Origin of the sequence: Neochlamydia sp. EPS4, assembly GCF_000813665.1 — a bacterium.
Taxonomy (GTDB): Bacteria; Chlamydiota; Chlamydiia; order Chlamydiales; family Parachlamydiaceae; genus Neochlamydia.
The window spans coordinates 57,672-115,342 of record NZ_JSDQ01000006.1; the positions used below are offsets into that span (position 1 = coordinate 57,672).

At 38.7% G+C, this 57,671-nt stretch carries 40 protein-coding genes (2 of these 40 cut by a window edge); 16 read left to right on the plus strand and 24 right to left on the minus strand.

The features are described 5' to 3' along the window. The 6 genes from DB42_RS00565 to tkt all read right to left on the minus strand — a co-directional run. Nucleotides 1-1,058, minus strand: partial view of an ATP-dependent Clp protease ATP-binding subunit gene (locus DB42_RS00565; RefSeq protein WP_044881261.1) — the 5' portion only. Its footprint begins 1,510 nt before the window's first position; the window shows 1,058 of its 2,568 coding nt (coding positions 1-1,058); its start codon is at nucleotides 1,056-1,058; the stop codon falls past the left edge of the window. Nucleotides 1,059-2,229: 1,171 nt separating this feature from the next. After that, nucleotides 2,230-2,856: a GSU2403 family nucleotidyltransferase fold protein gene (locus DB42_RS00570; RefSeq protein WP_044881262.1), complete on the minus strand. Its 627-nt coding sequence runs from the start codon at nucleotides 2,854-2,856 to the stop codon at nucleotides 2,230-2,232. 2 nt (nucleotides 2,857-2,858) lie between these two features. After that, a complete protein-coding gene (locus tag DB42_RS00575) occupies nucleotides 2,859-3,590 on the minus strand; it encodes a type IV toxin-antitoxin system AbiEi family antitoxin (protein ID WP_044881263.1) in 732 nt (243 codons plus the stop codon). A gap of 810 nt (nucleotides 3,591-4,400) precedes the next feature. Then, nucleotides 4,401-5,765: a protoporphyrinogen oxidase gene (gene hemG, locus DB42_RS00580; protein WP_052435846.1), complete on the minus strand. Its 1,365-nt coding sequence runs from the start codon at nucleotides 5,763-5,765 to the stop codon at nucleotides 4,401-4,403. Beyond that, nucleotides 5,762-6,802 (minus strand): uroporphyrinogen decarboxylase, encoded by a 1,041-nt coding sequence (gene hemE / locus DB42_RS00585; RefSeq protein WP_238578966.1) that lies wholly within the window; start codon nucleotides 6,800-6,802, stop codon nucleotides 5,762-5,764. The genes hemG and hemE overlap by 4 nt, the downstream gene beginning before the upstream one ends. Further along, nucleotides 6,799-8,847 carry a transketolase gene (gene tkt, locus DB42_RS00590; RefSeq protein ID WP_044881265.1) on the minus strand — a complete coding sequence of 683 codons (2,049 nt, stop codon included), beginning with the start codon at nucleotides 8,845-8,847 and terminating at the stop codon, nucleotides 6,799-6,801. The genes hemE and tkt overlap by 4 nt, the downstream gene beginning before the upstream one ends. A 74-nt stretch (nucleotides 8,848-8,921) precedes the next feature. On the opposite strand from tkt, the gene DB42_RS00595 reads away from it, so the two are divergent. The 5 genes from DB42_RS00595 (at nucleotide 8,922) to mfd (ending at nucleotide 21,439) form a co-directional block, all read left to right on the plus strand. Next, nucleotides 8,922-9,881, plus strand: coding sequence for a hypothetical protein (locus DB42_RS00595; protein ID WP_044881266.1), 960 nt, complete (start codon nucleotides 8,922-8,924; stop codon nucleotides 9,879-9,881). Nucleotides 9,882-10,261: 380 nt separating this feature from the next. Continuing rightward, on the plus strand, nucleotides 10,262-12,151 hold the full coding sequence (locus DB42_RS00600) for a hypothetical protein (protein ID WP_044881267.1): 1,890 nt from the start codon (nucleotides 10,262-10,264) through the stop codon (nucleotides 12,149-12,151). A gap of 141 nt (nucleotides 12,152-12,292) precedes the next feature. Then, nucleotides 12,293-14,134, plus strand: a complete 1,842-nt coding sequence (locus DB42_RS10115) for a hypothetical protein (RefSeq protein ID WP_052435847.1) — start codon at nucleotides 12,293-12,295, stop codon at nucleotides 14,132-14,134. Between the two features lie 826 nt (nucleotides 14,135-14,960). Beyond that, nucleotides 14,961-17,609 carry an alanine--tRNA ligase gene (gene alaS, locus DB42_RS00610; protein WP_044881268.1) on the plus strand — a complete coding sequence of 883 codons (2,649 nt, stop codon included), beginning with the start codon at nucleotides 14,961-14,963 and terminating at the stop codon, nucleotides 17,607-17,609. 533 nt (nucleotides 17,610-18,142) lie between these two features. Next, on the plus strand, nucleotides 18,143-21,439 hold the full coding sequence (gene mfd / locus DB42_RS00615; RefSeq protein WP_052435848.1) for a transcription-repair coupling factor: 3,297 nt from the start codon (nucleotides 18,143-18,145) through the stop codon (nucleotides 21,437-21,439). 129 nt (nucleotides 21,440-21,568) lie between these two features. Here the strand turns inward: mfd and ruvA are convergent, their stop codons facing one another. Genes ruvA through DB42_RS00630 form a run of 3 tightly spaced genes read right to left on the minus strand, consistent with a single transcriptional unit; the run spans nucleotide 21,569 to nucleotide 24,648 of the window. Further along, on the minus strand, nucleotides 21,569-22,174 hold the full coding sequence (ruvA, locus tag DB42_RS00620) for a Holliday junction branch migration protein RuvA (RefSeq protein ID WP_044881269.1): 606 nt from the start codon (nucleotides 22,172-22,174) through the stop codon (nucleotides 21,569-21,571). A 20-nt stretch (nucleotides 22,175-22,194) separates the two neighbouring features. Beyond that, nucleotides 22,195-22,692, minus strand: a complete 498-nt coding sequence (ruvC, locus tag DB42_RS00625) for a crossover junction endodeoxyribonuclease RuvC (RefSeq protein ID WP_039383124.1) — start codon at nucleotides 22,690-22,692, stop codon at nucleotides 22,195-22,197. Between the two features lie 9 nt (nucleotides 22,693-22,701). After that, nucleotides 22,702-24,648: a hypothetical protein gene (locus DB42_RS00630; protein ID WP_155117347.1), complete on the minus strand. Its 1,947-nt coding sequence runs from the start codon at nucleotides 24,646-24,648 to the stop codon at nucleotides 22,702-22,704. Between the two features lie 224 nt (nucleotides 24,649-24,872). On the opposite strand from DB42_RS00630, the gene waaF reads away from it, so the two are divergent. The 6 genes from waaF to DB42_RS00650 all read left to right on the plus strand — a co-directional run bounded on the left by waaF (nucleotide 24,873) and on the right by DB42_RS00650 (nucleotide 30,715). Beyond that, nucleotides 24,873-25,937, plus strand: a complete 1,065-nt coding sequence (gene waaF / locus DB42_RS00635) for a lipopolysaccharide heptosyltransferase II (RefSeq protein WP_044881271.1) — start codon at nucleotides 24,873-24,875, stop codon at nucleotides 25,935-25,937. A gap of 668 nt (nucleotides 25,938-26,605) precedes the next feature. Beyond that, entirely contained in the window at nucleotides 26,606-27,193 is a 588-nt protein-coding gene (locus DB42_RS11660; RefSeq protein ID WP_052435849.1) for a UTP--glucose-1-phosphate uridylyltransferase, read from the plus strand. Next, on the plus strand, nucleotides 27,187-27,960 hold the full coding sequence (locus tag DB42_RS11665) for a UTP--glucose-1-phosphate uridylyltransferase (protein WP_052435850.1): 774 nt from the start codon (nucleotides 27,187-27,189) through the stop codon (nucleotides 27,958-27,960). Before DB42_RS11660 ends, DB42_RS11665 begins: the two co-directional genes overlap by 7 nt. Further along, nucleotides 27,960-28,091, plus strand: a complete 132-nt coding sequence (locus DB42_RS11670) for a hypothetical protein (RefSeq protein WP_255359343.1) — start codon at nucleotides 27,960-27,962, stop codon at nucleotides 28,089-28,091. Before DB42_RS11665 ends, DB42_RS11670 begins: the two co-directional genes overlap by 1 nt. Before the next feature lie 82 nt (nucleotides 28,092-28,173). Next, nucleotides 28,174-29,172 carry an NAD(P)H-dependent glycerol-3-phosphate dehydrogenase gene (locus tag DB42_RS00645; protein WP_044881272.1) on the plus strand — a complete coding sequence of 333 codons (999 nt, stop codon included), beginning with the start codon at nucleotides 28,174-28,176 and terminating at the stop codon, nucleotides 29,170-29,172. Nucleotides 29,173-29,221: 49 nt separating this feature from the next. Next, nucleotides 29,222-30,715 carry an NAD(P)H-hydrate dehydratase gene (locus DB42_RS00650; protein ID WP_044881273.1) on the plus strand — a complete coding sequence of 498 codons (1,494 nt, stop codon included), beginning with the start codon at nucleotides 29,222-29,224 and terminating at the stop codon, nucleotides 30,713-30,715. A 454-nt stretch (nucleotides 30,716-31,169) separates the two neighbouring features. On the opposite strand, the gene DB42_RS00655 is transcribed toward DB42_RS00650, so the two are convergent. The 3 genes from DB42_RS00655 to DB42_RS00665 are packed head-to-tail and all read right to left on the minus strand — an operon-like array spanning nucleotide 31,170 to nucleotide 34,402. Next, nucleotides 31,170-31,706, minus strand: a complete 537-nt coding sequence (locus DB42_RS00655) for a hypothetical protein (RefSeq protein ID WP_044881274.1) — start codon at nucleotides 31,704-31,706, stop codon at nucleotides 31,170-31,172. Then, nucleotides 31,703-33,922 (minus strand): hypothetical protein, encoded by a 2,220-nt coding sequence (locus DB42_RS00660; RefSeq protein WP_044881275.1) that lies wholly within the window; start codon nucleotides 33,920-33,922, stop codon nucleotides 31,703-31,705. The genes DB42_RS00655 and DB42_RS00660 overlap by 4 nt, the downstream gene beginning before the upstream one ends. A 9-nt stretch (nucleotides 33,923-33,931) precedes the next feature. Continuing rightward, nucleotides 33,932-34,402 (minus strand): type III secretion system chaperone, encoded by a 471-nt coding sequence (locus tag DB42_RS00665; RefSeq protein ID WP_044881276.1) that lies wholly within the window; start codon nucleotides 34,400-34,402, stop codon nucleotides 33,932-33,934. A gap of 688 nt (nucleotides 34,403-35,090) precedes the next feature. On the opposite strand from DB42_RS00665, the gene DB42_RS00670 reads away from it, so the two are divergent. Further along, nucleotides 35,091-35,315 (plus strand): tetratricopeptide repeat protein, encoded by a 225-nt coding sequence (locus DB42_RS00670; protein WP_044881277.1) that lies wholly within the window; start codon nucleotides 35,091-35,093, stop codon nucleotides 35,313-35,315. Here the strand turns inward: DB42_RS00670 and DB42_RS00675 are convergent. From DB42_RS00675 to htpG, 3 genes are all read right to left on the minus strand, one after another. Further along, nucleotides 35,265-35,888, minus strand: a complete 624-nt coding sequence (locus DB42_RS00675; protein WP_044881278.1) for a hypothetical protein — start codon at nucleotides 35,886-35,888, stop codon at nucleotides 35,265-35,267. The genes DB42_RS00670 and DB42_RS00675 overlap by 51 nt on opposite strands. A 315-nt stretch (nucleotides 35,889-36,203) precedes the next feature. Next, nucleotides 36,204-37,340: a metallophosphoesterase family protein gene (locus DB42_RS00680; RefSeq protein ID WP_162180734.1), complete on the minus strand. Its 1,137-nt coding sequence runs from the start codon at nucleotides 37,338-37,340 to the stop codon at nucleotides 36,204-36,206. 82 nt (nucleotides 37,341-37,422) lie between these two features. Then, nucleotides 37,423-39,300: a molecular chaperone HtpG gene (htpG, locus tag DB42_RS00685; protein WP_044881280.1), complete on the minus strand. Its 1,878-nt coding sequence runs from the start codon at nucleotides 39,298-39,300 to the stop codon at nucleotides 37,423-37,425. Nucleotides 39,301-39,465: 165 nt separating this feature from the next. On the opposite strand from htpG, the gene nqrF reads away from it, so the two are divergent. Together nqrF and DB42_RS00695 are read left to right on the plus strand one after the other, a co-directional pair. Continuing rightward, nucleotides 39,466-40,797: an NADH:ubiquinone reductase (Na(+)-transporting) subunit F gene (nqrF, locus tag DB42_RS00690; protein ID WP_044881281.1), complete on the plus strand. Its 1,332-nt coding sequence runs from the start codon at nucleotides 39,466-39,468 to the stop codon at nucleotides 40,795-40,797. 17 nt (nucleotides 40,798-40,814) lie between these two features. Further along, nucleotides 40,815-42,452 (plus strand): NAD+ synthase, encoded by a 1,638-nt coding sequence (locus DB42_RS00695; protein ID WP_044881282.1) that lies wholly within the window; start codon nucleotides 40,815-40,817, stop codon nucleotides 42,450-42,452. Between the two features lie 44 nt (nucleotides 42,453-42,496). On the opposite strand, the gene DB42_RS00700 is transcribed toward DB42_RS00695, so the two are convergent. The 4 genes from DB42_RS00700 to DB42_RS00715 all read right to left on the minus strand — a co-directional run bounded on the left by DB42_RS00700 (nucleotide 42,497) and on the right by DB42_RS00715 (nucleotide 47,434). Next, on the minus strand, nucleotides 42,497-42,862 hold the full coding sequence (locus DB42_RS00700) for a hypothetical protein (protein WP_044881283.1): 366 nt from the start codon (nucleotides 42,860-42,862) through the stop codon (nucleotides 42,497-42,499). 639 nt (nucleotides 42,863-43,501) lie between these two features. Next, nucleotides 43,502-44,206: a DUF4116 domain-containing protein gene (locus tag DB42_RS00705; RefSeq protein WP_044881284.1), complete on the minus strand. Its 705-nt coding sequence runs from the start codon at nucleotides 44,204-44,206 to the stop codon at nucleotides 43,502-43,504. Nucleotides 44,207-45,156: 950 nt separating this feature from the next. Continuing rightward, nucleotides 45,157-46,560: an asparagine--tRNA ligase gene (asnS, locus tag DB42_RS00710; protein WP_044881285.1), complete on the minus strand. Its 1,404-nt coding sequence runs from the start codon at nucleotides 46,558-46,560 to the stop codon at nucleotides 45,157-45,159. 10 nt (nucleotides 46,561-46,570) lie between these two features. Next, nucleotides 46,571-47,434 (minus strand): deoxyribonuclease IV, encoded by an 864-nt coding sequence (locus DB42_RS00715; RefSeq protein ID WP_044881286.1) that lies wholly within the window; start codon nucleotides 47,432-47,434, stop codon nucleotides 46,571-46,573. 265 nt (nucleotides 47,435-47,699) lie between these two features. On the opposite strand from DB42_RS00715, the gene murJ reads away from it, so the two are divergent. Next, nucleotides 47,700-49,310 (plus strand): murein biosynthesis integral membrane protein MurJ, encoded by a 1,611-nt coding sequence (murJ, locus tag DB42_RS00720; protein WP_044881287.1) that lies wholly within the window; start codon nucleotides 47,700-47,702, stop codon nucleotides 49,308-49,310. Between the two features lie 615 nt (nucleotides 49,311-49,925). On the opposite strand, the gene rpsD is transcribed toward murJ, so the two are convergent. From rpsD to DB42_RS00745, 5 genes are all read right to left on the minus strand, one after another. Further along, nucleotides 49,926-50,546: a 30S ribosomal protein S4 gene (gene rpsD, locus DB42_RS00725; RefSeq protein WP_044881288.1), complete on the minus strand. Its 621-nt coding sequence runs from the start codon at nucleotides 50,544-50,546 to the stop codon at nucleotides 49,926-49,928. A gap of 192 nt (nucleotides 50,547-50,738) precedes the next feature. After that, nucleotides 50,739-51,779, minus strand: coding sequence for a hypothetical protein (locus DB42_RS00730; protein ID WP_044881289.1), 1,041 nt, complete (start codon nucleotides 51,777-51,779; stop codon nucleotides 50,739-50,741). After that, entirely contained in the window at nucleotides 51,776-52,663 is an 888-nt protein-coding gene (locus DB42_RS00735; RefSeq protein ID WP_044881290.1) for a DUF58 domain-containing protein, read from the minus strand. Before DB42_RS00735 ends, DB42_RS00730 begins: the two co-directional genes overlap by 4 nt. 15 nt (nucleotides 52,664-52,678) lie before the next feature. Continuing rightward, nucleotides 52,679-53,671, minus strand: coding sequence for a MoxR family ATPase (locus DB42_RS00740; protein ID WP_044881291.1), 993 nt, complete (start codon nucleotides 53,669-53,671; stop codon nucleotides 52,679-52,681). 123 nt (nucleotides 53,672-53,794) lie between these two features. Next, nucleotides 53,795-55,525 (minus strand): ATP-binding protein, encoded by a 1,731-nt coding sequence (locus DB42_RS00745; RefSeq protein ID WP_238578967.1) that lies wholly within the window; start codon nucleotides 55,523-55,525, stop codon nucleotides 53,795-53,797. Nucleotides 55,526-55,980: 455 nt separating this feature from the next. Between DB42_RS00745 and DB42_RS00750 the strand changes: the two genes are divergently transcribed. Then, on the plus strand, nucleotides 55,981-57,671 hold the 5' portion of the coding sequence (locus DB42_RS00750; protein ID WP_044881293.1) for a RasGEF domain-containing protein. Its footprint extends 328 nt past the window's final position; 1,691 of the gene's 2,019 nt are visible here — the first part of the coding sequence; the start codon lies at nucleotides 55,981-55,983; its stop codon lies beyond the right edge, outside the window.

The following is a 57,671-nucleotide window of genomic DNA, read 5'->3' on the forward strand; positions in this document are numbered from 1 at the left end:
TGCTTACGATATTCATCGATAGTAGTCGCCCCTATGCACTGAATTTCTCCGCGAGAAAGAGCAGGCTTTAAGATATTAGAAGCATCAATCGCTCCTTCAGCTGCTCCTGCGCCTACAATCGTATGGAGCTCATCAATAAATAAAAGCACATTCCCATTCTTTTTAATTTCATCCATGACCGCTTTGATGCGCTCTTCAAATTGTCCTCGATATTTTGTCCCAGCAATCATCAAGGCTAGATCAAGAGCAATTAAACGTTTTTTTCTTAGATTATCCGGAACTTCGCCTTTAACAATGGCTTGGGCAAGTCCTTCTACGATAGCAGTCTTCCCTACACCAGCTTCCCCCACCAGCACAGGGTTATTCTTGCGACGACGACAAAGGATCAAAATCAATCTTTCAACTTCGTGCTTACGACCAATCACAGGATCCATCTTATTTTCCCGACACATTTCCGTGAGGTCATGACCATAAGCTTTAAGAGCGGGCATCTTTTCTAGACCTCCACCCATGCTTGAATTGCCTTTGTCATAAGGCTTACCCGAAGATCCCACCTGACCACTCATTTCCCCAGAACGGGAAGAAGGAGATCCTGCTCCAATAGGAGGCAACTGTAGATTGAAAGTTTCTAATTCTTTTAATACTTCTTTACGAACTTCCTTAAGATTTACATTTAAATTTTCTAATACTTGCGCCGCCACGCCATCCGTTTGGCGCAATAACCCCAATAGTAAATGCTCAGTTCCTACATAATTATGGTTAAGATTTGCAGCTTCTTCATTAGCATGTTCAAATACTTTTTTAACTTTTCCCGTTAAAGCAGGGTCCCCATACACTTGAATTTCAGGTCCGTACCCCACGAGTTTTTCCACTTCATTCCGCACTGTCTCAAAATCAATATTAAGGTTACGCAATACATTGACTGCCACTCCTTGACCTAATTTGAGCAGCCCTAGTAAAACGTGTTCAGTGCCCAAATAATTATGATTTAAGCGTTGTGCTTCTTTCTTAGCGAGCTTAATGACTTGCTTTGCACGATTTGTAAATTTGTCAAACATAACAATCTCGTAGTTAAATGGCGTATATTTTAACTGTAGCCTCAGGCTCTATTTTTTGCAACCTAGGTTACGTGTTCTGAAAAAAGAGAAAAGGCTAAAGAGTTAACTGCCTATCCTAATTTTATATTGCTTAAGCATAAGTAAATTTAACTTTATTTTAAGAAAATATAAACTATTTTTAATCTTTTAATTTTTCCTTAAATTACTTGGATCCCCCTATAACTTAATCAAGCTATCTCAAATGTTCACCTAAAAGTAAGGCTTTGAAAGGCTTTTTAATGACTTTAAAGCTTTTCCCCCTATTTCTACAAACAGCCTATAGAGCAAACCCTGTTTTCTCTAAAAGCTCCCAAGTATATAGGCTAAGTAGATAGGCTAAATCTATTTTTAGGGATCTTACCCATAAGAATAACATTTGATATAAAAAACTTAAAGCTACCTTTTACTTAAGCAGGAAATTCTAAAAATGAAAGGCTTAAAATTCTATTATAAGGCGATAAGAGCTTTTAGAGCACTATTAATAAGATTTTCAGCATTTTTTTAAATAGGCGTCGAAAAAGCGAATGGTAAAACTCTCCTTAGGAAATAGTTAGTAATCGGCCAAAGAGTATATCGCACTTTAAATACGATTCTGCAGGTATCTACAAAGCCAAAAATGCTTGCAAATAGTTTTTTTCTATTGACTGCACTTTCTGATTTACATGGGCTCCTTATCCTCAAAAAATTAAGCAGCTCTGCACCCGTGAACGCTTATAAATAATTGATTAATTGGGAAAATTTAAGAAAAAAATTTTTTTCCTAAGAAAGAATTTAACCACAGTATTACGAGAGAAAACAGCTAAGAATTATAAAAATTATAAACTTCTTAAAAAAACTCTTCTTTTCTTTTTTCTTTTTAAGGTTTTTTAGTATAAAAATAGTTAATTAAATTTATTTGAAAGTAAGAGGTTATAAAACCCATCATTAGATTGCAGATTTTTTTCTTTTTTGGTTTCTAGCTTTTTTGATTTTCTTTTCTTGAAATTATGCTCTTAATAATTTTCTCAAAGTTTAATTTTTTAAGTCTGCCCGATGGATCTTGTGCCTCCAATCGTGACCAATCGATAGAAGCTGCATTTTCCATCCATTGGTGCAAATTTTTTTGAAAGGTTTTAAACCATTTAGAATGCTGCTAAGACAGCAGGGCAAGCTCAGCAACAGCCTTATCTGAAAATTCTCCTAATTGCGTAGCAGCATACCAGATACCATAAAGATCTTTGTAAGCTTTTGAGGGGGCATTACGCTTTGGAAATGTAAGGCCTTTATGAAACATCCATGCTCCCGGAGAAACAACTAAACCTCTCTTCCCCGAATAGGTTACAAAGCTTAAAGTCATTTGTAAACTTAACGACAAATAGCTCAATGGCTGTGCAACGACTCCAGCTATTAGGACGTTTTTGTTTTTATCTCCGCGAGTTACTGAATCCGTAAGAAACTCGATTTCCACTTCAAAGCCGTTAATTTCTTTAACATAGGCTTCTGTAGCTGGGTTACCATAATCTTTAAAAATGGGGATAAATCCGGATTCTTTTAAACAGTAGGCAATATTTTTGTTCATAAAGCTAGGAACTTTTCGTGGGATTAGAGAATCAAGATCATGGGTGCCTACAGGTGCTATTCCTACTTCTTGATTCGCCAGGTAAAGTTTGTAAATAATTAGGGCATAACCTCCTCCAAGCACGATATAATTATCCCAGGGACCAATCGATCTTAGAAAGTCAGAAACAATGCAATCTTCTTGCTTAAGCTCTATAGACATTTTTATTGGACTTTTTTATAGAACGGCTTTAGTTCATTTAAGCGTGCTGACATAAATTCTGCTTGCTCGTGGCCCCTTAGAGGAAAATGATACAGGTCCAAAAAAGTCAGCAAACAGGGGGCCACACGAACTTTTGCAGTAATTTGATCTTTTAAACCATGGCTAAGAAGGCTTTTATAATAAGGGGTAATTAATAAGATTTCATAGCCTCTTTCTTGAGGTTCTAGCTGTAGAGAGGACTCAAGTTGAGGTCGCATGCTGGGGTTTATCAAATAAAGTTCTAAAGTTTGTAGATTTGTATTCTTAGTCCCATAAGCTTCAGCGGCTGCATGAAGAGCTAGGGCAACAGTATGCTTTAGATCAGAACTTTCTAAGGCCTTAAGAACCTCTGTTTTATCTTCACATCCTGTTCTGTAAGTCCACATTTTGCATTTCTTCGTGATGTTGTAGTGATCGAGCCAGCTTTTCAATAAGAGCTCTGGCTTTTTAATGAAAAACCTTTTTGCTGTCCTAACGCCCATTGTCTGAAGAAACCCTTTCATGACTAAAACTTCAAACACTCTCTGAACCAGCCCAATGCTAATATCTCTACTTCTACTCACCTCTCTAATCGTAAACTGTTCTTTATATATACCAATACGCAAAAGCCAATCTAAGACCACGGCCGATTTATTGGCATAAATATTTCCTTCTCCACACGAATAGTGAGTATTAATTAAAAATTGGCCCTTCATATCATCGCCCTCTTCACTGTTCACTATTATAATTTGTTCAATATTTATTGAACAATACAGAAAGCTTGGAAGTTTGCAATCCTCGTAAAGTTATCCCTATGCAACCATTAAAGTTTATTTCTGCAGAAAAGAAATTGCGAGGGCACAATAATTCTCTGTAAAATCGGAATTTTTTTCTTCTAACCTATTTTTATAGTGTTTTGCTCCTTTTAAATTTTTCGCCTTAATTTTAATAAGTTCCCTTTTATGATTTAGGGGAAACGATTAAGATTGATGCTCATAGCCCCTTAGGCCAAGAAACATCATTTATCTTTCTAATTTTTGTTATCCCCTCTTCAAGTATGCTTTATTATCCCTCTAGACTTCATGGATTTTCTGAAGGACTGCTATTACCAAACTTTTGGAGGATTCTTCATGTGAAAATTCTCTTACTACTCTTATGCGTCTCTTAACCTCCTGATTCTCTCTCTGCTTTATAGGAGAGGTTTGTATTTTTACAGGATGACCGCAAATAATAAGTTCTTAGCAAAACTAAGAAGCACTTGATCAAAACGGACAAATATTTAAGGCCTTAAAAGCGAATTTACCAAAAGTTTTTACCACAGGTCTTTAGCCACTAGGAAAAAGTGCCGATAGGAGTCATAAATTATTAAAAATTAAAAACTTGCTTGCAACTGGTTGCCTTTGAAAGAAGGAAGCTTTCATTAGAAAACAAGAAATTTGATGCGACCCTAAATTAGATTGAATGCATCAGATGCTTGGCTGCGTAAAACTTTAATAGAAGGCGCATTACATGCTGTCAGGAGCCAATCAAGAATAGGCCATTGAATAAGCTTGAGCTATACAATCATTCACTGAGACGCCATTAAACGCACTACCTAATAGTTGCAGATGAGGGGACAATTCTTGCAAATATTTTCCTATCAGCACTTTTTTTTGTTCATGCCCTACAAGATATTGAGGGATAGCATTCTGGGCAAGATGAATATCTACAACATCGGGCGCTGCATGAATCTGTAAATGATTAGAGATAGCTTTTAAAGCACTGCTTAAAAAATCTGATTCTTTTTTTTGCGAAAAATCACTCATTCGGGTGCCACCTAGCATTACAGTCAAACGAGTTTCTGAAGGATGTAAGCTTTGCTGGGGAAATGCACAGGAGTCCCAAACCATCCCCAAAATTTCCTCTTTTTCTTTAGAGGGTATTAAATATCCAAATCCTTTAGGTGTTAATAATTTTTGTTTATAACCTAAGCCCACCACTGCAATCGAGGCATTAGCAATTGAGCTCAATAGATTAGCCAAAGGAAGATGATGTGGGCGTATAAGAGGGGCTAAGGAAGCAGGTGGCAAAGTCGAGTAAACCTGGTCTGCCCACAAAGTTTTACCTTGCGCAAGTCCCAATTCTATTCCCTTTTCTTGAAAATTTAAGTCAGTTACTTCTTGCTCACGCAAAATAGATTCATGCAGGTTTTGCACTAGCGCATTCGAGAGAGTTTGCATGCCTTCTCTAAAGGAAAATAAACTTTCTTGGCACATTTTTTTAATATAAGGAGAAGGGAGAGGAGCTCGATTTTTAAAAAAATGTAGAAAAGCTCCTTTTGTAAGAGAGCCATGTTGTCGTTCCCAGTGAAATAAGTCAGGAAAGCAAGACTTCATCGACAGTTCATGAATATCTCCTCCATAGATGCCAGAGACGAAAGGATCTAAAAAATGCTCTGCCACCTCATGGCCTAGGCGCCTTGTAAAAAATGCATGAATAGTTTCATCCTCGTTTTCTCCAGGAGAAATTTGCCATTCTTTAAATAAATTAAAGACTACTTGCCTTGTTAAAGGAGAAAATAGCAAAGAAAATGGATGACAGGGAATTTTTTGCAAATGCTTGTCTAGGTACAAAAAACGCTGTTGAGCGGCTCGATCGGCTACAATGACCTGCTTTTGCAAGCCAAGCTCTTCAATAAGACGAAGCGTTGCTTTTCCGCTGCCACGCGTGCGGCAGCTACGAGGCCCTCTTTCAAAGAGAAAACCTTCCTTTTTATAGGAGTTAATCCATCCTCCTAAGCGATCACTTTTTTCTAGCAGAGTCAAAGAAGCAGCGGAGCCGTGACGTTTCCTTAGATACCAAAGAAGGCTAAGTCCTGAGATACCTCCCCCTATTACAATAATTTTTTTCATAAAGATTGGACAGTCTCTACAAGAAGTCTAACGGAATCATAGGGAGTATCAGGCTTAACACCATGGCCTAAGTTAAAAATAAAGGCTCGATCACCATGCATAGTATCAACTAATTGCCGAGCCTCCTGCTCTATTTTTGCTGGAGAAGCATACAGAATATCCGGATCTAAATTCCCTTGCAGAGCGATATGAAAAGGCACATATTTACGCATATGGGCTAAATTACAATTCCAATCTAAGCCGATACCCTGAGGAGAGGCTTCTGCTAGCTTAGGAGCAAAGACGGATGAACCGCGGCAATAAAGAATTGCAGGGACAGAATATTTCTGTAAAACCTTTACCAATTTCTTCATATATTCATAGGAAAATTCTTGAAATTGTCCCCAGCTTAAGTGGTTGGCCCAAGAATCAAAAATTTGAAAAGCATGCACACCTGCCTGTACCTGCATTTCAATATATTGGATGGTAGCTTGCAAAATTTTATCCAGGAGTTGATGAAAACTAGTTGGATGGTTAAGCATCCATTTTTTTGTTTTGAGCAGATCACGGCTACTGCCACCTTCAATCATGTAACTTGCTAGAGTAAAAGGCGCGCCACAAAATCCGATCAGGGGAACTTTTAATTCTTTTAACAGCAGCTTAATTCCTTCTGCTACGTACGCAAGCTTTTCTGCCACGGCGCCCGCTGATAAATCTGCGACATCCTTTTCTGTTTGCAAAGGTCTTGCTATCACAGGTCCCTTGCCTTCCTCAAACGACAGTCCTACTTCAAAAGCTTCAGCTACGACTAAGATATCCGAAAAGAGAATCGCTGCATCCATACCAAAAGCTTGCAATGGCAAGTTAGTCACCTTTACAATCAATTCAGGATGATGACACATCTCCAAAAAAGAATATTTCTGGCGAAGAGCTCGATATTCAGGCATATAGCGTCCAGCTTGGCGCATCAGCCAAATGGGAGGACGCCCTTGGTTATGCCCCTGCAGGGCGAGCATAAATTTGCTGTTAATGATAGCTGGGTCAACGGTTTTCATCATGGAAGAAGCTTTTTCAAGATAGCGTCCACTGTGAACCCAAACTCTTGCGCCAAAGCAGCAGCCGGAGCGGAGGCTCCAAAGCTTTGCATACTAATTGCTATGCCGCTTAAACCAATATATTTATGCCACCCCTGCTCCACGCCAGCTTCAATGCTAACACGAATGCCAAGGTCTCCACCTAAAAGGCTTTCTTTATAAGCTGGATCTTGTTCTTCATACAATTCCCAGCAAGGCATCGAGATCACGCGTACGCTTTTCCCGCTTTTTTCTAAGGCTGCCGCTACCTCAAGAGCTAAATGCGCTTCTGAGCCGGTGGCTAGCAAGGTATAATCTGGTTTAGAGTTTTCTTTTTTAAGGATATAGGCGCCTCGCCCCATGCTATCTGCATAAGAAAAGCTTTTTGTTGCTTGTATTTCTGGAAGATTCTGGCGAGTTAAAATAATGGCTGTAGGTCCAGGATAGCGCAATGCTGCCACCCATGCCATTTTCACTTCATGGGCATCTGCTGGCCGAATGACGTGTAAATAAGGAATAGCTCTTAAAGAGGCATAATGCTCAACCGGTTGATGGGTGGGGCCATCTTCTCCTAAGAAAATTGAATCATGCGTAAACTGATAGATCACATGAGCTTTTTGCAAGGCTGCCAAGCGAATAGCATTGCGCATATAATCGGAAAAAGTCAAAAAAGTACCAATAAAAGGTATGATCATATGGGTTTGGTAAAGACCATTAGCAATCGTAGCCATACCAAATTCGCGTACCCCATACTTAATATTACGGCCTGAAAAGTCACCTGGCTTAACTAAAGGATAGTTTTTTAACATGGTTAAATCTGAACCCGACAAATCTGCAGAGCCCCCATAAAGGTGCGGTAAAAAAGGCGCTAAGGCATTTAATACTTCCTGAGATGCTTTCCGCCCTGCAATAGGAGATTTAATCTCTATAGCCTTCAAGCGCTCTTCTAAATCCGCCGGTAAAGAATTGTGAGACATGGCTTCATAAGCCTCTAACAACTTAGGATTTGCTTGAGCCCACGCATTAAAGGTTGTCTGCCATTCTTTTTCTATAGCCATATGCTCTGCTATTTTTTTGCTAAAGAACTCTTTAACTTCCGAGGGAACATAAAATAAAGGCTCTTGGGGGATGCCTAGTAAATTTTTAGTCGCTTTAACTTCTTCTACCCCTAGAGGAGCACCATGAGCTTTATTTGTTCCTTCTTTATTAGGTGAGCCTTTTCCAATAATCGTGTGGGCGATGATTAGCCGAGGGCGCGTTTGCTTCTCTCCAGCCTTTAAAAACACCTGATGGATATCATCTAAATTGTTACCATCCATCTCGAAGACTTCCCAACCATATGCCTCGTAGCGCATTCGGGTGTTCTCAGTAAAGCACTCACTTGTGGGACCATCTAAGCATATGTGATTAGAATCGTAGATTAAAATAAGGTTATCAAGTTGCAAATGAGCTGCTAAGCAAGATGCTTCTGCAGAAACACCTTCCATTAAATCCCCATCGCCACATAAGCAGTAAACCTTGCTATTAAGAATCTGGTGGGCCTCTGTATTAAATTTAGCTCCTAGCAATTTTAAGCCTAATGCTTGACCTACGGCATTGCCTATCCCCTGTCCTAAAGGACCTGTAGTCGTCTCTACCCCCTCGGTATCTAAGGATTCAGGATGCCCTGGTGTTTTAGAGTGAAGCTGCCTAAAGTTTTTAAGATCTTCTAAAGAAAGAGGATAGCCCGCTAAATGTAGGGCAGAATAAAGAAGCATAGAGCCATGCCCGGCCGAGAGAATGAAGCGATCGCGATTGGGCCATTTAGGATTGTTAGGATTATAGCGAAGTAAATATCCCCATAAGTAAGCCCCAATTTCTGCACATCCCATCGGTAGGCCGGGGTGCCCTGAGTCTGCTTTTTGCACAGCATCTATAGAGAGCCCTCTAATGGTATGAGCGGTTTTAGCTAATATAGCTTTAAGCTCGGGATTTAAAATTTTTGAAATATTTTGTTTATTATTTTTTAAAGAACTATTGACTTCAACCATAGAGATGCCTATTAAAGATTGTTGGGTAATGTTCTAGACTCTAGCCACAATTTAGTAAACAGGCAAGAAAAAATATGAATCCTATCGCTGCCTATCGAAGTTTACAAGATGATTTAATGCATGATAAAGTTTTAGGGCAATTTAATCTTTCGTTGCCGGTAAGAGCTACCTTAAAAATCTGTACAACAGTGCATTGGGTTTGGTGGCTACACCGCAAGAAAAAACTGTGCACTCAGCAAACAATTGTTCCTGCCGCTTTAGGAACTTTAACTGATTTTGCTCTTAAGTTTACACCTACATTTATTGAAAATACGATCCGCGGGATAGCCAAACTTATCCTTCTTGCCACCCGCATTGATGAATGCTTTCAAAGAATTCGCGCTTTATCGAATGCTTTTAACGAGTTAAAAGAAGCTATTAAAGGCAATTATTCTCCTTTGATAGAGCCTCAATGGGCTAAAAATCCCGACTCTATGTTTTTCTCCATTAAGGCAAGAAATCAAGCTAAATCCAGGATAAAAAACTTAGAAGCCTATTGGTGCCGCCTTTATTATTGTACTCTTAATGTATTGGCTAAAACTTTTAATTTAAGCATGCAATTATGGGACACTTACCATGCTTTTATTTATTCCCATGATGATGTTCCTGAAATGTATGTAAATGGGATAGCCTGGTATAAAAAGCTAAGAAAAAACAAAGCGTATCTAGGTGCAAAATTAGAGCAGTATCAGCCTGTCATCCAAAAGGTTTTTGATTTAGTAAAGGCCGATATCACCGCTGAAGATCTTATAAAATCCACCAAAAGCATAGGAGTTAAAGTCATAGATACAGTAGATAAACTAGAACAAACGGCCACTTTGGCAGGAGAAGCTATTGTTACAGCTTCAAAAAAAACAGCAAGCACAGTGATTGAAATTAAAAGTAAACTACTATGCCAAGGCTTAGTAAAACCTTCTATCCATACGCCTTTTATCCTGAATAAACGTCCGCGACTCTTTTGGCCAGATAAAATGCTTCTAAAACGAAAGATGTAGGAAAGTGTAGCTTTTGGTTATCTATCCAAGCAACTACTAATAAAAGTCTCTTAATTATTAAGCAACTAGCGAAAATACTCATATTTGTCTTTAATTTTGTAATTCCTCTAGATATAAAAAGTCACTTTATTAGCTTTTTATCAAAATTTTTTCTCTCCTAAACGATAAAAATTATAATTTACTAGTAATTGACAATTAAATGCTTAAGAAAAAAAATACTCTTTCTATTACTAGTTAAAGTTTATAATCCTAGATTAACTTTTACCTTTTTTTATTTGTTTAAAATCTAAGAATGAAATATAAAAAAAAGCTAACCCCTACTTTCAATTCAAAGTAAGGCACTTTCCTTATTTAACAAATGATTAATAAAAGGTTTTTTTATGAATAACTTAGACTCTAAAGATCATGTAGATGCGGATTTCAGTATGATAGTTTCAGAAACTGATTTTAAAGCTCTAGTTAATAGGGTAGATACACAAGAAAAAAAGCTTTATAAATACAAAACACAAGTAAGAGAATGTAACAAAAAGATTGATGACCTTCGTGCTATCCTTATAGTAAGAGATGAACAACTTCTGAAGGCAAATCAACGAGTAATGGCACTGGATGAAAAAAACGAGATGCTTAAAAACAATGTTAAGATTTTGGCGGCTGAAAATGATGAATGGAAAGATAAAGATAGGGAAGCACAATCAACGATTACAAGAATTGAAGCAGAAAAAGATAAAGCGTTAAGTAGAAATAGAGAATTAGAAGAAACTATTGCCTTGTTAACAACACGAGAAGAAAGCCTGGCTAGAGAAAATCTCAGCCTTAGAATAGATAAAGATAGCTTAGAAGCAGACAAAGCTAAACTTGAAAAAGAAAGAGAAAGTCTTTTAGAAGACAGAGATGCCTTAAGAGCGGCTAAAGCAAAACTTAAAGAAAACCGCTGTTCTCTTTTAAATGATAATGCTCTTTTAACACTCGCTAATCATCAGCTTAAAGAAGAAAACGAGAGCCATCTAAACGATAAAAACAATTTAGCTACAGCTAATCATCAACTTAAAGAAGAAAATGAGCGTCATCTAAACGATAAAGACAGCTTAGCAGCAACCAATCATCAACTTAAAGAAGAAAATGAGCGTCATCTAAATGATAAAGACAGCTTAGCTGCCACTAATCATCAGCTTAAAGAAGAAAATGAGCGTCATCTAAACGATAAAAACAATTTAGCTGAAGCTAATCATCAACTTAAAGAAGAAAATGATAACCTTCTAAATGATAAAGACAGCTTAACAGCAACCAGTCATCAACTTAGAGAAGAAAATGAGCGTCATCTAAACGATAAAAACAATTTAGCCGCAGCTAATCATCAACTTAAAGAAGAAAATGATAACCTTCTAAATGATAGAAACAATTTAGTTGCCACTAATCATCAGCTTAAAGAAGAAAAAGAAGCTGTCCAAAATGATAGAAACAATTTAGCCGCAGCTAATCATCAACTTAAAGAAGAAAATGATAACCTTATAAAGGATATAAATGAACTATTAGTTGATATCCATCGAATTAGCGAAGAAAAAGAAACTATTCAGAACAATAGAAATAACCTGTTGGTAGCTAATATTGAAAGTGAAAATGAAAAAGAAGCTTTAGTGAATGGTAAAATTAGAGTGGCGGCAGAAAAGGAAGTACTGGCAAGAGAAAATAAACGTCTTTTAGCCCACCAGGTTAAGTTGGAAGCAGACACTCATCATTTTATAGAAGAGAAAGCGGCTCTACAAAGTGACAAAAATATATTAGAAGTAAAATTACAAGTATTAGATTGGCAATTACAAAAGCAAACTGATAAGGAGCAAGAAGTATTAAAACTGATGAAAGAAGGGGGCCTACCGCTTCAGCCAACTACCACATTATCTGTTGCTGTCAAGCATCTTTTAGGTGCGAATAAGGAGTTATCATTAATTGCTGAAAAAACAACGTTGGCACAACATAAGATTAAAGAAATAGGAGATAAACTTGCTACCTTTAACATGGTAAAAGCCGATTATACAACGGAAGAAGTTCTTGAAAAGCTAAATAGTCTTTTTGAAGATTACCAAGCCTTTATTAGGCACCGATCTGCTTTATGTAAAGAATTAGGTCTACCAAGCAATGCTAGCTTAAAAACAGTATTAGACAAAATGCAGGAAAAAAAGATGTCTAAGAAAAGCGGTATAAGCGCACATTTTAGTAGATTAGCCAGATCTACTCTTTGTCTTTTTTCTTTAGGATTTGCAAACATTGTATAAATGTTAGTAAGAAAGTAATATTTTTATCACGGATTAAGAAGCTAAGTTTATTTGTAAACTTTCTTACCTAACAAAAAAGTTATCAAATGAGCTTGCTTCTTTTGACAAATTATATAAAAGTTTTAAAAATTGAGGTAGATTATGGGAGTAAGAAAAATTCTTTCGTCTGATTCCGATTCTGATTCGGATGATTTTTTAGAGGAATTTAACGCTCGTCAAAGATATCAGGATGCTCGGCTCCTGCGTGGTAATGCAAAATTATTACAATCTGAGCAGGATTTGATGATTGCAACGGTAATGCATCAGCTAAATAGCATGGAACGTGAGCAAAGTGAAAGAGAACGTTTATCTCAAACTAGTGTTGTACATTTACCGACCGAGGAATTAGAAATAGAGATTGAACAAAGACAAGAAGAGGAACAAGAACTTAGTAGCCGGGCTGATAAACTTTTAGAAGACTTTTGCCTTATAAACGAAGGACTGTCAAGAATTGAACAAGGACAAATTAAAATCCAAGAAGGTCAAGAATTAATAATTAACGATCAGGCAGAGCTAAGACAATCTTTTCAAAGAATAGGGCAAGAACAATACCTTATCCGTAGAGATTTTCAAGATATAAGAGAGTCCTTTCAAGAAATAGGACAAGAACTAGAAGTCATTAGCAGAGACTTTGGAGATTTTGAAGGGTCTTTCATGGAAATACGGCAACAACAGCAGTTAAGGCGAAATGAACAGGTAGAGATAAAACAAGCTTTTCAGGAATTAAACCAACAACAGCAGTTAAGGCGGAATGAACAGGCAGAGATAAAACAAGCTTTTCAGGAATTAAAACAACAACAGCAGCTAAGGCGGGATGAACAGGCAGAGATAAAACAAGCTTTTCAGGAATTAAAGCAACAACAGCAGCTAAGGCGGAATGAACAGGCAGAGATAAAACAAGCTTTTCAGGAATTAAAACAACAACAGCAGTTAAGGCTGAGTGAACAGGCAGAGATAAAACAAGCTTTTCAGGAATTAAAGCAACAACAGCAGCTAAGACGGAATGAACAAGCAGAGATAAAACAAGCTTTTCAGGAATTAAAGCAACAACAGCAGTTAAGGCTGAGTGAACAGGCAGAGATAAAACAAGCTTTTCAGGAGATACGGCAAGACCAAGAACGCTTACATAAAGGTTTTGAAAGCTTACGAGAATCCTTCCAGGAATTAGAGCAACAACATCAGTTAAGGCGGAATGAACAGGCAAAGATAAAACAAGTCTTTCAGGAGGCAGAACAAGAACGAGACGTTATACGTAGAGATTTTGCAGACTTACGAAAATCGTTTCAGGAAATAAGGCAGGCCCAAGAACGCGTACATAGGGATCTTGCAGGCTTTCGAGAATCGTTCCGAGAAATAGAGCAGCAATTCCATTTTCTACGCAGTGAGCAGACTGAGATAAGACGAGGCTTCCGGAAAATAGGACAAGATCGGGAGCAACTGGCCATAGAATTTGGAAGCTTGAAAAACAATTTTAAAGAAATGAGGTTAATAGTTGAAGAGCTGATAAAAAAATTTATTCCTTCCGATACTCAAGAAACTCTAACTGCTGAAGAACTAGCAGAAAAAGAAGAAAAAGAGGCGAAATTACTTACCCAACATTATATGCATGATTGGCAAAAGAGAATAAATCATGAGAATAGGAAGGAAAAAAACTCACATTCACTAACTATTCAAGAAGAAGTAACAGACCCAGAAAAGGAAAATTCTTTTATCAAAGTGGAAATGAAAGAAAGTGAGGGAATTTTACCCCAAGCGGAGGAGCAAGAAACCGAACTAGACTCAAGCAAAAGCTATCCATTGCAAACCGTTAAAGCTAGTTTTTTAAAAAAAGTATGGGCTGCTAAAGAATATGCCCAGAGCTTTTTTATAAAGCTAGCATGCCTGGCTACTATAGCTTCAGCAGGCATAGCTAGTTTCTTTGCTATAGGCGCTATGATGGTATAATTAAATAAAAATCTAAATAAAGAAATATTTAATTTCTTGTTAGGAAAGCTGCTGGGTTAATCCTAGCAGCTTTTTTTTTAAAGATAAACCATTCATGCAAAATTGTTTCAATGCATTTTTCTTACAGTAAGCGACAAGCCATTAAATGATTGGGCTTCATGCCAGATATAAGCTTTTTCTTAAGTTTACCATCACTACATTTTTTATTATCCGCATGACCAACTCACCTTACGCACAAAGGAGTTTAAAAATTATTTTAAGGGTATATTTTTTCTTTGAAATCCCGTATTTTTTGCATCAATTGTTTTTGGCCTAGCTTATTTTATTAATGGTATTTTCTGCTGCAATCCTGTTGCTTTCCTTCCCTAAGTAATTTGTGCCACCATGAAAGGTCTTGTATGGGGCCTTACTAAAGAATTTACGAGGAAATTGTATAGGGCAAGTGGCATGCATATTGATGGCAATACCTTAGGCTGGTCTCAATATATAAAGGCACCTTGTGACCGAATTTTGGATCGCAAAATTTTAGCTTTAGACTATTGAGAAACTAAGCATCTCTTCCATTATGGCAAACTTTTGCTAAGCAAAGCCAGGCTTGCTATGGAGTAATAATCAATCCAAGCAAGCCTTGTCCATTACGCAAGTCTATTCCATTTCTTACGCAGTTTAAAGACTACAAGCCAAACACATTCTTAATGGCAAAGAACGGAAGAAATGCGAAACCTTTATCTTTTAACCTTACAATTTTTTCGAAAACTAATCCGCTAGAAGGAAAAAGCTTTCTTAAGATATAATCTTTTACTTTTTCATCTATCAGGAATTTTCAATGCTTACTCAAGAAATTCGTCGCCAATTTCTCCATTATTTTAAAAATAAGCAGCACTCTATAATTACCTCCTCCCCTGTAGTGCCTCATGATGATCCTACTCTTCTTTTTACCAATGCAGGCATGAACCAATTTAAAGACGTTTTTCTAGGCGATACTATACGAGATTATAATCGAGCGACTACAGCCCAGAAATGCATCCGGGTGGGAGGAAAACACAATGATCTTGAAAATGTGGGGCATACCGCACGGCATTTAACATTCTTTGAGATGCTCGGCAATTTTTCCTTTGGCGACTATTTTAAAGCAGAAGCTATTCAATTTGCCTGGGAAGTTTCTACCCAAGTTTTTGGGTTTGAGGCAGAACGCATCTGGCCTAGTGTTTTCCGAGAAGATGAGGAAGCTTTCGAGCTTTGGACCCAGTATGTTCCTACCCATAAAATTACTCGTCTAGATGAAAAGGACAACTTTTGGGCGATGGGAGAGGTAGGGCCTTGCGGGCCATGTTCTGAGCTATACTATGATCGCGGACCTAAATATGGCAAGGCCTCTAAGCTTAGTGAAGATAGCGAAGGAAGTCGCTTTCTCGAATTTTGGAATTTAGTCTTCATGCAATATAATCGCTCATCGCCTACGCAGCTTACTCCTCTACCTAAGCCATCGATAGATACGGGAGCAGGCTTAGAACGCGTGATTAGCCTAAAAATGGATGTAGATTCTGTCTTTGAAACAGATGTGCTGCGTAGCCTAATTGCTCAGGTTGAGCAGGTCTCAGGCATTCCTTATGACCCTGCTAATCCTCATCTAGCCCCTGCTTTTCGTGTGATTGTCGACCATTTGCGCTGCTTAGCTTTTGCTATAGCCGATGGGGTCCAACCCAGTAATATCGACCGAGGATATGTTTTAAGGAAAGTTTTAAGACGTGCTGTACGCTATGGCCGTATGTTAGGAATAGAAGATCCTTTTCTAGCTAAAGTGCTTCCTCGGTTAGTTGAAACGATGGGCAGCGACTATAAAGAATTGCAAAGAGGGCAAAGTCTTATTGCGGAAATTTTAACGATAGAAGAAGAAGCTTTTTTCCGTACCTTACGCCGAGGTGGCAATATTCTTACTCAGATCATTGATAAGGCTCAAGCCAGCAGCAAACAAATTACAGGTGATGAAGCTTTTAAACTTAAAGATACTTATGGCCTGCCTATGGAAGAAATCCTATTGATTGCTAAAGATTCAGCTCTTACTGTTGATGTAGAACGCTATCAAATTTTAGAACAAGAGGCTAAAGAACGCTCCCGTAACTCACAAAAAACTACCCAACAAGTAGCTTCAGAAAATCTATACGCAAGTTTTACTGAAAAGCATGGACCTACAAAATTTGTAGGCTATCAGCAGCAACAGGCAGTGAGTAAAATTCAAGGTATTCTTTATAACGGGCAATTTGTCACCTCCTTAGAGGAAGGCCAAGAAGGCATTATTCTTCTTGACCAAACACCCTTTTATGCAGAAATGGGTGGGCAAATAGGAGATTTAGGAGTTATTAAAGGAGATCACAAGCTCTTTCAAGTGACTGATTGTAAATCTCCCTATAAAGGTATTATCGCCCATATAGGTAGGGTAGAAATAGGTTGCTTGAACACAGCGGATACCTTGACAGCTATGATCGACTTAAGACGGCGTCAAAAGATTGCTAACAACCACACAGCTACCCATCTTTTGCATTGGGCTCTTTCCCAAGTATTAGGAGAGCACATCAAGCAGGCTGGCTCGGTAGTAGATGCTGAACGCCTCCGCTTTGACTTCAATCATCATAAAGCCTTGACCTACGAAGAAATCGTAGCTCTCGAGGATCTGATTAATGCTAAAATTCGCACCAATCAAGCGGTCAAAGGGTATGAGATTCCCTATGAAGAAGCACAAAAAAGAGAAGATATTAAACAATTTTTTGGGGAAAAATATAGCTCTCTCGTACGAGTTGTGGATATAGACTATTCTAAAGAGTTATGTGGAGGCACGCATACTAATTTCTTAGGCACTATTGGTTATTTTCGTATCGCCAAAGAAAGCAGCATCGCTGCGGGCGTGCGACGCATTGAAGCAGTCACGGGGGCAGAAGCTGAAGCTCTCAATCGTGAAACAGAAAAAATCATCCTAGAAAGTGCAGCTTTACTAAAAGCATCACCTGCTAAGCTAAAAGAAAAAATAGAAAAGCTATTAGAAGAAAATAAGCAATTATCTCAGCAGCTAAAAAACCTTCAAAAAACCCAGAGAGAAAATCTTGTGGATTCTCTTTTAGGAAAAGTGGAAAAGCTCCCTAAAGCTAGCCTCATTGCATCTCAAGTCGATCTCTCCCCTGAAGAATTGCGCTTATGTGCTGAAGACCTTATGGCACGCTTTAAATCAGGCGTATTAATCCTTGCAGCTTCTTATGAAGAGCGCTGCCAATTGATCATTCGTGTAACTGAAGATTTAGTGGCCCAAGGCATTCAAGCTTCTGATATAGTCAAGAAGATTGCCCCCACTATTGAAGGTAGCGGAGGAGGCAAGCCTGGCAATGCTCAAGCAGGAGGGAAAGCTCCTCATAAGGTTGGACAGGCCTTAGCACAAGTACGTGAAATGCTTGGAGATAAACTTTTCGATAATAAAATGGATTGAGAGGAAAATATTTTCTCTCACTCCTTTTACTTTCCGCAAGCTGCTCATAGGTTTAGCTTCGAAGGCCACCCCCTTTTTTTCTCTTCGCTGTCCTTTTTGTGTAGATGCCTTACGCACACTCTTTGATTACCTTTGTAGTTTTTTTTAGCCCCTTTACTTCATCCTGCCCTATTTAACTTGTGTTTAGTTACCCCTTACCTGCTCCCATCTATTTTTAATAGATTCCCTCTCAAAAATATATTTTCGCATTCAATTAAGAATTAACTTTTTAATAATCAGTTGATTATAATAATTTCTTATTAACAAGGACTTTAAGGTTTTAAATTTATGGCCTTTATCATCGAGATGTTTCTTTTCTACCCTGCGGCTTTTTATTTCTTGAGAACTCTTCTTTTACAAAATTTTCCCAGCCAGTTTGAGTGCTTTCGGCTATTCATTAAACTTAAGGCTAATTAAGAATTAATAGTGGTGCAAAAAAGCCTATTTAAAGTGTATCTTATTTATTTTCTTTACCTTCTTCTTGAGGCAAAACAGTGTTTAAAGAAATAATCAAAAGTGAAAAAATTCAAAAGCTTGAAGAAGCTTTAAAAAATCATGATTCCATTCTTATTGAAGAAACATGGAATGCAGCCAAAGCTTTTATAACTTCTTTAGCCAAGCAAGCCACTGGCAAAAACATTCTTATTTTAACAGGGGCTAGCTTAGAAGAGACCCGCTTATTTCACGATTTTCCATTTTTTTCTGGACAATCCGCTATTGAATTTCCCGCTTGGGAGACGTTGCCCTCTGAAAACATTGCACCTAGCCCTGATGTAGTGGGCGAGCGGTATAAAGTTTTAGAACAGCTAGTGCAACAAGAAGGCCCTCACATTATTCTTTCTGGCCTGCAAGCTTGCTTGCAACGTCTGATCCCTCCTCAAAAATTTAAACAGCTCTACATGCACCTGACCCCTCAAACATCCATTCCTTTTGGAATTTTTATAGAGCGCCTTGTGAGCATGGGATATCAAAGAAGAGCTGTGGCTGCCGATAAAGGCGAATTTGCGATTCGCGGCGGAATCATTGACATTTTTCCTGTTTCTTCTCCTGATCCTTTCCGGCTTGACTTTTGGGGAGATGAAATTGAATCCATCCGCATCTATGATCCTATTGGGCAAAAGTCTATCCGAAGTGTAGAAAAAGTAGAGATTCCGCCTGCTAAAGAGCTGGAATTATTAAAACCTGAGCCTCATCTATGCACACTCTTGGATTATTTAGGTCCTGAGACGATCGTGGTTTTTGATGACATACTCGCTTTAGAAGACCGTTATGCTTCCCTTGTCAATATTTGTGGTAGCTCAACGCCTACATTTTGCAGCATCGGACAGTTCATGGAAGCTATGGCCCCCCTACAGAAAATCTTTCTTAGTCAGAATCCTATAGAAGAATTGAGCGAAGTTCGCATCCTTGATAAAACTTCGACAAATTATTATTCTAAACAAGCTCCTCTCTACAAGCTCTCTTTCTCTCTATTCGCAAGCGAATTTCATGCTCGACGTTGGTCTCATCCTTTCATTCCTCTCAGTCATTTCCTGTTGCCTGAACAGGCAGAGAACGCAGAAATTAACGGCCAAGAAATTCTCTTATCCCTCTCTAAGCTGGGACAATCAGATCATCATCTTCACTTTCTTTGCGCCACGCCCTTAGAAGAAAGTAATCTAAAAAAACGCCTTCAAGAGGCTCATATTACCCTGCCGGAAAATACTTTTTTCCACCTGCACTATTTATCCAGCGGTTTTGTCTTAGAAGATCAAAAGCTGATCATCTTACCTGCCACTGAGATTACGCATCGATATAAAATCCGCCGACAGAAACAGCGCAGCACTTATCATACCACCCCGCTAGAAAGTTATGATTTATCTGCGGGAGAGCTTGTAGTACACCTTAATAATGGTATCGGTAAATTTATTGGACTAGAAAAACGCCCTAATCTTCAAGGGAGCCTTAGTGAATTTTTTGCCATTGAATATGCCGACAACGCTAAATTATTTGTCCCTCTTAATCAAGCCTATTTAATTAGCAAATATGTAGGAGCTAATGAAGAAATTCCTAAACTGCATCATCTAGGCAGCAGTCGCTGGAAGAAGACTAAAGAAAATACTGAGCGGGCTATTATGAGCTATGCGGCCGACCTTTTAGAGTTATACGCTAAGCGCTCCGTGAAAGAAGGCTATGCCTATTCGGAAGACAGCTCAGATATGCAAGCTTTTGAAGAAGACTTTCCTTTTGTGGAAACTGAAGATCAGCTAGCTGCTATCGCTGCCATTAAAGCTGACATGCAGGAAAAAAAATGCATGGATCGCCTAATTTGTGGCGATGTGGGGTATGGAAAAACGGAAGTCGCTATGCGGGCTGCTTTTAAAGCAGTGGTTGACGGTAGGAAACAGGTTGCAGTCTTAGTTCCCACCACCGTACTAGCCATGCAGCATTATGAAAATTTTGTTGAAAGAATGAGCAACTTTCCTATTAATATCGCCGTCATGTCTCGCTTTCGTTCGGCCAAGCAAATGAAAGAGACCTTGGAGGGCATTGCTAAGGGCTCTGTCGATATTATTATTGGTACCCATCGTTTGATAGGCAGAGATGTAATTTTTAAAGATTTGGGGCTGGTTATCATTGACGAAGAGCAACGTTTTGGCGTTAAAGCTAAAGAACAGCTGAAAAAGATTAAAAATTCTATTGAATGTTTAACGCTTTCTGCTACGCCAATCCCGCGTACCCTCTACATGTCACTCATCGGAGCACGCGACATGTCTGTCATTAATACCCCCCCTCAAGATCGCCTGCCCATTACCACTCTCATCACGGAATCTAATGACGAAACACTTAAGAATGCTTTACTACGTGAACTATCTCGTAATGGTCAAGCCTATCTCATCCATAATCGCGTAGAATCCATCTATGATTATGCCGCCCGCCTCAAAAAACTTTTACCCCAAGCTCGCATTGTCGTAGGACATGGACAAATGAGCAGCCAAGAAATAGATACTGTTTTCCATGCTTTTAAAAGCGGCCAAGCAGATATCTTGGTAGCTACGACAATTGTAGAAAACGGCATTGATATTCCTAATGCCAACACCATTTTAATCGATCGTGCCGATACTTTTGGACTCGCGGATCTATACCAATTACGTGGCCGAGTAGGCCGATGGAATAGAAAAGCTTATGCCTATTTTATGGTTCCCCGTCTACGTTCGTTACCAGAACTTTCGCGCAAAAGGCTGAATGCTTTAATGGAAGCGCAAGGATATGGTGGCGGTATGAAAATTGCTATGCGCGATCTTGAAATCCGAGGAGCAGGAAATATTTTGGGCCATGAACAATCCGGGCAGGTAGCTGCTATTGGCTTTCATTTATATTGCAAGCTACTAAAAAGAACTATACAGACTTTACAAGGTAAAATATCCAGTTTACTTGTGGATACTAAAATGGATTTTCCCCTGCTGGACGCACGATTGCCAGAAGAATTTATTAATGAAGTTAGCTTACGCATGGAAATTTATCAAAGATTAGGAGAAGCCATCACCCATGAAGAGGTAGAGGCTATCTGGGAAGAAATTAAAGACCGTTTCGGAACACCTCCTGAAGCTGCTAGTTGGCTATATCATCTTACAAAAATACGTGTATATGCTTCTACGCATGGCTTTACCCTTTTAAAGCTTGATAAGTTTGGTTTAAGCTTAGAGCAGCAAAAAGGTAAGCAAACAAAAAATAAGCGAACGCTAATAGGTTCCTTTAAAAATGGTAAGCAGCTGGAGAGCAAGGTTATTCAAGCTATGCAAGAGATGTAGAAAACAATCTAAAGAAATCCATTAAAAGCTGGATCTTAATAAGGGACCTTATTCTCCTACTTTTTTATAAGCCCTGCCTACTTACAAACATTAAGGGTGAAGAAATTATAAGCTTAAAAGGTTGTTTTCTTATATGTTCTTAAGGGCAGCAGTAATCAATTCACTCAGCTCAATAGTTTCAGGAAATTCTTTCAAGCATTTTTTAATGGCTTGTTGAGCAATCATTTGATTATAGCCTAGATTGATCAAAGCGCTCATCGCATCTTTAATTTTCTGAGCATGTGGGTCAGTAGAGGGGTAGACTGCATGTTCTTCAGGATCAAGAAGCAGTATAGCTGGAATTTTATCGCGCATTTCTATCATCAAACGTTCTGCAGTTTTCTTGCCAATGCCTGGAACCTTGCTGATGGTAGCTATCTCATGATTATGAATAGCCCGCTGCAGCTCACGCCCTGATAGATGGCCTATAATGCTTAGAGCCATCTTTGGCCCTACGCCTGTTACATTCATTAAAGCTTCGAAAAGCTCGCGGTCCTCGCTATTCAAAAATCCATATAACGTTTGGGAATTTTCTCTAATGACAAAAGCAGTATAGAGCAAAACCTCTTCCTGTAGGGCAGGGAGTTTTGCAAAAAGATTTGCAGGAATTAAGATTTTGTAGCCTATACCCCCACTTTCAATTACAGCAAATAAGGAGGTCAATTGCGTTAAAGCTCCTTTTATGTAAGCTATCACTTCTCACCTGTTATTTAATATTAAATTTCCGCTTCATAGAGACTCTTACATTGGGCTGCATGTGCATGGCAGATCGCCAACGCTAAAGCATCAGCAGCATCCTCCGGCTTAGGAGGCTGGGCGAGCTTTAAAAGAAGTTGCACCATCTTTTGCACTTGTCCTTTGCTAGCGCTTCCGTTGCCTACCACAGCTAGCTTAGCTTTAGAAGGTGAATATTCAAAAATAGCAATCCCCTTTTTCTTGGCTGCTAAAATTGCAATTCCTCGTGCCATTCCAAGCTTGATCGCACTTTGCACATTTTTACTGACATACTGCGTTTCCACGGCAAGGGCCTCAGGGGAATATTGATGAATAAGAGCCTCTAGTGCATTAAAAATAACCAGATAGCGTTCCGTTAATTTGTAATTAGCGGGCGGGCGTATGCAACCATAATCTAGAACTTGATAAACATTTCCTACAACTCTAATAATTCCATATCCTGTAATGCGCGTGCCAGGATCAATTCCAATAATTATCACACATATCCTTTAATCAAATAAATTCTGGCGTAAGGGAGAAGAGGCAGGCCTTGCATCAAACAAAGAAGGTTGCCCCTGTGGCTCATGGGGAAGAGAAGAAAGCTCATTATCTAAAGAAACCTGCGCAGGCATCTCTTCCCATTCAGGAGGTTTTTTGGACGTAACAACCTCAGCAGACATTGGAACCTCACCTTGCGATGTAATATCCTGGGCCCCTATCATATGACTTAAGCTAGCCAATAAGCCATGCATCTGCTGCTGCTTTTCTTCTAAAGTTTTAAGGTTTTCCTCCGCCTGTTGATATTTGGCTTCCCAATGGGCTACCTGGCTCTCTGTCACGCGAATAGTTTCCTGCAACAGCTGTTGAGTTTTACTTTCTTGTATTAACTGCTGTTCAAAAGAGTTTTGCTTTTCATTCATTTTAATTTTAAGCTGATTTAAATTTTCTTCCAGATCAGCAATCAGGGATTTTTGCTCTTCAATTTTTTCATTAAGAAGGGCAACCTCTTTAACTTTTTTACCCAAATGCTGTTGGGCTACTTTAATGCGCGCATCTTGCTCCTCTTGATAACGAGTCATTATAGATAGAGTGTCTTCAAGTCTGAATTTTTCTTGAGAAAGATAGGTAATTTCCTTTTGATCGGCTTCTACTTGCTGTTCTTTCAGCTTAAATAAATCTTGCTGCTGCTGTAAACTGCTTTCAAGCTCTTGAGAATGCTTTTGTTTTTGCTTCACTGCCTCCAACTGCTGCTCATGCAACAAATTTTCTAATCGTAACAGCTGCTCTTTGAGATCGTTTTCTTTTTTTGAGATTTGCTCAAGTGTGCATTGAAGGGCTTTATTCTCATTTTGCTGGGATACAATGGTCTCTTCACACTGCAACACTTTATTATAAAGAGCTATTTTTTCACTTACGGAATTCATGTAGCAGCTTTCGATTTCTTTAGCTTCACGCATCCCTTTAGATAAATCTTCCTTAATTATGGTGATCTCTTTTTCTAACTGATTAAAGAACTGGTCTTTCTCAGTCATAGAGGCTTCTAGCTGTATTTTCTCCTCTTTGATTTTATTAAAAGCTTCTTTTTCTTCAGCTAATTTTGCTTTAAGAGAGCTAAATTGTATTTGCAAGGCATGAATTTCTTCTACTAATTCCTGTTTCTCAGCCTTTTCAGTGTTTAAAGCCTCTATCTGCTGTTGGATGCGCTTCTGTGCTACCTCCAATTGTCCTGTAAGGTTGAAAACAGCTTCTTCGGAACGTTGAAAATCTTCTCTTAGCTGATTGAGCTCTAAATAGGCTTCTTTGGATCTCTCGTGCAGATGTTTAAGCACGCGCTCGAGTTGAGTGGAATGCTTTTGGATCTCAGCAAGCTTTTTAGCTAAAACATGATTTTCCATTTTTAAAGCATGGATATTTTTTGGCTCTTGCTCTAGCTTTGCTTCCGTGCCTGGTAGATGTTCTTGCTGTCTATCTTGAGTATGTTCTTCATGAATTAGCTCATAAATCTTTTTTTCTTGTTCTTGTACCACCAATGTCAATCTTTCTAGCTGTTCTTTCTGCTGTTGATTTTGCAATAAGGCTTCTTGATAGGAGTCTGCTAGCTCAGAAGATCTATGCAAAACAGCTTGATCATTCTCCCCTTTATGCTGAGCTTCTTTTAAATCGTCTACCAATTGATCATAAAGAGCTTTAAGGCTTTTTTGTTGCTCTAGAAGAGTTATGTTTTCTTGGGTAAGCTTTTTATTATGTAAATGTAATTGATAAGCTGAGCTATTTTCCTGCTTATTTTTCTGATGAGCGCTTTCGTCTACAACTGAGCTGCTTAACACATTTTTCTTTTTGTACCTAGCTAACATATTCTTCAAATTTTCCATGCTTTCCTTTCTTTTATAGGAAGGATTACGCGAAGATTTGATGGGATCATTTGTTGATAAAAGCATAGCTTGTTCTAACTTCACGTTTTGAAGCTCCTTTTCCAGTTCATTACCTTTATCCTTTTCAAAAGCAAGATTTTGAAAGAGCCGCTGGGGCTCTTCATCTGAGTAAATGTGACGGTTGCTCAAAACTTACCTATTAAGAAATATTTGGACAGACACCTATTTTTGCTCTATAGTATATTCCTTTTATACTTAAGTTTCGCTTTATAACTCAAGAGATGCCTAACCAACTAAGGTTAAAAAGCATGAAAACCCCTTATTTCCCCTGGCCCTCTAAGCCTCCAAAGAATATTATCGTAAGAATGCCCAATTGGATAGGTGACGCTGTCATGGCCACTCCCCTATTAACCGATTTAAAAAGGCAATGGAAAGAGGCTAAAATTACAGTTATATGCCAAACACCTATCGATAGTGTACTTCAGAATCACCCTGATATCAACTCCATTTACGCATTTAAACGTCCTAAGAGCTGGTTAAACAAGTTTCATCATTATGAGGTTATCGATTTTTTGCAAAAAGGCCAATATGATTTAGGTCTTCTTTTAACAAATTCTTTCTCCTCAGCTTGGTGGTTTTTAAAAGGAAAAGTTCAAAATCGCCTCGGATTTGCCGATGGGTTTAGAAGTCTTTTGCTAAACAAAGCTATACCTTTTCCGAAAAACAAGGAATTCCAGCATCAAGTTATTACGTATAAAACGTTACTCGGCCCTTTAGCCATTCCCGTTTCCTCTACGCCTCCCCAACTTTACGTAAGTACTCAAGAACTCCAAGAGGCTCATCATTTTCTCCATCGTTGCGGGATTGACCTTCAAAAAAATATTTTGGTAGGCATCAATCCTGGAGCAGCTTATGGCTCGGCTAAATGCTGGCCGCCTGAGCGCTTTAATAAATTAACGAAAAAGTTATTAGAAAACCCGAATATTTTTGTTATTTATTTTGGCGATAGTAACGGAGTTTCGGTGGTGAACCAAATATGCCAAGACTTGCCTAACCGTGCAATTAATCTAGCAGGACGCACATCTATTCGCGAGTTGATAGCCCTGCTAAAATGTTGCTCTATCTTTCTTACAAATGATAGCGGACCTATGCACATCGCTGCTGCTTTGGGTGTACGTTTGCTAGCACTCTTTGGCTCTACTAATGAGATAAAAACAGGTCCTTATCCTCAAGGGTTGGTGATTCATAAACATGTCGAATGCTCTCCTTGCTACAAGCGTGTATGCCCTATTGATTTTCGCTGCATGACCAAGATCAAGGTAGAAGAAGTCTATGAACAACTTGAAAGATTGTTAAAAGAAAATAGCTGTTGATAAAAAAATAGCCTTTATTAACCTCTTCCTGAGCCTTTCCTTAGGGCATAAGTCTAGAAAAGATTGCTAACAATTTACCGATTAATTCTCAAGCATGCAGTTTGCTTGAGAAATTAGCGTCGCCTAAAATAATAAGCTGCCAAAAAGCTTTCTCTCCCTTAACTTTTAAAGTTTTAAGAGGATTTGTTAAATCTTCAGCAAGGCTTTCTTGATTTCTTGATGTTTTGCGCTTTCTTAAGAAAGAAAACAGAAGGCTTTAAACGATTTTTAAGAAGAAAAAGGCGCAAGATAAGCGGTAAAGATCGCTAGAAGATAATCAGATAAACTTATTTCCTAAAGGCTCTATAACGATTTTTTAAAATTTTTTCCCCTCTACTTTTTTTGAAATATTTCTAAAACTAGGCTTTAAGCTAGGCATAAACGCAAAAAAACTTTCAAGACTCTGACAATAATTTAAAAAATTTAATTAATTTGCCTTCTAAAAAAATGGTTCTTGAAAAATCTGTTGCCAAAGAATAAACTATTTTTCTTATCCGCGCATAAGGTTAAACCTTGTAAAGATAATAATCCGTCAAGCTGCTTGCTCCCTGTATGCCTTCAAATTTTTGAGACTACATGATAAAAGAAAGCGATCATGAGTAATAATTTTATTTTTAAGGAATATATGCATGAATTATGATAGGGCAATAGCCAAGCTCAATAGCATTCAACAGCCTCACCTCCTTAACTATTGGCATGAACTTAATGAAGCAGAAAAAAACCTTTTATTGCAACAGATTGAAAATTTAGATATCGATGCTTTTCATGAGCAGCAAGCTGTAATTAACGCACGCTTTCTTTGCGACATTTCTGTAGATCCTTTCCTAGATTATCAAAAAGTGGGCTCTTTAGAAGATGCATTACTTGGCAAAGAAGCGATCGAGCAAGGACGCTTGGGTTGCTTAATTGTAGCTGGAGGGCAAGGGACACGCTTACATTTAGAGGGACCTAAAGGGTTATATCCTATTAGCCTTATACGCCATAAAAGCCTTTTTCAGTTATTTTCTGAGAAGATTGTAGCAGCAAGTAAGCTAGCCCTTCATCCTCTTCAGGCAGCTATCATGACATCCCCTCTTAATCATGAGAGGACCTTAGCCTATTTTAAAACCCATGCTTATTTTCAATTAAGAAAAGAACAGCTGGATTTCTTTGCTCAACCCATGCTCCCCTTTCTAGATGAAGCTGGCAACCTTTTCTTAGAAAAAAAGGGTTGTTAGCTGAAGGGCCTAACGGCAATGGAGCCTGCCTGCATCAATTTTGGGAGGAAGGTCTCTTAGCCAAATGGAAAAAAATGGGCATTGAGCATTTAAATTTTGTTATGATTGATAATCCCTTAGCCGATCCTTTTGATGCTGAGCTATTTGGCATGCATATTCGTAATCAGAATGATATTACTATCAAGTGTACGCTGCGAGCAGATCCGGAGGAAAAGGTAGGGGTTATCGTCAAGCAGTACCAAAAAGTTCAGGTCATTGAATATACTGAATTCCCTGAAAGTGAACGCTATGCAAGGCTGTCCGACGGCTCTCTTAAGCACCCTTGTGCTAATATCAGCTTATTCTGCATCAGCCTATCATTTATTGAAAAAATTTGTGATAAAAAAATAAAGATGCCTCTCCATGCTCTTTACAAAAAGACACCTAGCTTAATCGATTCTTCCCAAAAAGGATGGAAATTTGAGCATTTTATTTTTGACATTTTTCCTCTTGCCGATAAAGTTCAAGCGCTACTTTGCCCACGAGAAAGATGCTTTGCTCCTCTAAAAAACTTACGTGGTCAAGATAGCCCTACGAGTGTCCAGGATGCCTTGCAGGCTAGAGATCGACAATTATATGAGGAGCTTTTTAGCAAAAAAGCTCCTTTGGTTCCCTTTGAGCTAGCACAAGATTTTTACTACCCCGTTCCTTCTTACGTGGACCAATGGAAAAATCATGCTTTGCCCCCTGAAGGCTACTTTGGAGACATCGGATGCTTGGATATTTGATGCCCTCATTCCACTTTACCCATCCCTTCAAACGTCTGGTTTCAGCCGGCTTTTACAATCAGTCTCAGTTAGAAGAGACAGGCTTTTTTAAATTTTTCGCTAGTGTAGGGATTAGCGATGATGATAAGTAGGTTTTTATCTGCAAACCGACAAGTCTAGAGTAAAAGAAAAAATTGATAATTTTTATGAAAGATATAATTTAGGTAAAAAATTATGAAAGTAGGATTCCTAGGAGCCGGAAGCTGGGGATATAGCCTGGCATCACTATTAGCTTCCAAAGGATATCAGTTAATCTCTTGGACCGCACGACCCGAGCTCGTTAAACATTTAACAGAAAAGCGTGAACATCCTTACTTGCCAGGCCATACATTCAATGGCAGCATGAAATTTACAACAGATATAAAAGAAGCTTTGCAAGGAGTTGATATGCTTGTTGAGGCTGTCACTTCAGCAGGCATTCGCCCTGTCTTTGAACAAGTTAAAAAGCTAGGACTTCCTAAATGCCCTATCGTTATTACCTCTAAAGGAATTGAGCAAAATACAGGGCTTATTCTTCCTGATGTTGTCGTAGAAGTGTTAGGAGGAGATACTCGCCAGCAAGTAGCTTTTTTAAGTGGACCTAGTTTTGCTCAAGATGTTATACGAAAACTGCCCACCTCTGTCGTTGGCTCTGCTTATGCTCCTGAAGTGATGCGCATTGTTACCGATACTTTTACCACTCATACTTTTCGTGTTTATCCTAATCCTGATATCCACGGAGTAGCCTATGGCGGAGCCTTAAAAAATATCATCGCTATTGCCTGCGGTATGGCTGAAGGATTAGAATTAGGTCATAGTGCTAAAGCAGCATTAATGACACGTGGCTTACATGAAATTCGCAAGCTCGCTGTTGCTAGAGGCTGTAAAGCTGAAACATTAAATGGCTTATCAGGAATGGGTGACTTATGCTTAACCTGCGGCTCCTTGATGAGTCGGAATTTTCGTTTCGGATACCTTTTAGCACAAGGGTTATCTCCCCAAGAAGCAGCTGTTAAAATCGAAATGGTTGTAGAAGGAGCCTATACCTGCGTTTCCACCTTACAGCTTAGCCATCAGCTGAATGTAAGTATGCCTATCACCGAGATTGTTTATAAGATCATTTACGAAAATCTTGCCCCTCAAGAAGCTGTTAAAGCTCTAATGCAAAGAACCATTAAAGAAGAACATCTTTAGAAATTTTCTCCATGATAATGTGTGATCAAAAACTTAAGTGAGATCAAGCATGAAAGTCTTTACAGCACAGCAGATGAGGAATTTAGAAGCGCAAGCCTACCAAGATAACGCTTCTGAGGAATTTTTTATGGAGCAGGCAGGCGCTAGCATTGCTCAAATGGTAGAAGAGTATCTTAACATCCATCAGCTTGCTAAATATATTATCTTATTGTGTGCTAAAGGTAACAATTCGGGAGATGCTTACGTAGCAGGGCGCTATCTTTTAAAGAAAGGATGTAAAGTATGTGCTTTGCAAGCTGTTTCTTTAGAAGCAGGTTCCCCTTTATGTATCAAGAATTATCATCGTTTTAAGCAAGCAGGTGGCGAGACAAAAGATCCCTCTTTTTCTTTTCCTGAAGAAGGAGTTATCCTAGATGGCTTCTTTGGCACAGGATTTAAAGGCAGCCTACAAGAGCCTTTTGCTAGTATAGTAGGGCGTGCCAATGCCTCTAAATTACCTATCTTAGCCATCGATATTCCCTCAGGATTAAATGGTGATACGGGGATTGCGGAAGGTGAAGTCATTCAAGCCACTCAAACTCTTTTTTTAGGCGCCCCTAAAAAGGGCTTCTTTATAAACGATGGCTGGAACTATGTAGGTAGCTTACATCATATAGACTTCGGGATGCCTAAAGAATTTATCGATCAGGCTCCTACTGATATGATTATGCTGACTAAAAACATTGTGCAGCCGCTACTTCCGCCTATTAAAAGATGTTGGCATAAATATGAACGTGGTTATGTGACAGCCCTAGCAGGCTCTCCTCACATGCCGGGGGCTGCCATTCTCTCTGCAAGGGCAGCCTTAACGGCAGGAGCAGGCATTGTACGTTTAATTCATCCTAAAGAAATGGAAGCGGCCCTTGCAGCTGCCCCTGTAGAACTAGTGCGGCAAAGCTATTGTTTGCAGAACCTAGAGGCTATCCTTGAGCCTATAAATAAAGCGTCCGCTTCTTATATAGGGCCTGGCATAGGGAAAACAGAACAAACCTCTTACCTTCTTAAATATATCCTCAAGCATATTAAAAAACCTTGTGTCCTAGATGCAGATGCGCTAACTTTGCTATCTGAGAGTCAAGTACCTTTACCTAAAGAGCTAGTGTTAACTCCTCATCATGGAGAGATGTTAAGGCTCTTAAGAGCGGAGCAAGGGCCTCTCGCCTCAGGAAAACTGCTAGAATTAGCTCAATCATTTACTAATGATAAAAATGTTACCTTGATACTTAAAGGAGCGCCTACCTTTATTTTGCAGCCAAACTTGCCTATACATGTTAATCCAAGAGGTGATGCAGGAATGGCTACTGCAGGGAGTGGGGATGTATTAACAGGGATGATTGCAGCTTTGCTAGCGCAAGGCTTGCCGCCTCCTCAAGCCGCAATCTTGGGAACTTGGTTGCATGCTGTAGCAGGTGAACAGGCAGCTAAAGAGAAAACCTCTTATTGTATGACAGCCTCTGATATAATTACTCACCTTCCCCATGCTTATAAAGCTCTATTAAAATAAGGCCATTTATCTTAGCTTAATTTCCTTTCTGCTAACTTCAATCTTCCGATAAAAAAGCATGGCGCCAAACAGGCTTTTTGAAGACACTCAAGCTGTGGTTATATGCTTTTGAGCAGCTCTTTAGGCATACATATACTTAATAAAAACCTTTTAAAGAGACAGTCCGCCTTCTTAAAGTTCGTTTATTTTTTAGATGATGCAGGCAAAATTTCTTTAAACAGTAGGATTTCTAAAAAGCCTCTTCGCTAAGATTACTTTAAGAAAAAAAACAGAGCCTACCCTTTATAAGCAACTTTTCTATGTAATCGTATATTTTAAACACTTTTCCTTACCAAGAAGAGCGAAGAAAAGAAAGTTAAGGGTCTTTTTAGATAGGGCACGTGCCTTTTTCGAGTGGATAAAAAAGTTAGGGTAGGCTCAACTTATTTTTTACGAAGGGCTTACTACGAAAGATTTAAGGCTTAACTTGCTGGGCAATCTTAATGATTTCTTCTAATATTTGATTAAAAGTAGTTTCTCCTCTAGCAACTCTTTCTAAAGTAGAACTAAAAAGCTCTAGCGTAAGCATGATTAAGCCAATAATAGAAAAGTAAAGGTTTTTATTGAAATTACTTTCTCCGTAAAACAGGATATAACGATAATTAAGTGTTAGATTTATCTCATCCATCTCAAATCCCGGAAGTTCAATCAAGCGATTTAAATAACAGATTAGGCTACTTACTTGGGTAGAAGCTTGGGGATGAATGTTGAAAGGAAAAACAGCTTGAAACTGGATGCGATAAAAGGGATTGTCTGAAGAGTCAAGCCCTTGCATTAACTCTTGTTTTATAGCAGTTACCTCTAAAATTTTTTCCCGTTCCTTATCATCTACTCCTAGAAAGAGGAGAAGACGTGGATAGAAAGTTTGATCAGTAGCTTCTATATAAGAGCAGTCAAATTTTTCGTCCCTCAACGCTTGTTGGAATTGCTTTAGAAATTTTTCTTCTGTCATGGTGTTTGCTCTTTTAAATAGTTAATGTATTTTTTAGCCTTTAAATTGTTAAGCTGTTGCTTCATTAACGCTAGCAGTTCTGTATTATCCATTTTAAAAAAGTCTTTTAGCTTATCCATCAAAGCATTCTTATCCACTTGATCTGACCTCTTTTTAAGGGCTTGGTAATCTATTCCCATTTTTTCTTTTAATATCTTTTGAGTTTCTTCGTCAAACTCGAAAGAAGAATTAGGCTCTAAAATTTTCTCCATAATAATTAAAGGCACATTCATCGCTTTCTTTTCAGCTTGGGTAATTAAGCCATTGGCTATAGCAAAATCTGCACTGCCAGCTTCCTTCAAACGATTCTGCAATCGCGTAATTTTTCCTTCTTTTCCTACCCAGGATTCCACCTTCCGCTTTAATCGCTCTTGTTTTTGGCTTTCCTTTTCTAGCATTTTAAGCTGCCTTTCATGCTTTCTATCCAATTCCTCCATCATTTTTTCCAGTTGCGCTTGCTCCCCATAGCTTTCTAGCTCATCGATTTTCTTTTTCGTTTCTTTGTATAATTTTTCAAGAGTTTTCCTTAACTCAATAGGATAAGCAGTAGCCTCCAATGTCTTTTGCTGCTCCAATAAGCCTGCCAATTGCTCATATCTGGCACTTGTAATTTTTAGTGTGCCTATCCGTTCTTCTTGCCTATTTAATTGCCAAGAACGGATTTTAGCAGGAAGCTGAAATACTTCAAGACGCACCCCCACTCCCTGTATCACACATTTAAAAAGATGAGGTTTATATCTATAAAAGAAATAAAGACCTATGCCCATTACTGCTATTCCTAAAACAAAAAAGCCTAAGCCAGGCAGAGCCATACTCGAGGAAGCTAAAGCAATCACGCCGGTAAGGGCTAAAACTTGTAGGGTAATCGCTAGAGTGGTGGAAAGACAAGCAAGTATAAGTTCTAGATTTGAGGATATAAGCTTAAAATTAAAAAACTTTTTTTCATTTCTGACTTTTAATTCTGCTAGCGTTTGCAAACTATTTCTCGTCATGACATTGATGGTATCTTCAGTTTGATCCATATCTTCTATAAAGTTTTGGAGCAAGAAAGCTCTAAATGAAGGCTCGGTAATTTTTTTTTCAAAAGTTTCTTTATCTATAATTCCTTGCGCTTCGCACTCCATGCCCTTCTCTTCTAGATTATCTTTAATTTCTTCAAAAGAAAAAGCCTGAAATTTACGTAAAAGTAAGCGCTCTTCACGTTTGGCTAACAGATCTTGCGCTTGTTGAAAGGTCCTAGGATCTTTGGTAAGCTCTAGCATCCAAATCTCATGAGTGGCTCTAGCTTTTTGAGCTTGCCATACACCAATCGTTTTCATCATTATATCTAAGAAAGATAGGGTCCAACCCAAGGCTGTTTTTCCGGCAGGAACCGCCAGCTTTAAGGCACTTAAAACCAAGCTAGTACTTTTGGCGGCTATAAAACTCGCTGAGAGAGTAAAGTTAATAACTTTATTTTTTAATTCCCGTTTTTGGGCACTAATAAACTTGCGGAGAATCCTAATAGAGTCTTTAAGCTTTTCATCTTGCGGATGATGTTTAACTTCTTCCACTTTCTGCTTTAAGAGTTTTTTTGCCTGCTGATACTGAAGCCCCTGCACAATCAAAACAGCGCCTTTCCCGATAATTTCCACGCCCCGCAAAACCGTTCGTATAATTGATACGGGCAAGATAACGTTTCCTACTATTTCCCCTAATTTTGGAGGAATGCCTATAACGGGTGCTATATGGCCATAGGGTTCAAGAGCTAATTTATGCAGCTTATCAGGTGCCCATTGAGTTGCTTTATAAGCACTTCCTAAATGTCCTTCAATCTTTTTTCGCTTTTCAGTTTTCTTAATAAAGCTCTCTAAAGCATACACGTTTTTCTGCTCAGCAAGCGTTGTTATAGGCTCTGATTCAAGCAATAGGAGTGTTTCTGTATTCTCTAATTGTTGTTCCACTTCCGCTATTATTACTTCGGATTCTGCCCTATAAGGCTCCTCTTCATTTAAAACCTCTACTCGATTGATCACTAGGGCAGAGTCAGAGAGTTCTATTTTCTCAATAGAGCTAGAAGGAATGGCAGAATTGTGCTTATCTGTTCTAGAAACTTGATGCTCATCTGCCACAGGGGCAGGAGCTGACAAAGAGAAAGATTTTAAAGCTTGTTGGGAACGTACAAGAGGAGGCTGCATGGTTAATCCTTATGCATAAAAGATTTTCTTACTATGATGGAAAGTAGGCCGAGGCTCTACCGCTGCTTTTTTATCCATATCTGGTGAAGCAGAAGCTTTTAGCTTAGTTATCCAATAAAATAAATATTTCACAAATTGATTAAACCTTTGAATGAATTGAAGATAATTCAACTCATTTTTATCAAAATATTCAAATAGAACTAGAGAGCGCGTTTGTTCTACATACCCTAAGCTTGCTCTTCCTGTTTCCCTACCGAAAAGGTTCCCTTTTAAAGCCATTAAGATTACCTCCCCTTCTTTTTCTAGGGGAAGATCTCCCACACTAGAATAGAGATAGAAACCCTCCTGATCGTGTGATTTTTCAAAGGTAAGAAGATAATGACCATTCATTAAAAGCGTGCAAAGTCCTGAGCTATCAAGCTGAAGTCTACCTAATTGTTTAGATCTTCCGTATTCAAGCAGTAGATCTTCTAACTCCATACACTTCCTTTAATAAAAAGGTTATTAATTTAAACTTTATTATAATAAATAATAATTATTAAATTCAATTAATTAAAAATTAAATTTTATTAAAAACCATAAAAAAAATGTATTATTTACCGATTTTATGGAAACTAACTAAGAGGTAGGTGGTCATGAGATACGAACTGCCTTGTAGATAACATAAGATATAGGCCGCCTAGTAGAAATGGCTTATATGTGCCTGCAAAAAAATTTAGAATAAATCTTCCTTGGTGGTAAAGAAGTCTCATGTGCCTATCAAGTATTTGCCTTCATTTTATATTTAAACTGGCTAACTGATAATATATTACCTGGGAGGACTAGATTCATTAAAATTTTTTATAACATTGTGAGCCTTATGAATTATAAAATGTTTCAAGCAAGCGCAAACTCTTAAAAAATGGTTTTTGGCCCTTTATTAAAAAGGAATTTCAAGTAGATTTATTATAAATGAAAGAGTATTACTTTCATTGAATATGCCTAAAGAAAGGCTATATGAAGCAGCAAGGAAGTAGTTTGAAATTACCTGCAGCTTGAAAGAGAAATAAAGCTAAATTTAAATAAAAGGAGTTACGCAAATGAGCATGGATAATCCATGTGGCAATCGATTATAACAACCTGGCAATAATCTATAAAGATCAAGGAGATTTAACACAAGCGGCTAGGTATGCAAAAAAAAGCTTTTGTCATTAACTTTAAGTTTTATGGAGAAAATCATCCTATCCTGGCAGGAGTTTACAGCAGCCTAGGAGCAATCTACCAAGCACAATGTAATTTAGGACTGGCAGCTAAGTATATCAGAGAAGCTTTTGCTATTGATTCCTCCTTCGTATACAAACACTTAAAAATTATGCCTAGAAAGATAGGTCTGGGTGATAGGCTTAGGCTTTAAATGAGAAAGAAATGACCACCAGATCTTCCACTCATGCAGCTGCTTAGCACTGTAGTAATTGACTTGCCGCCTTTTAAAGGTTTTATCCACTTTTACCACCTCACCAGCTTGTAGATGAATATGCCTTAAAGAAGACTCTTCAAAAAAAGCATCCTTATTGGGGATCAAAAATTCTAAAGTATATTCTCCTGGAGTAACGTCTTCTAAGACCACTATCCGCGATCTATTCTTACGATCTTCTACAAAAGCATTGCCTTTAGGATACATTTTTTGAGAATGGTTGCCATCTTTTAACCAAAACCGAATGCGATCAAGTCGATCCCCTTCAAGATCGGTTTTATAATCAACAATTAATGTTCCTTTTTTAACTGCTATCGGCTCTGTCCCATGCAAATTTAATAAGCTTGCCCATCCCAGATAAAAGCATAAGATGGATAATCCTGGTCTTCTTAACTTCTTTCGGCAAATTTTTTTTATAATAAAAGATTTATCTATTATAAAATCCATACTCTGATAGCTTTGATTAAAGTTTTTTAAAGCTTTATGCCATCCTAAAAAGAAAGAATTTTTCACGCTCTACCCCTATATATTAATTGTGCTTTTATGAGGATATTCGTCAGTTAAAGCAAATTTTATTCTTGATTGTGATGAAACAACTCTATTAAATTTTCTCCTTTTCCTACATCCTCAGGCATACTCTTAACATATTTTTTTAATAAGAAAATTTACATCGCTGCAGTAAACATGTGACCTATAAGGTGAATCTAAGGATATAGACGCCATTTAGTCTCTAAAAAACCCCTTGCAATTGAAAATCTTGGGTTCTTTTCTTTTTCCAATTGCGCTTATTTCCGTAAAAGGCGAATTAAAAAAAGAAAACATAGTAAACTATTTATTAAAACCTTCTTGCACAACATCATCCACTATCATGCCAGCTGGTGTGAAAGCTTGTATACGACGATGGCTGCCGTCTATTGTCACCAGAATAAAGAACTGGGTAGCAGATGATTTAGCAATATACCAGGCTTGCCGTGGTGTTTTGGGGGTTCTTATATTGGCTACCGACCAGGCACCATCTCCTATATATAAAACTCCTTGCTTTTGAGGCCGTCCTTTGCAGATAGGATGGGTGCGCTTATAGGCATGATCATTATTTTCAAAAGCTACATGGAGCCCGTACTGCTCGAATAAAGGGACCCACTGCCGGCGAACTGCTCGGCTAGTTTTATTATAGTAGGAGCGATAAGAGGGGTAGGCAGGAATATGGTAAACTGCAAATTTATGGGGAACCTGACGGCGCTGCCTTAGAACTTGCTTGAGCCATAGAGTTTGAGCTCCACGCACAGGATAAGCATGGCCAGAATCAAGGATGATCAAGCTCATGTAAGAGCTGAAATCCAAAACTTTGTAGCTCTTAAGATCGAGAGTAGGAAAAAGAGCAAAAAAGAATTCAGCCTCCTGCGGTGTCTTGCCGTTGCCTCCTCGTACTTCATGGTTACCGATGCAGGGAATAATAGGAATGAGATAGCCTTCAGAAGTTACCATGGTTTGTTTCCAAATGCGTAGCCAATCTATCCATTTTTGTGGATTCTCAGGAATCGCACGATCACCTACAGCACTATAGGCTATATCTCCTCCAATAACTACAAACAGTGGATTAGTAGCGGCGGCTGCTCGATTGGTTTTCTCCATCATCTCCATAGAGCCATTATACATATCTCCCCCTACTACAAAACGGATGGGAAGATTGGAATCTGCAGGCATCGTACGAAACTTGTAAATATGTTTATCTGCACCTAGGCGAAAACGATAGCCAGTAGATGGCATTAGACCTACTAGCTCCACACGATGGATCAGATAAGGCAACTGAGCGGGCATAGGTCTATGTTGGCTCTCTTCCCTATGCCACACCTCTTCTCCTTCCCTCTGGTATTCAATGAGATCGGGAGCCTGTGTTTGAGGAGTTATCCAGCAAACATGCATGGTCGATTGAGGATGATATTGCCAAGTTAAATAAATACTCAAGATCTCCTCATCTGCCCACATTGAACACGGAAATAGAAAAATAAAGCAGCAGCTCAAGACAAATAGGAACGTTTGCATATAACTATTCCTGGCCCACTTCCTGAGTCACTTCGCCCACTTCCTGAGTCACTTCCTGAGCTAATTTTTCTAAAATATGTACTGTCCTAGCAATAAAGTTTTCTAGTAAAGAAGGATCCATCTCGCGCTGAGACAAAAGCGCCAACTCATAAGCTTCTTTAACTAATGCAGAAGCAAGCTCGGAATTTTTAGGCTCTAATTTGTAGATGGCATTTATTAGAACATTGTTAGTGTTTACTACGAAGGTTTTCTTACCTAAATGCGCAAACTGAGAGGCTCCTTCTTTAGGATTCATAGCTACCATATAATCACGCATACGGCGTTGATTTTCATCCTGCAGGATAAAACCTGGTAATGCATTGCTAGCTAAGCTTTTAGCTTCTACCTCGATTTTGTCATCCTTCAATTTGGCACGAATAAAATCGGCAAGCTTGGCGGCCTCAGTTTTTCCGCTAGCATCTAGAATGGTTTTTTCACGCTCTTTATCAACAATATGCTCAGCCAAAGCGGCATCTACTCGCTGAAAAACAACTGGAGTTAGCTGCCTTTCTAAATGTTGCATCACATATACATCCACAGGATGATTGGCGCATAGAATTCCTATTCCCTGATTTTTATACATGGCCTGTAGAGAACTCATATGCTGTTCATCTTTTGTATAATAGATCTTTTCCGCTGTTTTTTCACGGTAGAGATCTAAATATTCTTGGGCGGTAATCCATTCACCTTCAACAGTTTTCCAGATAAGAAAATCTTTCACCCGCTCATATAGCTTATCGTCTTCCAATATACCTAGCTTGACTACAATAGAGATATCTTCCCAGCTTGCTACAAAGCGCTCTCTTTCATTGCGATAAAGCGTAGCCAGGCTATCAAATACTTTTTTAGCAATATGTCCTGAAAGCTGACGAACTGTACGATCAACCTGCAAGTAGCTACGGGAAACGTTTAAAGGAATGTCAGGACTATCAATGATTCCTCTCAAGGCCATCAGATAGTTAGGAATTACATCTTTGCAGTTGTCTGATACAAAAACCCGGCTGCAGTATAATTTGACCGTATTTTTTTCATTATCATAATCTCTGCGCACTTTAGGAAAGTAAAGGATTCCTTTAAGGTGAAAGGGATAATCAGCATTAAGATGCACCCAAAAAAGAGGATCTTCTTCCATAGGGTAGAGATGATGATAAAAATCTAGGTAATCTTTCTGCGTGCAATCAGCAGGATTTTTGATCCATAAAGGTTCTTGGGTATTAATATGGGTGGTGCCTAAATAGACAGGATAAGCTAAAAATGAACAGTAATGAAGCATTACCTGCTTAAGGCGATATTCGTCCAAATACTCTTCATTATCTTTGTCCACGAAAAGCGTAATCTCTGTGCCTCGGGTGGCGCGGCTGCCTTTTTCTATCGTATACTCAGAAGAGCCATCACATGACCAAAAAACAGGCTCTGCGCCTTCTTTATAAGAAAGAGTATTAATCTCTACTTTACTTGCTACCATATAAGCTGAGTAAAATCCTAATCCAAAATGACCGATAAATTGATCTTTTTCTTCATTGGTTTTATATTTATGGACAAATTCTTCTGCTCCCGAGAAAGCAATCTGTGCGATATACTTTTGCACCTCTTCGGCATCCATTCCAATGCCATTATCTATAAATTTTATAGTTTTATTATCCTTATCAATTTGAATTTCTACTTTAAAGTCTTCATCGTTAGCTTGTATCTGTTCTTGGTCACGTAAAACTTTAACTTTTCGAATAGCATCGCAAGCGTTGGAAACAAGCTCGCGAACAAAAATATCTTTATCAGAGTAGAGCCATTTTTTAATGATAGGTAAAATATTTTCGCTATGAATTTCAAGATTCTTTTTGATCATGTCTAAATCCCTATGAAATTGTATGATTTAAAAAAGAAAAGCATAAAGAATTTCCTTTTTTAGGGGAAGAGTAGTTCTTTATTCTTCTTGCAGAGTGAGGTTTTATTAGTTGCTGTTAAATGAGCATGCAAGCTATACCTAAAAATAGCCAAGCGAGTAAGCCTTATGGATTCATTATTTAACTTTACGATAGCTTCCCTAGGAGGCATCGACATTTTTCTTGTGACCTATGCCATTGTAGCTTTTGTCATGATTGGCACCGGCCTTGCCGGGATCATTTTATTTACCCGTGCTAAATTTGTTAGCAGTGAAGCTTGCACCATTAAAGTTAACGAAGATCCTTCTCTTACCAAGACAGTGGCCGGAGGAAGTACACTTTTATTAGCTTTGAGCTCCAATGGTATTCCGATTCCCTCTCCTTGCGGAGGCAAAGCAACCTGCAAGCAATGCCGGGTGCAAATTCTAGAGGGTGCCAATGAACCTTTAGAGACGGACAAAGGCACTTTTACTAAGAAGCAATTGAAAGAAGGTTGGCGCTTATCATGCCAAGCTAAAGTCAAAAACGATCTGCATCTGCATGTTGAGGCTGATGCACTTGGCGTCAAAGAATGGTCTGCCACGGTGATAAGCAATCAAAATGTGGCCACCTTTATTAAAGAATTAATCGTAGAACTTCCTCAAGGAGAAGAAGTGCCTTATCGCTCAGGAGGATATTTGCAATTTCATGTTCCTCCTTTCCAAGCGAATACGGAGAGCTGGAAAAACACCATGCATCCTCAATACCATGAAGACTGGGAAAAATTTGGACTAGTAGGACATTCTCTGGACTTTAGCTATCTACCTACAGGCTCTGGAGAGGTTATTCGCGCCTATTCTATGGCCTCCTACCCAGCAGAAGGCCGAACTTTACGATTTAATATTCGCATTGCCACTCCACCTTTTATCGCTGGAAAGCTAGCAGAAAAAATTCCTTGGGGAATCTGCTCTAGCTATACGTTTAATTTAAAAGCAGGTGATAAAATCAAGCTTTCAGGACCTTATGGCGAATCCTTTATGATCCAAGATAGCCGTGAACTTATCTTTCTTATCGGTGGCGCTGGCTCATCGTTTGGACGTAGTCACATCATGCATTTGTTCAAGACAGAACAGACGCATCGTAAGGTAACCCTATGGTATGGAGCGCGTTCTTTAAAAGAAAACATTTATCAAGCTGACTATGAACAGCTAGAAAAAGAATTTTCCAATTTTCATTATCATTTAGTTCTTTCTGAGCCCCTTCCTAGTGATCTTGAAGCTGGCTGGCCCGCTAATGACCCTACAAAAACAAATTATCTTTTTAAAGCTTTTGAAATGGGCCAGCTAAAGTTTATGGAAGCACCCGAAGAGTGCTTGTTCTACGTTTGTGGCCCTCCTTTACATAACAAAAGTGTGCTTAAGCTTTTAGAGGATTATGGCGTTCCTCGTGAAAGCATTGTTCTTGATGATTTTGGAAGCTAACACCCTATTCTATTAAAATGAAAATTCTTGCTGCGCAAATTAATCCTACCATCGGTGCTTTAAAAGAAAATACTGACAAAATTTTGCAGGCTATAGCCCATGGTAAAAAGTTAGCGGCAGATCTTATCTTATTCCCTGAATTGGCGCTAACTGGTTATCCACCTCAAGATTTGCTTTTACTCCCGCATTTCATGGAACAAGTTCTCTTTCAACTGGACAAAATCCGCGAAGCTTGTATAGACATTATCGCCATCGTAGGCCTTCCTCGTCCTAATCCTGATCGTAGAGAAAAAGGTTTGTTTAATAGCGCAGCAATTATTCAAAATCAGAAAATTGTGGGATTTCAAGATAAGTTTCTTTTACCCACCTACGATGTTTTCGATGAAAGACGCTATTTTGAACCTGCAACAAGCATAAAGACATGGAATCTAAAGGGTAAAAGGGTTGGCATTACTGTGTGTGAAGATATTTGGCAGCATAGTGCTCTTATTGCAGAAACTTCCTATCATAAAAATCCGGTGGAAGAGCTCCTTCCTTTTAAGCCTGAACTTTTGCTCAATCTCTCTGCCTCCCCTTTTAGCCTCTCTAAGTTTGCCACTCGCATGAAAGTCTGTTCGGAAGCGGCTAGAGCATTACGTTGCCCCCTTATCTTCTGTAATCAAGTGGGAGCCAATGATAGCTTAATTTTTGATGGCTACAGCCAGCACCTAAATGCTAAAGGAGAGCTAGTGCACCTAGCCAAGGGGTTTGAAGAAGATTGGCTGTTAATAGATCTAAACGCTTCATCTCCCCTTATTTACCCGCAAAAAATAGCTACTGAAGAGCTTTATAAAGCTCTTATTCTAGGAGTAAAAGACTACTTTCACAAATCAGGCTTTCAGAAAGCATGCTTAGGATTATCCGGTGGTATTGACTCAGCCGTAGTGGCTTGTATTGCTGTAAAGGCCTTGGGTGCTAAAAATGTGATGGGAGTCAGCATGCCCTCCCGCTATTCCTCTCCTGGCAGCAAAGAGGATGCCCAAATATTAGCACAAAACTTGGGCATCGATTATCGACAAATCTGTATTGAAAAAGCTTTTCAAAGCTACCTGGAATTATTAGAGCCTCAATTTAGAACACTACCGATCGATCATACGGAAGAAAATCTACAAGCACGGGTACGAGGGATGATTCTTATGGCTCTTTCAAATAAATTTGGGCATATGGTTTTGAACACAGGAAATAAAAGTGAGCTGGCAATGGGCTATTCCACCCTTTATGGGGATATGTGCGGAGCTTTAGCAGTCCTTGGTGATGTCTTAAAAAGGGATGTGTATGCTCTAGCCCACTGGATTAATCGTCACCAAGTTATCATTCCGCAAAGCACGCTTGATAAGCCCCCTTCTGCAGAGCTAAGACCTAACCAGACCGACCAAGATTCCCTCCCTCCCTATGGAACAATCGATCATATTTTACAAGCTTACGTAGAAGAGGGTCAATCCTCTGAAAGGATCGCTAAAAATTTTGACTATCCTGTGAAATTAGTAGAAGAGCTTATCCGAAAAATTCACCAAAATGAATACAAGCGTCGTCAGTCACCTCCCGCCTTACGTATCTCTGAGAAGGCCTTCTTAACAGGCCGCTGCTTTCCTATTGTGGAGCGTTGGATAAACTAAGATTTAGCTGTCTTAAAAAAAAGCTCAATGCACCCTTTTGCTTCTTAATTAAGAATATCTTCTATTCTCATTTTCTTAATGGTTCTATTTAAACATACAGGGCATAAACGCTCTTGCTGATATTGTTGCAATATATCAACAGCTTTTTTGCATATTGTGCAAGCCTGTGTTGATAATAAGCTGTTTGTAGGGGCTAGGTTTTTCTTACGAATTGCAATGCGAGCTTTTAAACGCTCGATTAATTCAACATTATTTGTAGATTGAGGGCTAACTTCCTTGCTACAAGCTTTTTTTTCTAAGAGAGGGGGATCTTTCTTTAAACGAGATAATCCCTTGGATAAGAAAAGCATACTATCTTGAGATTCAAGAATATGCTTGATTAGGGGTGCATGATGGTAAGTGCAATTCATGAGTCTTTCATAAAAAATTATATCTTAGGTTAAGTGTAAGCTTTTTTTTCTGCAACATCAATTCTCTGCATAAAAAATACAGCGTTTCATAAATACTGTTTAAGTAGTAAAACATTTTATCGCAAGAGCAAAAATCCAGGAGGAATATAAACTTTAGCATGAATCTTCCTCGCCTTACATAAATATCTATTGTACTGGCATACATGCATTAAATTCAGCTTAACGCTACAGGGCTGATGGCATGCATATTCTTAAGGGGCTTTTGCTTTTGATAATAATAGTCACGCCCACTCACTTGATGCTTCTGCTGCCAGTAAAAGCCATTTTAGCCAATATCTCTAAAATGGCTTAATAGAGATATTTGAGTGTCAATTATTAGAGGGCTAGATTCTTGCCAAGCATATCTCATTAAATAAATCCTCTCTTTAAAAATCCCGCCTTATCGATAGTTAGTATACCATCTTCTTTATCTTTCAACACTTCCATTTGTAAGCTGTTTCTTACTGCATCTGCTTGCCTAAAAAGCATTTAAGCCTATTAAATGCTGAAAAACGTAGAACGGTGTTAAGCGCTGCGCTAATATAACCAAACATCCCACTTTTTTGCTGAAAAGTGACACGAGCCAATTTCCTAGCATTTTTAAGCCTGTTGGTAAAGCCTATAAGTACCAAGCCATCTTCGATCATCAGCGGCAAGCACAACTTCCCAATGGTTTTGCAACTCTTCGCTAGCATACTTAAGCGCCAAGTGATTACGCTGGACGGCAGCAAGCACGACTTCCCTATCGTTGCGGAGCTGTTTGCTAGCATACTTAAGCGCCAAGTGATTACGCTGGACAGCGGCAAGCACGACTTCCTTGTCGTTGCAAAGCTGTTTGCTAGCATACTTAAGCGCCGAACCGTTTTCCTGAATAGCGGCAAGCACGACTTTCTTATCGTTTTGAAGCTGTTTGCTAGTATACTTAAGTGCCAAACCGTTTTCCTGAACAGCGGCATGAACGATATCTCTATCGCTTTTGAGCCTGTTACTAGCATCCTTAAGAGCTAAGCCATTCTTTTGGACATTAGCTAGCAAAGCTTTCTTTTCCTTATTGCGTACTACATCCCAAATCCCCACCAGTATATTTCCTAATACAGGAATTAACAGAACTATACACCGTTTAAAACTTTTTTGATCAAGGTGAGCGTAATAAACGTTTTTGGATATGTTCTCTTTTTGCTTAAAGGGTAAAACAACAACTTTTTGAAAGATATCGACTAAATTAGTCACCGTGCTGACGATAGGTATGTAGTCAGCGCCTCGATCAATAGATAAGCAAGCTTTAGATAAAGAATTTATTAGCATGAACCCTCTATTGTTGGTTAGTTTTTAATACCTCTATCATACAAAAATCTTCTTAAAAAGAAAACAATAACACCTTTTATAGAGAGATCATCAAGTAGTTCTATAAATTAATATTATTTAATAATTACCCAAGGGGGCAATAGCATACATACCCTTCACTGCCTTTAGGAATAAAGGTAAAAGACACTGACTTGATGCTTTAGCAGCCAATAAAATCACTTGGGCCACTAATTCTAGTCAAGCTGATAAGACGTTTGTGCGTAGATTAATAAACGCCTATCTCCCTGTAAGGGCTATGCAATTAAATTCCATGCTGGTAGGAACTTTTTAAGTTCTTGTCGAAGCTCTTTAGCCTCCCCTGCAGATAGAGGAGGTATAACAAGCGACAGACAGCCTTGAAAGCTAGCAGGACAATCAGCCACAAAAGCAATCCCTCCTTAGCAGAGTTTTAGAAGAGCTTTTAGAGGCAAATGATAAACGGCTTTAATCATCAACACGCCTAGGATAGATTCAGCAGAGGAGATTCTTGAGCGCCCCTTCTTACCCATATTTTTATTTTCCCTCTATCCTTTAATGGTTTCAACTTTAGAACCATAAAGTTATGCTTTCTCTTTGCACTAAAGCGTTGTTATACGCGGACTAATTACGTAGGGGGTAAGTAAGTTTTTTTTCCATCACCTGCCTATATTTTTGTTGTTGCAAGTTCATTTTATAGTTTTTAAGGGTGAAAGAGTCCTCTTATCGCCTACGCTTCCTATTATTTACGCAACAACGCCGCTCAGGCTAAGCAGAGCACCTTATGTTTCATGGCATAATTGTTAATGATAAACCTAAGAATCCTTTTGAAAAAAGAAAAAGCTAAAAACTTTATACACACTTTATTCTAATGTTATAGCTGTTTACAAAACTTTTTTATTATTTCAAAGCCTTGTAAACAGCTTTAGAAAACTTTAAAATTCAGCTTTACCAGGGTAACGAGGAAAAGGAATAACATCGCGTATATTCTCCATCCCAGAAACAAACTGAATGAGACGTTCAAATCCTACGCCATACCCAGCATGTGGGACAGTCCCATATTTACGTAGCTCAAGATACCACCAATAATCATCTGGCGACAGGCCACCTGCTTTGAGCTTGTGCTCTAGCACATCTAAACGTTCTTCTCTTTGGCTACCACCTATGATCTCCCCTATTTTAGGCACAAGAACATCCATAGCTGCCACTGTCTTGTTGTCGCTATTATCCCGCATATAGAAAGCTTTAATCTGCTTAGGATAATCCGTTAGGATGACAGGCTTAGCAAAAAATTCTTCCGCTAAATAGCGCTCATGCTCGGATTGCAAATCTAGTCCCCATTTCACCGGGTACTCAAAATTTTTGCCTGATTTCTCAAGGATGCGTACTGCATAGGAATAGGTGGCCCGTTCAAAAGGTGTATTAATAACATGCTGCAGACGCTCAATTAATCCCGTGGAAACATGCTTGTCAAAAAACTCCATATCTTCCGCGCAATTATCTAAAGCATACTTAAGAACAAATTTAAGATACTCTTCTGCATTATCCATGTTGTCATTAATATCGGCAAAAGCCATTTCTGGCTCAATCATCCAAAACTCTGCTAAATGACGGGAGGTATTAGAATTTTCAGCGCGAAAAGTGGGCCCAAAGGTATAAACATCCGACAAAGCACTGGCATAAATTTCGCCATTCAGCTGACCTGAAACGGTTAAATAAGCAGGCTTACCAAAAAAATCTTGGGAGTAGTCTACCTGTCCGTTAGGAAGATGCGGAGTAGCACTAGGATCCAGCGTCGTAACCCGAAACATTTTTCCTGCCCCTTCACAATCAGAGGCCGTAATAACGGGTGTATGTAAATATAAAAAGCCTTTTTGCTGATAAAAAAGATGGGTAGCAAAGGCTAAGCTATTTCTTAAGCGAGTGATAGCCCCTAAAGTATTCGTGCGGGGGCGAAGATGAGCAATCGATCGCAAAAATTCAAACGAATGGCGTTTTTTCTGTAGGGGGTAGACTTCTGGATCGCATGTGCCAATGATAGTTAAAGATTTAGCTTGCATTTCCCAGGCTTGATCTTTACCAGGATTTTCCACAATCTTGCCCACTACGGCAACCGATACGCCGGTAGATAGATGGCTAAGAATTTTCTCATAATCAGGTAAATCTGGATTCAGAATAACTTGAAAGTTTGAGAGGGTGGATCCATCGTTAACTTCGGCAAAGGAAAAAGTTTTTTGATTGCGAACAGTTCGCACCCAGCCTTTAATCGTCACCTCTTGTCCTAATAATGAAGGAACTCCAGGAGCCGGGTATTTGAGTTGTTTAATTTTTATGCGCATAATAATAGCCTCATGATTTTACAAAGTCTCGTAGCATTTGAATTTCAACTTTCCATATAAGAGGGTCTTTGGGAGTTTCAAGGTATTTAGGCATCGCTTGAGTTTGAGGATGATTCATTAAAAATTTAAAGCAATCCATGCCAATAAGTCCTTTACCTAGATATTGATGCCGATCTACACGAGAGCCTAAACCTTTAAGTGAATCGTTAAGGTGAAAGGCATATAGGTGCTTAAAACCCACCAGTTGATCAAATTTTTTTAACGTTTCCTCACAAGCTAAAGTCGAACTCAAATCATAACCGGCAGCAAAAAGGTGACAAGTGTCTAGGCAAACCCCTATAGGCAGGCGATTCTCTACTTTTCCTATAATATAGGCTAACTCCTCAAAACGCCAGCCAACTGCCGACCCTTGCCCTGCAGTATTTTCTAAAAGTAAGCGAGTACTATCCCCTTGAAGAAGAGTCTCATAGGTTAACAAGCTTTCCACAATTCTGTCTAAGCATTCTTGAGGGTCTTTATCAATAGCTGCACCCGGATGAAAATTTAAAAAAGAAATGTTTAGCTTTAAACAGCGCTCGATCTCAAGGCCAAAAGCTTCGCGGCTTTTTCTCAAATTTTCTGGATCCGGTGCTCCCAAGTTAATCATATAGCTAGCATGGCTCATAATTTTTTGCAAACCAGTTTCTTTAAGTGCCGCATGCCAAGCATCGATAATGTCTGGCATTAAAGGTTTTGCTCTCCATTGCCTTTGATTAGTAGTAAAAAGCTGAATAGTAGTCGCTCCTATCTCTCGCCCTTCATATAAGGCATGATGTAGCCCCCCAGCTGCCGAGGTATGAGCACCTATGAGAAGATTTTCGGCTTTTGTTGTCATCTGATCCCCACTTCTTTCCAATTTTATAAGCACGCCATCATAACAGCCTAGCCGGTTGTTGACAAGAAAAGTAGCATCAAATATAAGACTCTACTTTAAAGAAAAGCTAGCTTATCGTCTAAAAGAGCTTAAGCTCTTTTAAGCGATGAAAAAAAGCCCTGATTAAGGGCGCGCTTCTCTGCATTCTCTTAATGCTTCAATCTACCCTTGCTTTCTTTTGTCTCTTTATCAATGATATTTTTCTTTAACCCAACATAATATTGCCATGACAGATTCCACTCATAGTATTATCCGTTCAGCAAGCCGCTTTTTTAGTGGAACGATGTTAAGTCGTATGACGGGCATGGTAAGAGATATAAGCATGGCTTTTGCTTTTGGCACGCAAGCATCCGTGGCAGCTTTTCTAGTCGCTTTCCGCTTCTCTCATCTACTGCGTAGGCTTTTAGGCGAAGGGGCCTTGCAAAGTGCTTTCATTCCTCAATTTGAGAAGATACGTCATCAAGAGCCTCAAAGAGCCGCTGCATTTTTTCGCAGCTTAACAGCTGCTTTAAGTATCCTTCTCTCTTTCATTGTTATCATAACTATGACCCTGCTATGGGGCGTTCTTATATGGGCTAACCTTGAAGAAGGAAACGCTGAAATTATTCAGCTTACCTTATTAATGATGCCAAGTCTCATTTTCATCTGCTTGTACGGTATTAATGCTTCTTTACTGCAGTGTGAGAAAAGCTTTTTTACAGCAAGCGTAGCGCCTGTAGCTTTTAATCTTTTATGGATTGTAGGAATTTTATCTTTAAAACATCTACCTTCTAAAGAAGCTATGCGTGGATTAACAGTTTTTGTGAATCTAGCCTGTTTAGCTCAATGGGCTGTTACTCTTCATCAGACTAAGAAATGCTTAAGAGCTTTAGGAAAAAATTTGGCAAATCCCTTGAAGAATATTTTTTCCCACGATATAGCCTCCTTATTAGCTCCTTTGAGCCTGGGAATCATTGGTGTAGGAGCTTCGCAGATCAACAATGCTTTAGATGCTGTCTTTGCGCGCTATGCAGATGCTGCAGGGCCAGCTTATCTATGGTATGCTATGCGTCTTCAACAGCTTCCTTTAGCTCTATTTAGCCTAGCTATCGCGGCAGCTACATTACCTCCTCTTGCTCGGGCCATTAAAAATGGGGATAACAAGCAGTTTAGCAATTTTTTAGACTTTTCCCTCCGTAAAAGTGTGGCTTTAATGCTACCCATTAGTGCAGCTATATTTGCTTTAGGGGCTAGCAGCATTACCCTAATCTATGGACATGGAGGCTTTGATCAACAAGCCGTTGCTAACACCACTCTATGCTTATGGGCCTATGGGTTAGGATTATTTCCTATGTCGATCGTGCTGATTTTAGTCCCTGCTTTCTATGCGCAAGGCAACTATAAAATTCCTACGCAAATCTCCATTGCTTCTATTTTGTTAAATTTGATACTAAATTTTGTGCTAGTTTTTGTTTTTGAAAAGGGTGCTGCTTGCGTAGCTTTAGCGACAAGCATCAGTGCATGGATGAACATGTTTCTGCTCCTATCCAAGTTAGAGGAAAAAAGTAGCTATGCTTTATCCCCTAAGCTAAAAGCAGGCATTTGGAAAGTCAGCTGTGTAAGCTTGCTTGCCATGCTGGCAAGTGCAGCTTTTTCTTATTATTGGCTAGCTGAAGGCTCGTGGATACTATGGAAAAAAGGTATAATGCCCCTAGGTCCTCGAGGTTCCCTACAGCAGCTTGGCCTACTAGCTCTGCAAGCCTTCATTTTTTTGTTTAGCTTGTTAGGAGCAAGTTATATGTTGCAAGTTGACGACATTTTAAAGATACATACAAGCGAAAGTCCTCTTGATCTTTAATTACGCTTTAAGCAAAAACAGTACCAAGGAATACAATGAAATAAATTTTGTTAAAGCCCACAACTAATAATCTTTCCTACTAAGATAGCTTTAAATGCTCCAAAATATAGGCTTCGATAGATATTCCGAGAGTTCTCCCCTTAAATTTCTGTTCTTCTCCTCTCTTATAGGCCATAGGCAGATCAAGAACATGCCTCATAAAAATTTTGGCAAGTTATGATCATTTTAACGACAGATCCCTTTTATTATCCTGAGTATTTTCATTTTTCGTATAACAATTACTTAGCAAATTTTTGTAAGAAAAAGCATGGATCGCAACTGATTAAAAGATAAACAATAAGTAAGAGGTATGACCTGCTTTTTTTAACGCTTAGTTAATACGCCTACCCTATTTATAAGAAGGCTATTACAGCCTTTCAGTTAGCTTAGGCTATCTAAAAAATGGAGGGCTCTTGATTGTTTTTACAGAAAAGAGCATTAAAAAGTGTAATTAAGAATAGAAAAAGGAATCGGGATGTAGAAGCCAAGAGGTTTCCTAAAACAGGAAGGAATAATAAAAAAGCCCTAGCTTAAGATAACTTAAACCAGGGCTTATCAATCTATATTCCCAACTTTTTAAGTGGAGTGCGCTAAAAAGTCACAGATTTCATGCAATTTGATTTCAATTGGCCAAGGCATCTGCTCAGGTGTAGGCATCGCTAGAAGCTGTCCACCAAAGTTTTCTTTGTCAAAGGAAAGATAATCAGGAACAGAGCGAGAGGGATTATCTAAAGACTGTTGAATAGCTTTCATTGACCGAGATTTTTCTCTTACCGTAATCACCATGCCAGGTCGCACTTGGAAAGAGCGACGGTCAACTTTTTTACCATCCACGAGAATATGACCATGGGAAACAAGCTGATGGGCAGCGAAAATAGTGGAAGCAAGTTTAAGGCGATAAACAATCGTATCCAAACGACACTCTAGCAGTTCTGCAAAGTGCTGGGCAGTGTTACCAGCCATGTTAAAAGCATGCTTATAATAAGCCACGAGCTGCTTTTCACTAAGCATCCCGTAGATAGCTTTAAGTTTTTGCTTCTCTTCAAGTTGTAAGCCATAATCTGATTTTTTACGGCGGCGTGCTCCGTGCATACCAGGGGGATTGGGTTTATGCAACAAAGGGTTGCGTGTGCGGCCGAAAATATTTGCACCGAAACGTCGGGCAACGCGGTTTTTATTACCTGTGTAACGAGCCATTGGTTCTCCTAAAACGATTTGCAGCTACGATTATCCTTGTGATAAATCGCAAGTCGAAATTATTACACATTCCTTGACTTTTCTGCAAACATTCTCTGATTTTAAGCTTCTCTGAATGCTATTTTCTTTGGCTATTTATAAAATAATCTATAAAGAATGGCCTTTTTAGGAGAAGATTTTAAATAAAAAAGATTAAATAGGATCATCTTGAATAAATTGGATAGCTAATTTATAGGCAATCTCACATTCTTCGATGTTAGGAGAGTAACGCTCAAATTTGACTCTATCAGCCTGTTGAAGAAAGTGTGCCAGCTGCTGACGAAAGGAGCTGGAAAAAACCAAGCTTTGGGCCACCTCGGCTAAAAATTCAGGAGTTGTGCTAGTGGCTGCGGGAATATGATATTTTTTTTGAATATAAGTTCTTAAAGTATCAGTTAAATGCACATAAAAATTGTCAAAAAGCCCTTTAGCCGGCAATTGTTTACTTCGCAGTTGCCTAAGTTCTGCTAAAGCTGATTTCTTTGCAATCTTTGCTAATTGCTTAGATGTTAAAGGTTTTTTAATAGAAAAAGATTTTAGAAAAAAGCAAAGGTAGAGAGTGATTAGAATAAAGCATCCTATTTGTATCCAAGGTAGCTGCTTCTCATGCATTTGCCTTATATTCCTCTCGACCTCTTGCTTTTGCAAAGAAGGATTGTTCAATAAAAGCTTTTGATTTTCCTCACTTAGCTCCATAGGAAGCTTCTTTTCAAAGGTCAGCAAAGCTGCAAAATCTTCGGGGATTTGGGAAGTTATTTCTGGGGCGGTGACTTTAATAGGATAAATCTCACTTACAATCTTCTTTAAAGGAGCGCTTTTATTTTCTGCTATAAAATCGATATCGTAAAAAGTAAGGAACAGCTCTCCCAAGCGTCGCGGCTGTAATATGAGCACAATTTCTTGAGAAAATCTTCCTTTAGCACGTTCTTGAAGATTTTTTATTTTCATCTCCACTAGAGTAAAAGGATGCTCATAAAAGCTGCTGCTTCTAAGAAGATTCTGGTGCAGCTTTTTTAAATCGATCTGATATCCAGCCGGGAAAGTTAATCTTAGATGGACGGTGAGAAAATCATTAATAGAAACGGTTGAAGCAGCAGGCGTAATCACTACCTCAAATTCTTTTTCGTCTGCTATGCCCTGAACAAAGGGAGAGAAAAGACCCAGCAGCACCCACAAAAAAAACCAGGCCTTCATCTCCTTTTCCTCGCGCGCATTCTAAAAAATTTACGTAAAAGAGGTGCATAAGGTTGAGCGGTATATAGTTCTACTAAACCTACGCCGTTTTTTATTAATAAAGCACGATAAGATTCTACCCGAGCCTTAGCCTGATAAGCAAATTGTCTCTGGAAAAGCTCACTAGAGCTATCTACCGTAAAGCTAGCGCCTGTTTCTAAATCAGCTAAATGGATTAATCCAAAATGAGGGAAAGAAATTTCATAAGCATCTATTAAAGCTAGAGCAATTAAGTCGTGCCGCTTAGCTGCTAGGGCCAACTCATGTGCATAAGGTTTAGAACATATAAAGTCGGTGAGCAAAAAGCAGACAGCTGGCCGTCTCTGAATCTTCCCTAAATAGGCCAAGGCAGCAGCCAAATCAGTTTCATGCTCTGTAGGTTTGAAAGCTAAAATTTCACGGATTAGGCGTAAAACATGCCGAGTTCCCTTAGCAGGAGGAAGATATTTTTCTACTCCATTGGAGAAAAGAATAAGCCCTATTTTATCATTATTTTTAATAGCTGAGAATGCTAGCAAAGCACTAATTTCTGCAATTAAATCGCTTTTAAAAGAAGAGGTGCTACCATAGCGCGTAGAAGCCGATACATCAACCAAGAGCATGACAGTCAACTCACGCTCTTCACGAAAGCTTTTAACAAAAGGACGATTCATGCGTGCAGTAACATTCCAATCAATAGAACGAACATCATCCTCTGCCTGATACTCGCGCACTTCTTCAAATTCCATACCTTGCCCTTTGAAAGCCGAGCGATAGGCTCCTGCCAACAGATCATTAGCTAGCTGAGTCGTTTGGATTTGAAGACGATGAATTTTCTTATAAAGAGCTACGTTAAACTCAACCATGGGCTACTAACAAGCTTAAGGTACAGGAACAGTTTTTAGAATTCGCTCAATCATTTCATCGGTGGACACATCCTCGGCTTCCGCCTCATAAGAACGGCGTAGACGGTGTCTTAAGACTGCAGGTGCAATTTTTTTAATATCCTGAGGCACCACATAAGCGCGGCCTTCAAGAAAAGCATTAGCCTTGCAAGCAATGCAAAGAGCAATACTTGCACGTGGCGAAGCTCCGTTGAGCAATAAAGATTGAAGATCCAGGCCATATTGGCTAGGGTAGCGGGTAGCAAAAATTAGATCTAAGATATAGTTAGTAATCTTATCATCCATATAAATTTCATTGATCATTCTACGCGCGTTAAGTATTTCTTCTGTCGTTAATATAGGCTTTACCTTTATGGAAGAGCCTAAATTCGCCATGCGTTTTAGAATTTCTTTTTCCTCTTCTTTGGAGGGATAATCCATGGTGACTTTTAACATAAATCTATCGGTTTGGGCTTCAGGTAAAGGATATGTCCCCTCTTGCTCTATAGGATTTTCTGTAGCTAGCACTAGATAAGGCTCTGGCAAATGAAAAGTTTGGCCGTTGAGAGTGATTTGACGCTCTTGCATTACCTCTAAAAGAGCCGATTGCACTTTTGCTGGCGCACGGTTAATCTCATCTGCCAACAAGATATGCGTAAAAGCTGGGCCTTTGCTAACAGAGAAAGATCCTTCCTTAAAGTTGTAGATTGAAGTGCCCACTAAATCGGCGGGTAAAAGGTCTGGGGTAAATTGTATGCGTTTATATTCACAATCAACTACTTTCGCTAAAGTGGTTACAGCTAAAGTCTTTGCTAAACCAGGCAAGCCCTCTAAGAGCACGTGGCCATTAGCTAAAAGAGCTATTAGCAAGTAGTTAACCATTTCTTGTTGCCCCACGATAGCTTTGCCCATCTCTTGGCGGGCAAGCATAAACTTTTCATTAGCTTTACCTATAGTGGCGGCCAGGGTTGAAATATCTGTCAACAGCATTATTTGTCTTTTGTTAGAAGTGTTGTTAATACATATAAGGGATTGTAAAAAAAGGGTAAAGAGAGAAGGTAGATAACGGATATAAATGCGCTTTAATAAAATACCAAAACAGGTTTGTTTTAACTATTCATGCTTAAAAGAGGATCGTACCTGCCGATTAATAGGCAACCTAACAGTAAAAACAGTTCCTACACCGATTTCTGACTGAACGGTAATATGGCCAAAATGCTTTTCTACAATGGTCTCTACGATAGATAGCCCTAAGCCAGAGCCGCCCATTTTTCTAGAATGAGCCTTATCTACTGTATAAAAACGTTGGAAGATATTTTCCAGATCGGTAGCAGGAATCCCTATGCCCTTATCGGCCACTTTTACTATAATTTTGTCTTCCTCAGCTTGAAGATAAATGGTGATTTGAGGAGGGGCAACCGAGTATTTAGCAGCATTATCGATAAGATTAATAAAGGCATGTTCTAACAAATGAGGATCTGCTTCAAGAGTCATCTCTTGATCGCCAGGTTTCTCAATCATAATTTGAGCATTTCGATGCACCTCTTTAACCGATTCGCAACAATTTTTAATAATTTCATGCACATCACAATGGATTAAACGCGATTCAGGTAAATTTTCCACATCCGTCAATGTTAAAAGATCTTTAATGAGGTTATTCATTCTTAAGCAGTTACGTACAATTTTGGAGGTAACCTCTTTAAAAGTCTCGGGTGGCAAATCGGGATTGTCATGTAAAGTTTCAGCAAAACCTCGAATAATGGTAATAGGGGTCTTTAATTCATGAGAGGCGTTAGCAATGAAGTCTTTACGCATGTCTAAAAGCTTGTAGTGGGCTGTCATATCCTGAAGGACGACAATAGCACCGCTATTTTCTTTTTTAGGAGCAGCGACTAGATCTAAATATAATCGTTGGGAATCATGCTTAATTTGCACAGCATCTGTTAGTACCTTATTTTGAGCCTGGCAATTGAGCAAAAGAGCTTGGAATGTCTGAGAATGCTGAATTTCATCAGAAAGGTCGCTAAAAGACCTACCTACTAGGTGAGTATTTTCTAGCAGTTTACAAGCCATATTATTTGCATAAGTGATCACCCGATGGACATCGACTGCTATCACGCCCTCCCCTAACGATTCAAGAATAGCCTCTTTTTCATTGCGCTCCTGTATAAGATTAGCGATATGGCTTTGAATCCTTATGGAAAGGGAATTTAAAGTGCCGGCCAGCTTGATAAACTCATCTGTTTTGCTAAGGCTATTTAATTCAATTAAAGGCACCCCATGGGTTTCTCCCTGCTGATAAGGATTGATTGCTTTAATAATCTGATGAATAGGACTGGTTAAGTGATTAATGATAAACCAGGTCATCAAGCTAAAAAGCATGAGAATGGCTGCAGCTAAAGCAATCACTCCTCTCTCAAAATCATGCGTTAGCTCCGTCACATATTTATAAGGAAAAGCTGTACGTAAGACATACGGTTTACCATGGAAATCAAAAGCAATCGCTAAATAGGCAAATTTTTGCCCTAATAGCTCCGAATAATCCTCATTATATCCACGCCCTGTTCTAAAAGCCTCTAAGACTTCAGGATGCTCAACAATATATTCTTGGCTAAAGCGCAGACCTAAAATTCTTTTGGTATGAGAATCATACAAAACCTTACGCTCATTATTGACGACACTAATACGAAAAAAAAATAAAGCTTTTTGTTCTTTTAAACGACGTATTAAAGCTTTATCATTAGGAGCTGTCTGAATTTTTTCAATTAAAGCTTGAGAGCTATCATACATAGCCTGGGTAGCAATCTTCTGAACTGTACGGGTAGCAAAAGGATATAAACCCACAAGAAAGGCTAGAAATACAACAAGATAGGAAAGAAATATTTTTTGTCTAAAGCTTAGCATGAAAATTTAAGATCTAAAACTTATTTTTAATGGAATCACATTCAGATAAGAACAGCTTTTTATTTATAATATATTTTATCGTAAAATTTTTGAAGAAACCTTTAGGTGCTAAATTGTTCATTTTAGGCCTAGCCGGTTTAAAATTCGCCCCTTTTTTTCCCTTTTAACAAGCTTAAGCTGCTCAAAAACATGTTTACCCTTTTAAAGATTTAGATAAAATGTAAATTTTTAATTTTTTAAAAGAATAAAAAAATAAGCTTAAAGTTAAGAACTTACAGCTTGCAATCGTTAATTAACACCTCACTTTACCAAAGTTAATTACATTTATAATTAAATAATAATTAATAATTATATTATAATAACTATTAGTAGGATTTTAATTATGAGGTGTGCAAATGTCTTCTATAGCCAACAAGCCTTTTTCTCCTTCTGATTTCGCAACAGCTCCCTCAACAACTAAACCCATACCCCCTAATAAGCCCTTGCCAGCTATTCCTAGCCAACCAAAAGTTTCTCCTACTGGGCATATATATAGCCAAAAAAATTCCTTAGAGTCTATTCCGTTAGGAAAAACTTTTTCTCAATCAACCGAACCCACTCCTCCCGAGCTTAAATCCCATCGAATTACTTCTTTTACTTTAGATAAAGCTAGCTCCCTTGTTCAAGCCGCAGCCTCCAAGGTAAGTTCTATAGCTAAGAAAACCTTTGAAGAAAGTAAGAGATTAACAAACAAAGAACAAAGACAAGAAGTTTTTTTTAACGCTCGGGAAGGTATTCAAAAAGCTAAAGAAAAAGCGGGAGACTATAAAAATAGATCCGCAGAAAAACTAGGCGAAATTAAATCGCTGCTGAACCACAAAGTGACAACGTTTAAAGAAACTTCTGCTCGCGCCATAAAAACGACAGCCCTTAAGGTCAAACATTCTACCCTCTCCTCGTTTAGAGAGATAACCTCCTCAGAAAGAAGAGAAGAATTTGCTAAAAATTTCAAGGTAGCTTCTGAGCGTTTAAAAGATAAAACTGTGCAATATTTTAAAAAAGCGCAAAGCAAGGCAAGCGAAGTAAAGAGTAGCCTGCAATCAAAAATTGATAATAGTGCTACCTTAAAAAACATCCGCCATACAATCTCTGCACCCTTTAAAAGCACTGGAGCCAACCGCACGATGGTGGAGGAAAGGGCTGCACAAACTAAAGAATTATTTGCAGATATTTTTAAAAATATAACAAAAGAAGAACTTTTAAAAAATGAGAGTGCACGAGAAAAATCAGAATATGCAGAGATTTGCCCTCATATAGATCAGTGGGTTAAGTTGTCAAATATGATCAGCAATTCTACAACCTCAAAAATTGTTAACACAGACAATTTAGGTGAGCGTGTTAAAGTGGTGGATTTGTATGTTCGCATTGCCGATCAAGCTTTTAAAAATGGCGATTTTGCCACTGCCCAGGCAATTTTTTTAGGATTAAATCAAGGAAGTGTGCAGCGGCTGCATAAAACTTTTGCCGCCCTTCCACGGCAAACAAAGAATATATATGCAAATTTGGAAAAAAGCTTCTCAAATCCTAATTACTTTTCTTTAAATAAAATTATGGAATTTGCTGAGGAAAACCCTAGTTTATCTATCGTTCCCATGATACATACAGTATTATCAAGAATTGTTTTAGATGGAGAGAAATATATGAAGTCTAAAGCAGATTTAAATGAAACACGCCAAATTGATAAATACATTTCTTCATTTAAAGAAGCGCCAGAAGGATTAACCGCCGAAATTAATAATTTAAACAAACAGATGGAAAGCATCAGTAAAGAAATTAATGAGGCTAAATTGAATAACGTTTCTTCTTTAAGGCTTTCTTATAAAAAGAGTGATGCAAGCTTAGAACTTTCCTATGCTTTAAAAGTAGAAAAATTTGGCGATTACATTCAGTTGCAAAAAGCAGGAATTTCTTATGAAACTCATAAAGCTTATTTAAGCCAGCAACTACAAGATATAAACGAAAGAATCCAGCAAGCCGAAAAATCAGGCCAAGCTATTGCTCCTGAAGAACAATTTAGTAAAGTAAACTTAGAAAAAGAAATTGAGAT

Excerpts from the sequence above, each read along its gene's own strand:
- DB42_RS00735 (WP_044881290.1), bottom strand. The coding sequence starts at position 52,663 with ATGGTTGAGTTTAACGTAGCTCTTTATAAGAAAATTCATCGTCTTCAA.
- DB42_RS00705 (WP_044881284.1), bottom strand. The coding sequence starts at position 44,206 with ATGCTAATAAATTCTTTATCTAAAGCTTGCTTATCTATTGATCGAGGC.
- DB42_RS00740 (WP_044881291.1), bottom strand. The coding sequence starts at position 53,671 with ATGCTGTTGACAGATATTTCAACCCTGGCCGCCACTATAGGTAAAGCT.
- rpsD (WP_044881288.1), bottom strand. The coding sequence starts at position 50,546 with ATGGCTCGTTACACAGGTAATAAAAACCGCGTTGCCCGACGTTTCGGT.
- DB42_RS00660 (WP_044881275.1), bottom strand. The coding sequence starts at position 33,922 with ATGCAGCCTCCTCTTGTACGTTCCCAACAAGCTTTAAAATCTTTCTCT.
- murJ (WP_044881287.1), top strand. The coding sequence starts at position 47,700 with ATGACAGATTCCACTCATAGTATTATCCGTTCAGCAAGCCGCTTTTTT.
- DB42_RS00730 (WP_044881289.1), bottom strand. The coding sequence starts at position 51,779 with ATGAAGGCCTGGTTTTTTTTGTGGGTGCTGCTGGGTCTTTTCTCTCCC.
- tkt (WP_044881265.1), bottom strand. The coding sequence starts at position 8,847 with ATGGTTGAAGTCAATAGTTCTTTAAAAAATAATAAACAAAATATTTCA.
- DB42_RS00600 (WP_044881267.1), top strand. The coding sequence starts at position 10,262 with ATGAATAACTTAGACTCTAAAGATCATGTAGATGCGGATTTCAGTATG.
- DB42_RS00700 (WP_044881283.1), bottom strand. The coding sequence starts at position 42,862 with ATGAATTGCACTTACCATCATGCACCCCTAATCAAGCATATTCTTGAA.
- hemG (WP_052435846.1), bottom strand. The coding sequence starts at position 5,765 with ATGAAAAAAATTATTGTAATAGGGGGAGGTATCTCAGGACTTAGCCTT.
- nqrF (WP_044881281.1), top strand. The coding sequence starts at position 39,466 with ATGGATTCATTATTTAACTTTACGATAGCTTCCCTAGGAGGCATCGAC.
- alaS (WP_044881268.1), top strand. The coding sequence starts at position 14,961 with ATGCTTACTCAAGAAATTCGTCGCCAATTTCTCCATTATTTTAAAAAT.
- DB42_RS00715 (WP_044881286.1), bottom strand. The coding sequence starts at position 47,434 with ATGACAACAAAAGCCGAAAATCTTCTCATAGGTGCTCATACCTCGGCA.
- DB42_RS00595 (WP_044881266.1), top strand. The coding sequence starts at position 8,922 with ATGAATCCTATCGCTGCCTATCGAAGTTTACAAGATGATTTAATGCAT.
- DB42_RS00695 (WP_044881282.1), top strand. The coding sequence starts at position 40,815 with ATGAAAATTCTTGCTGCGCAAATTAATCCTACCATCGGTGCTTTAAAA.
- hemE (WP_238578966.1), bottom strand. The coding sequence starts at position 6,802 with ATGATGAAAACCGTTGACCCAGCTATCATTAACAGCAAATTTATGCTC.
- DB42_RS00570 (WP_044881262.1), bottom strand. The coding sequence starts at position 2,856 with ATGTCTATAGAGCTTAAGCAAGAAGATTGCATTGTTTCTGACTTTCTA.
- waaF (WP_044881271.1), top strand. The coding sequence starts at position 24,873 with ATGAAAACCCCTTATTTCCCCTGGCCCTCTAAGCCTCCAAAGAATATT.
- DB42_RS11670 (WP_255359343.1), top strand. The coding sequence starts at position 27,960 with ATGCCCTCATTCCACTTTACCCATCCCTTCAAACGTCTGGTTTCAGCC.
- DB42_RS00665 (WP_044881276.1), bottom strand. The coding sequence starts at position 34,402 with ATGGAGTTAGAAGATCTACTGCTTGAATACGGAAGATCTAAACAATTA.
- DB42_RS00650 (WP_044881273.1), top strand. The coding sequence starts at position 29,222 with ATGAAAGTCTTTACAGCACAGCAGATGAGGAATTTAGAAGCGCAAGCC.
- DB42_RS00655 (WP_044881274.1), bottom strand. The coding sequence starts at position 31,706 with ATGACAGAAGAAAAATTTCTAAAGCAATTCCAACAAGCGTTGAGGGAC.
- DB42_RS11660 (WP_052435849.1), top strand. The coding sequence starts at position 26,606 with ATGAATTATGATAGGGCAATAGCCAAGCTCAATAGCATTCAACAGCCT.
- DB42_RS00575 (WP_044881263.1), bottom strand. The coding sequence starts at position 3,590 with ATGAAGGGCCAATTTTTAATTAATACTCACTATTCGTGTGGAGAAGGA.
- htpG (WP_044881280.1), bottom strand. The coding sequence starts at position 39,300 with ATGATCAAAAAGAATCTTGAAATTCATAGCGAAAATATTTTACCTATC.
- DB42_RS00645 (WP_044881272.1), top strand. The coding sequence starts at position 28,174 with ATGAAAGTAGGATTCCTAGGAGCCGGAAGCTGGGGATATAGCCTGGCA.
- asnS (WP_044881285.1), bottom strand. The coding sequence starts at position 46,560 with ATGCGCATAAAAATTAAACAACTCAAATACCCGGCTCCTGGAGTTCCT.
- DB42_RS10115 (WP_052435847.1), top strand. The coding sequence starts at position 12,293 with ATGGGAGTAAGAAAAATTCTTTCGTCTGATTCCGATTCTGATTCGGAT.
- DB42_RS00670 (WP_044881277.1), top strand. The coding sequence starts at position 35,091 with ATGCAAAAAAAAGCTTTTGTCATTAACTTTAAGTTTTATGGAGAAAAT.